Raw genomic sequence first — 57,671 nt, forward strand, 5'->3', positions numbered from 1 at the left:
GATGAGATTTCCCTTTGAGCAATCAAGAAAGACCCCTCAGAGACGATGAGGTAGATAGGTCATGGGTGGAAGCACGGCGACGTGTGGAGCTGAATGATACTAATCGGTCGAGGCTTTGATCTAGAAACGGTTTGAACTTGATGAGTCTTCAGTTTTCAGGGAACAATTCCCTTGTCTGGTGGCGATAGCGAAGCGGCCACACCCGTTCCCATGCCGAACACGGAAGTTAAGCGCTTCAGCGCCGAAAGTAGTTGGGGGTCTCCCCCTGTGAGGATAGGACGTCGCCAGGCAAACGGTGGTTCTGGAGCATTCGCTCAAGGGCCGCCGCTTTTTTGTATTTTGTATCGTGACTCAAATGAAGGAGAGGAATAACAGATGGCCAAGAAAATCAAAGTATACGTCGAGCCAAACGAGACAGTCGGTGAGTGTTTAGACCGAATCGCTCAAATGGGGTATCGCCCGGTACGAAGGATTGAAAAGCCTGTCTTTGAAAAAACGGGAACCAAAGACGAACCTGTTCATTCTCATCAATCAATCTTATTTGAGTGCGTCGCTCTCAAACCATAATGCCAAACCGTCACGAATGCGTGGCGGTTTTTTTGTTTTTGTAAAAACATCGTAAAGACGAACGATAAATATTCAGACAATTAAATTGTTCGCTGTTTGTTGACATATTTTCAAAGAACGAGGTACGATAGGCTTGTGAGTTAAGAAAATCAAATATTGCTCCATATAATCGCAAGGAAATGGCTTGCAAGTTTCTACCTGATCACCGATTCTGATCAGACTATGGGGTATAGCCGACATTTTTTTGTCATGGCCTATACCCTAAACTGTTTAATCAGTTTAGGGATTTCTTTATTTAAGGGGGACGTTGATGTGAAGGCAACAGTAGGTGTGATCATGGGAAGTTCTTCTGACTGGGAGACGATGAAGCATGCGTGCGACGCGCTAGAAGAGTTAGACATTCCATACGAAAAGCAAGTCGTCTCCGCGCATCGAACGCCGGACTTGATGTTCCAATACGCCGAAGCGGCTCGGGAACGAGGGATACACGTCATCATCGCCGGTGCAGGCGGGGCAGCCCACCTTCCGGGTATGGTAGCAGCGAAGACGACGCTTCCGGTCATCGGAGTCCCGATTCAATCGAAAGCACTGAACGGACTTGATTCGTTACTGTCAATCGTTCAGATGCCAGCAGGTGTTCCTGTCGCAACGGTCGCCATCGGAAAAGCCGGAGCGACAAACGCCGGACTGTTTGCCGCTCAAATTCTCAGTCTTCAATTCCCTGAAGTCATCGATCGTCTAGAAACGTATCGTCAACAAAAACGAGACATGGCGCTGCGCGGAACGGAGGAACTCGTCTAATGAGAATCGGGATATTAGGCGGAGGACAGTTAGGGCGGATGATGTCACTCAGTGCGAGCGCAATGGGTTACGAGACGCTCAGTCTCGACCCGAACCCGACGGCTCCGGCAGCCCAAGTCGCACCGAGTATCGTCGCCGGGTTCGACGACATCTCAGCGGCAAAAGAACTAGCAGGCCGTTCGGACATCGTCACGTACGAATTTGAAAATATCGACTCAGCGATGATTGAGGCGATTGCCGATAAATGTCCGCAAGGGATGGACGTGTTAACAGCGACGCAGCATCGTCTGTTCGAAAAACAGATGATCGAGGCGGCCGGATTGCATGTCGCACCTTACGTGCCGGTCCGATCGGTACGGGACGTTTACCGGGCCGAAGATTTGCTAGGACTCCCATTGGTCATCAAAACATGCCGCTTCGGTTATGACGGGAAAGGGCAAACCGTGCTCCAGACATCACAAGACGTACGCGCGTTCATAGAACAGTTCAATGAAGATGAATATGTCGCCGAGGCGTGGTTGCCATTCCGAAAAGAAATCTCGGTCATCGTGACGAGAGGCGCACATGAGACGACAACATTCCCAATCAGTGAAAACATCCATCAAAATAATATATTACATTTATCGATCGTTCCGGCCCGGCTTGACATGGACATTCTAGAAGATGCGCGCCATTTAGCACTTCAGCTCGCTGACCATGTTGGATTGATCGGTACGCTCGCCGTCGAACTGTTCGTGATGGAAGACGGCGAGCTATACGTGAATGAGCTCGCGCCACGTCCTCACAATTCAGGACACTATACGCTTGATGCATGCGAGACGTCACAGTTCGAACAACACATCCGCGCGATTACGGGCATGTCACTCGGACGGACGACTCAGTACACACCGGTCGTCATGGTCAATCTGCTCGGCGAACATATGGATAAAGTGAACCCACAAACGTTACCATCGAATGTTAAACTACATCTGTATGGAAAAGAAGAAGCGAAACCCGGACGGAAAATGGGGCACTTGAACGTGCTCGGCAGTACCGTCGAGGACGCGCTTCACACCATCGAACAACTGGCAATTTGGAAGGAGACCGTTTTATGATTTCACGTTACACCCGTCCCGAGATGGCGGCGATTTGGACAGATGAGAACAAGTTTGATGCATGGCTCAAAGTAGAGCTTTACGCTTGCGAGGCGTGGAGCGAACTAGGCGTCATCCCGAAAGAGGACGTCAACGTATTATGGGACAAGGCATCATTCGATGTCGAGCGTATCCTTGAGATCGAGCAGGAGACGCGCCATGACGTCATCGCCTTCACACGGGCCGTCTCAGAGACGCTCGGAGACGAGAAGAAATGGGTCCATTACGGTCTCACGTCGACCGATGTCGTCGATACGGCGCTATCGTACTTGATCAAACAAGCGAATGACATCCTTGAAGCCGATATCGATCGCTTCATCGACATCCTCGCCGAGAAAGCGAAAGCCCACAAATATGACATCATGATGGGTCGTACACACGGAGTCCACGCAGAACCGACGACGTTCGGTTTGAAACTCGCACTCTGGTACGAAGAGATGAAGCGAAACAAGAAACGGTTCATGGCCGCACGCGAGACGATCGAGTTTGGAAAAATGAGCGGCGCCGTCGGGACGTTCGCAAACATCGACCCGTTCATCGAGTCGTATGTGTGTGACAAGTTAGGGATTCAAGCAGCCCCGATCTCGACACAGACGTTACAGCGTGACCGCCACGCCGAGTACATGTCGACGCTTGCTTTGATCGCCACATCCATCGAGAAAATGGCGACCGAGATCCGCGGCCTTCAAAAAACAGAGACACGTGAGGTCGAAGAGTTTTTCGCCAAAGGCCAAAAAGGTTCGTCGGCGATGCCGCATAAACGTAACCCGATCGGTTCGGAGAACATGACGGGACTCGCCCGCGTGATTCGCGGTCATATGGTGACGGCATATGAGAACGTCCCGCTTTGGCACGAACGCGATATCTCGCACTCGTCAGCGGAACGGATCATCCTCCCGGACGCGACCGGCCTTCTGAACTACATGCTCAACCGCTTCGGCAACATCGTGAAGAACTTGACGGTGTTCCCGGACAACATGCGCCGCAACATGGACCGGACGTTCGGCATCATCTTCTCACAACGCATCCTGCTCGCCTTGATCGAGAAAGGCTGGTCACGTGAAGCCGCCTATGACGCGGTCCAACCGAAAGCGATGCAAGCGTGGGAAGAAGAGACGATGTTCCGGACGTTGATCGAGCAAGATGCCGAGATGGGCGCACTCTTTACGAGTGACGAACTCGATGATTTGTTCGACCCGAGCCATCACGTACGTCGTGTCGATACAATCTTTGAACGCTGTGGTTTGTGATCGTTGAGGGGCGCTATGCCCCTCTCACTTTAAAGGGGGACGATACAGATGGAAGCAATCTACGAAGGTAAGGCGAAAGCGTTATACGAGACAGAAGAACAAGGTGTGCTCCGTGTCTACTATAAAGATGACGCGACGGCATTCAACGGAGAGAAAAAACAATCGATTGCAGGGAAAGGCATGTTGAACAACGCCATCACGACGCGTTTGTTCGAGCTCATGCACGACAACAAGATTCCGACCCACTTCATCAAGAAACTGTCAGACCGCGAGCAGCTCGTACGCCGCGTCGACATCATTCCGCTCGAAGTCGTCGTACGCAACGTCGCCGCAGGGAGTCTCGCTAAACGGCTCGGCTGGGAAGAAGGAACGCCACTGTTGTCGCCGATCGTCGAGTTCTACTATAAAGATGACGCACTCGGAGATCCGCTTTTAACTGAGGACCATATCCGTTTACTGCAAGTCACCACACACAAAGAAGTCGAAACATTGCGACAACTCGGGTTATGGGTGAACGATGTCTTGCTCGACTTCTTCGATGGACACGGTATCGATTTGATCGACTTTAAACTTGAGTTCGGTAAACTCGATGACACGATCATTCTCGCCGATGAGATTTCGCCCGACACGTGTCGCCTGTGGGATAAAGAGACGAAACAAAAGCTCGACAAAGACGTGTTCCGCAGAGACCTCGGATCACTGACAGAGACGTACGGCCAATTGTTAACACGCATAGGGGGAACTGACCAATGAAAAAAGTGAACGTGTACGTGACATTACGTGAAAGTGTACTTGACCCACAAGGCGTCGCCGTCAAAGGCGGACTCGAGCATCTCGGCTTCACAGGCGTCGAATCGGTACGAATCGGTAAAGTCATCGAACTTCAAGTCGCAGACGAGACGACCGAGGCGATGGTCCGTGACATGTGCGAGAAATTGCTCGTCAACACGGTCATCGAGAACTATCGGATCGAGATGGGGGTACTCGCATGAGGTTCGCAGTCATCGTCTTCCCGGGATCAAACTGTGACCTCGACATGTATCATGCGGTCAAAGACGTGCTCGGGGAAGAAGCGGAATATGTATTCCACACGGAGACGTCACTTGTCGGTTTTGATGGTGTGCTGTTACCAGGTGGCTTCTCATACGGGGACTACTTGCGTTGCGGCGCGATCGCCCAGTTCTCACCGATTATGAGTGAGGTGAAGCGATTCGCTGAAGAGGGACGTCCGGTACTCGGCGTCTGCAACGGGTTCCAAGTGCTCGTCGAGGCAGGACTCCTACCCGGCGTATTGATGCGCAACCGTGATTTGAAGTTCATGTGCAAGACGGTCGAACTGAAAGTCGAGACGAACGAGACGATGTTTACGAGCGACTATGCGGTGGACGAGACGATTCGCGTCCCGATCGCACATGGAGAAGGCAACTACTACTGTGACGAAGCAACACTCGAGACACTGCGAACGAACGGCCAGATCGCTTTCACCTACACAGACAACCCGAACGGATCGGTCGCGAACATCGCGGGCATCACGAACGCACAAGGAAACGTGCTCGGCATGATGCCGCACCCGGAACGAGCGGTCGAGGCGATGCTCGGCGGAGAAGACGGCAAACGGTTATTCACTTCGATTGTAAAATGGGGGACACGACATGTTACTTACAACTGAACCGACAGCGACGCACATCCGTGAACAAAGACTGTATGCCACAATGGGGCTCACTGACGACGAATACGGACTCGTCGTCTCGCTCTTAGGCCGTGACCCGAACTACACCGAGATCGGTTTATTCTCGGTCATGTGGTCTGAACACTGTTCGTACAAAAACTCGAAGCCAGTGCTCCGTAAATTCCCGACGACCGGAAAACACGTCCTTCAAGGACCCGGTGAAGGGGCTGGAATCGTCGATATCGGCGATGGTCAGGCGGTCGCCTTCAAAATCGAGAGCCATAACCACCCGTCGGCCATCGAGCCGTATCAAGGTGCGGCGACAGGTGTCGGCGGGATCATCCGCGACATCTTCTCGATGGGCGCACGTCCGGTCGCACTCCTCAACTCGCTCCGCTTCGGAGATTTGAACGAATCACGTGTGAAACATCTCTTCGGCCATGTCGTCTCCGGCATCGCCGGCTACGGCAACTGTGTCGGCATCCCGACGGTCGGCGGAGAAGTCGCGTTCGACCCGGCCTACGCCGGCAACCCGCTCGTCAACGCGATGTGTGTCGGCCTCATCCGCCACGAAGACATTCAAAAAGGGATCGCCGAGGGGGTCGGCAACTCGGTCATGTACGTCGGGGCGACAACGGGACGCGACGGCATTCACGGCGCCACGTTCGCCTCTGAAGAGCTCGGCGAAGACGCCGATGAGAAACGCCCGGCCGTCCAAGTCGGCGACCCGTTCATGGAGAAGTTGTTGATCGAGGCGTGTCTTGAAGTCATCAAACATCCGGCCCTCGTCGGCATTCAAGACATGGGTGCGGCCGGTCTCACGTCGTCTTCGGCCGAGATGGCATCGAAAGCGGGCATGGGTATCGAGATGAACCTCGACCTCGTCCCACAACGTGAGGCAGATATGACGCCTTACGAGATGATGTTGTCCGAGTCACAAGAACGGATGCTCCTCGTCGTCAAGGCAGGACACGAAGACGAGATCGAAGCGATCGTCACGAAGTGGGGACTTCATGCGATCAAGATCGGCGAAGTCATCGAACAGAAAGTGCTCCGTCTCGTCCATCACGGCGAAGTAGCCGCTGAAGTGCCGGTCGACGCGCTCGCGGAAGATGCGCCAGTTTATCATAAACCGTCAAAAGTTCCAGCATACTACGAGGCGTTCCAAGCGATGACACCGGTTCAACCGGTCGTCACAGACGTGCTCGCGACGTGGAAAGACGTCCTCGCGATGCCGACGATTGCTTCGAAACGCTGGGTGTACGAGCAATATGACCATATGGTCCAAACGTCGACCGTCGTCGCACCAGGTAGCGACGCGGCCGTCATCCGAATCCGTGACACGGACAAGTCGCTCGCGATGACGACCGACTGTAACGCGAAGTATGTCTACCTCGACCCGCGCGTCGGCGGTGCCATCGCAGTCGCTGAAGCGGCGCGCAACATCATCGCGAGCGGTGCCGAGCCACTCGCACTCACCGATTGCCTGAACTTTGGGAGTCCGGACAAACCGGAAGGGTTCTGGCAGCTCGACCAAGCCGTCGAAGGTATGGCCGAGGCGTGTTTGGCACTCGACACACCGGTCATCGGCGGGAACGTCTCGCTTTATAACGAGTCGAACGGGACGGCGATCTACCCGACACCGGTCGTCGGCATGGTCGGTTTGATCACGAAGCCGGAACATATCACGACGTCACACGCCAAGACAGCTGGAGATGTCATCTTCCTTCTCGGCGATACGAAGCCTGAATTTGGCGGCAGTGCGCTACAAATGTTGCAAGACGGAAAAGTGAGCGGACAAGCACCGACGCTCGACCTCGAGATCGAGAGCCGTCACCAGCAAGCGCTGCTCACGGCAATCCGTCAAGGACTTGTCACGGCAGCTCACGACGTGTCAGAAGGTGGCTTAGCGGCGGCACTTCCTGAGCTCGTGTTCGGCACGGGGCTCGGTGCAGACGTCAGCGTCGACACGGATCTCGTGACGACACTGTTCAGCGAGTCACAGTCGCGCTTCCTCGTCACGGTCGCGCCAATTCACGCGGACACGTTCGCCAAACTGACGAAGGCGACACGAATCGGTCAAGTGACCGAAGCGACGCAACTGACGGTCCGCTCGAGCGATCGGTTAATTGAAATGGACGTCACTGAACTTGAACGTGTATGGGAAGGAGCTATTCCATGTTATATGACATCCGAGGCATGAACGAGGAGTGTGGGGTGTTCGGGGTGTTCAATCACCACGAAGCGTCACACCTCGCCTACTACGGACTGCACAGCCTGCAACACCGAGGTCAGGAAGGGACGGGTATCGTCACGGCCGACGGTGAACGCCTGCATGCGAAACGCGGGCTCGGTCTCGTCGCCGAAGTGTTCGACGAGCCGTCACTCGATGCCCTGACCGGACATCACGCCATCGGTCACGTCCGTTATTCGACCGCGGGCGGCAACACGCTTGAGAACGTCCAACCGCTCCATTTCAAATCGCTCACCGGGGACCTTGCGATGGCGCATAACGGCAACCTCGTCAACGCCAACGAGTTGAAGCATATGCTCGAGGCGGAAGGGGCGATCTTTCAGACGACGTCTGACACGGAAGTCGTCGCCCACTTAATCAAACGGAGCCGCGGCAACTCATTGAAAGAGCGGATCTCGGACAGCTTGGCGCGTCTCGTCGGCGCGTTCGCGTTTCTTTTCTTGACGGAAGACGCGATTTACGTCGGCGTCGACGTCCATGGTTTGCGTCCCCTCTCGCTCGGAAAGACTGAAGACGGGGCGTTCGTGTTCGCTTCAGAGACGTGCGCGTTCGACGTCGTGGGGGCGACGTACGTACGTGACGTCGAACCGGGCGAACTGTTGATGATCACGAAAGACGGAATCGTCTCAGAACGTTACAGTGAAGCAGCGGTCCGGGCGATGTGTTCAATGGAATACATCTACTTCTCGCGGCCAGACTCGATCATCGACGGCATCAACGTCCATACGGCCCGTAAGGCGATGGGGAAAAAGATGTTCAACGAGGCACCGGTCGAGGCGGATGTCGTGACCGGTGTCCCGGACTCGAGCATCTCGGCAGCCATCGGGTACGCCGAGGCGAGCGGGATCCCGTACGAGATGGGTCTCATCAAAAACCGTTACGTCGGGCGGACGTTCATCCAGCCGTCACAAGAATTGCGTGAGCGTGGCGTCAAGATGAAGCTGTCGGCGCTACGTGGGGTCGTCAACGGCAAGCGTGTCATCATGGTCGATGATTCGATCGTCCGTGGTACGACGAGCCGTCGCATCGTCAAGTTGCTGCGGGAAGCCGGGGCAACCGAAGTACATGTGCGCATCACGTCACCACCGATCAAACATCCGTGCTATTACGGTATCGATACATCATCAAAGGACGAGTTGATCGCGGCCACCAAATCGATCGAAGAGATTAAACAAGAGATCGGGGCCGACTCATTAGCGTTCCTCACATTAGACGGTACGGTCGAAGCAATCGGCCGACCGTTCGAAGGAAACTTGCGCGGGCAGTGTGCCGCTTGCTTCACCGGACTTTATCCAACTGAACTGGCGGAACTTGTGACAGAGACAAAAGCTTGAGGGGGACTGACGATGAGTTTAAGATATGAACAAGCGGGTGTGAATTTAGAGGCAGGTTATGAAGCGGTGTCACGCATGAAGCGTCACGTCGCACGGACGATGCGTCCAGAAGTGATGACCGGACTTGGCAGTTTCGGGGCGATGATCGATCTCGGCTCGATGCAATTGAAACATCCGATCCTCGTGAGCGGGACGGACGGGGTCGGCACGAAGCTAAAACTCGCGTTCGCGCTCGACCAACATGATACGATTGGAATCGATTGCGTGGCGATGTGTGTCAACGACTGTCTCGTCCACGGAGCCGAACCTCTCTACTTCTTAGACTATATCGCGACCGGAAAAGCGGAACCGGCGAAGCTCGAACGCATTGTCGCGGGTGTGGCCGAAGGCTGCGTCCAAGCAGGGTGTGCCCTCGTCGGCGGCGAGACGGCCGAGATGCCGGGCATGTATCCGGACGGGGAGTACGATATCGCCGGATTTGCCGTCGGTGTCGTCGAGAAAGAGCTACTCATCGATGGACGGACGATCGAAGCGGGGGACATCGTTCTAGGGTTAGCTTCGTCAGGTGTCCATTCGAACGGTTTCTCACTCGTCCGTCACATCGTCGAGGCGCAAGGGCTCGAGTACACGGATGAAATCGCGATGCTCGATACGACGCTCGGGAACGCATTATTGCTACCGACCCGCATCTATTCGGAAGCGGCGAAAGCGGCCATTTCGACCGGACGCGTCCAAGGGATGGCCCACATCACTGGCGGCGGTTTCTATGAGAACGTGCCGCGCATGCTGCCTGAAGGTCTTGGTGTCACGTTTGACGCATCAAGCTGGCCGAGCCTGCCGGTATTCGACTGGCTCGAACAAGTCGGCCACGTGTCGAAGCAAGAGATGTTCAACGTGTTCAATATGGGAATCGGCTTCATGATCACGGTACGTCCCGAAGACGTCGACACGGTACAAGCCGCGCTCGAACGGGTCGGCGAGACGTCGCATCGGATCGGCAAAGTCGAAGCGAAACCAGGCGTCCGGATTATGGGGGTCGACCAGTGAAGCGGTTCGCTATCTTCGCCTCTGGATCTGGGAGCAACGCCGAAGCGATTTGGGAAGCGATTGAGCGCGGCGAGCTGAGTGGACAGTGTATGCTCCTCGTCACGGATAAGCCTGAGGCGAAAGTGCTCGAGCGGGCAGACCGTCATCACATTCAGACGTTCTCGTTCGAGCCGAAGGCGTATGCGTCAAAGTCAGAGTTTGAGTGGGAGCTGCTCGTTCTGTTAGAAGCGCTACACGTCGACTATATCGTCTTGGCGGGTTATATGCGTTTAATCGGGGATGTGCTGCTCGCGGCGTATCCGGGTCGAATCATCAACATCCATCCGTCGCTCTTGCCGGCCTTCCCAGGAAAAGATGCAATCGGTCAAGCGCTTGCCGCGAACGTGTCGACGAGCGGTGTCACCGTCCATTACGTCGACGCCGGGATGGACACGGGTCCAATCATCGCGCAAGAAGAAGTCGACATCGCGGGATGTGACCGCATCGAGGCGGCCCACCGGATTCAAGCGATCGAACACCAACTCTATCCACGCGTATTACAACAAGTGTTGAACCAACAGGAGGTTTTCAAGTGAGAGCATTACTGAGTGTGTCAGATAAAACAGGTATCGTCGAACTTGCGCGCGTCTTGCACGAAGCGGGCATCGAACTCATCTCGACAGGCGGGACGGAAGCGGCACTCGTCGCGGCCGGACTGCCCGTGAAAAATATTTCGGAAGTGACATCGTTCCCCGAGATGCTCGACGGACGTGTCAAGACGCTCCATCCGCTCGTCCATGGCGGTCTGCTCGGACGCCGTGATTTAGACTCACACGTCGAACAGATGAAACATCACCACATTGAGCCGATCGACTACGTCGTCGTCAACTTGTATCCGTTCAAAGAGACAATCGCGAAAGAGAACGCGACGTATGAAGAGGCGATTGAAAACATCGATATCGGCGGCCCGAGCATGCTCCGTTCAGCCGCGAAAAACCATGCGAGCGTGACGGTCGTCGTCGACCCGGCCGACTACGGCAACGTTGCCGCAGAGATTCAGAATGGCGGTACGTCGTTTGAGACGCGGCAACGACTCGCTTTGAGGGCGTTCCGTCATACGGCAGCGTACGACGCCTTGATTGCCGACTATTTAGGTCAGCAAATCGGCGAAACGTTCCCAGAACAGCTGACGGTCACGTACGAAAAAGTCCAAGACCTTCGTTACGGGGAGAACCCGCACCAACAGGCGGCGTTCTATAAGACACCGCTCTATGACGGCATGACGCTCGCCGATGCGGTGCAACTGCACGGCAAAGAACTCTCGTATAACAACATCCAAGATACGAACGCGGCGCTCGAGGCGCTCAGCGAGTTGACGGAACCGGCAGCGGTCGTCGTCAAACATATGAATCCATGCGGCGTCGCTGTCGGTCGGACGATCAGCCAAGCGTTCGCTCGCGCCCATGCGGCCGACCCGGTCTCGATTTTCGGCGGCATCGTCGCCCTCAATCGTGAAGTCGACCTCGAGACGGCAGAAGCGCTCCGCAACATCTTCTTAGAGATCGTCATTGCCCCATCCTTTAGCGAGGCAGCACTTGACCGATTGAAAGAGAAAAAGAATTTACGTCTATTGACGCTTGAGATGGGGCAGATGACAGGCATGCGTCTGACGGCAGTCGCGGGCGGTCTCCTCGTCCAAGACGGCGACGATATGACGCTCGACGATGCTTCGTGCCAAATCGTGACCGACCGTCGTCCGACGGCGGCCGAATGGGAAGACTTGAAGCTCGCGTGGCGTGTCGTCAAACACGTGAAATCAAACGCAATCGTCGTGGCGAAAGACGAGACGACGATCGGCATCGGTGCCGGACAGATGAACCGGGTCGGTGCGGCGAAAATCGCTTTCGAACAGGCAGGGGATCGTGCAGTCGGTGCCGCGCTTGGTAGCGACGCGTTCTTCCCGATGGGCGATACGGTCGAAGCTGCAGCTGCAGCCGGCATTACGGCCATCATCCAGCCAGGTGGTTCGATTCGGGACGACGAGTCGATTGAAGCGGCGAACCGTCACGGCATTACGATGGTGTTCACTTCAGTCCGACATTTCAAACATTGAGAGGAGCAAGAGGATGAACGTACTCGTCATTGGCCGCGGCGGCCGTGAACACGCGCTCGCATGGAAGTTGAGACAAGACGGGCATGACGTATTCGTCGCCCCGGGTAACTTGAACATGGACGGTGTGACGTGTGTGCCGATTGAAGAGACGGACGTCACCGCACTCGTCCGCTTCGCAGAGACCGAAGACATCGATTGGACGATCGTCGGTCCTGAGTCAGCGCTCATGGCGGGTGTCGTTGATGCGTTCAACGCGAGCGGACGACGCATCTTTGGACCGACGAAAGCAGCGGCGTTGCTAGAAGGCAGCAAAGCGTTCGCCAAAGAAATCATGCGTGAAGCGAACATCCCGACGGCAGCTTATGAGACGTTCATGGAAGCGGAAGCGGCGCTCGCTTATATTGAGTCAATCGGGGCACCGCTCGTCGTCAAAGCGGACGGTCTCGCAGCCGGTAAAGGGGTCACGGTCGCCTTCTCGCTCGATGAGGCACGTGCGGCGATTCATGACATCTTCACGACCGACAAGTTCGGTGACCAGTCACGCGTCGTCATCGAAGAATTTTTGGACGGGGAAGAGTTTTCACTCATGGCGTTCGTCTCCGGTGAACACGTCATCCCGATGATCACGTCGCAAGACCATAAGCGCGCTTTCGACGGGGACAAAGGACCGAACACGGGCGGGATGGGGGCGTATAGCCCGATGCCGCATTTAGAAGAAGCCGTTTATATGGAGTCGGTGGAGCGTGTGCTCGTCCCGCTCGCGCGGGCGATGGTGGAGCGGGGGACGCCGTTCGAAGGATTCTTATATGCGGGTCTGATTCTGACGGAAGACGGACCGAAAGTGATCGAGTTCAACGCCCGGTTCGGTGACCCGGAAACCGAAGTCATCCTCCCGAACTTGGCATCGCCGCTCCTTGACGTCATCGAGGCGGTCATCGCTAAACGACCGTATGCGATTGAATGGCTTGACGGGTATACGATTGGTGTCGTCGTCGCGGCCGCCGGTTATCCGGAACAAGCAACGACGGGGCGAGTGCTCTCAGGTTTTGAGCGCTTACCGAAAGATGTGCTCGTGTTTCATGCTGGGACGACGCGCGAAGGAAGTCACATCGTCGGGAACGGTGGGCGACTGTTCGTCATCACGTCGACGAAACCGACCTTGCTTGAAGCGAAGACAGCCGTTTACGACGCGCTCGAAAAGTTAACATTACCGCAAACGTTCCATCGTCGAGATATCGGCGGACGGGCGCTGGCGCGGATTTTTTAAAGGATGGGTCAACCCATCCTTTTTTTCATGCGAAAAAAAGGGAATACCGACTTCCTTGCTCTACAATGGTGAAGTAGATTGAAGGAAGAAGGTGGTCGACGTGCGCATTCGGACGAAGCTGATGATTGCGGTTGCCGTGAATATACTCGTGTTTGTCGGTGTCATCTTTTTTGTGATCCGTCCCTACTTTATCGAGAAAAGCATGGAGCAAGACCGTCAAACGGTCGAGAGTCAAATTGCGAGTGTGACCGAGACGCTCGCGAATCGGAAGAGTACGCTTGAACGGACACTCGTCGACTGGGCGGTGTGGAACGACACGTATACGTTCATTCAAAATCAGAACGATTCTTACATAGCAAGCAACATAGATGAGGAGTCGCTCGAAAACTTGAGTGTGCAAGCGATTGTGTACTTGAACCGTGAAGGCGAGGTCCACTATTCGACATTCCGTCAAGAAGACGCTCCGTTGTCTAAAACGGATCGGCAAACAATCATCGCGGAGATTACGAATCGGTTGAGCCTGGGACTAGAAACACAAAACGGTGTATATGACAGCGACTATGGACCGATCCTATACGCCAGTCACCCGATCTTACGGAGTGATAGGAGCGGACCGGCTCAAGGAACGCTCGTCATGCTTGAATTTGTTGACGTGGATTTTTTGGCAGACTTAAGCACCCAGACGAAAATCCCGCTGACGATTCAGCCTGTCGAACATAGTGAGACGAAGATGACGTTCAAAAACGAGGGGACCGAGGTCGTCGTGCCACTTGACACCGTCTTTCAAACGGCAGACTTTGAAGTCGGCTTTATTGTCGAACCGACCCATTACCAGAACACGATCTCGATGCTGAGGCTCGGGATGTTGTCGTTGCTTGCTTTAGCGTTAGGTCTGTTCTTGTCGCTTCTATGGACGATACATCACGTCGTGATTCGGCGGGTGATGGAAATCGTCGATGAGTTGAAACACATCACGGTCGAGCGGGATAGCCGGCTCCGTCTGCGTCGAGATCAACATAGCCGAGACGAGATCGAACAGATGGCGACGAGCATGAACGAAGTGCTCTCGGCACTCGAAGATACGCGGGCAGAAGTGCTCGATCGCGCGTTTCGTGATGCGTTGACGTTGCTGCCGAACCGGCTCGCCCTCGAAGACTATTTTTCGACCGTGAGGGGGAGCCATGAACGGATCGGTGTGATCGGTTTGGACTTAGACGACTTCCGACGTATCAACGACCAGTTCGGTCACCGTACCGGTGATGCCGTCTTGATTTACATCGCGTCGCGTCTCAATTTCTATAAAGAAGCGGGATTTGCGGCCCGGCTCGGTGCGGATGAGTTCATTTTCTTGCACCCAGATTGGACATTCGAAGAATTGAAGCCGATCGCGCGACGGCTGACGAAAGATTTGAAAGACTGGTCCGACGTGAACGGTGTCAAAGGAATGACGGCGACAATCGGTCTCGATGTATTCGCCTGTCGCGAGTCGCATCATACGTACGAAGTCATGATGGGACGTCTCGACGTCGTCATCCATGAGGCCAAACTGTCCGGGAAAAATCGGATCCTATCGTTCCAAGACATCGAGGATGGAAGTCACTATCTCCAGACGCTCGAGATGGAGCGTGACTTACGCTACGCGCTTGAACATGAAGAGTTCGAGCTATACTACCAGCCGATTGTGTCCCCGCGCCCGTTCGCTGTCCGCGGGGTCGAGGCGCTCATTCGCTGGAACCATCCGGATAAAGGACAAATTTCACCTGGGCTGTTTATCCCGATTGCGGAGCAGCTGGGACTCATCTCGGACATCGGGCGCTGGGTACTCAGGCAGTCCATATTGGAGATGAAAGAGTACGCAGCCCGCCATCACTTGTTCTTGTCGATCAACGTCTCGAAGCGTCAAATCGCGGACGGTTCGTTCCTTCAGGAGTTAGAGGAAGTGTTGCGTGACACAGGGTTTGACCCGCTCCTGCTCCATGTCGAAATTACGGAGAGCGAGGTCGGGGGCAACTTGTATGAGCTGCAACAGTTCATCCGTTCGCTCAAAGCGATTGGCGTCAAGATCTCACTCGACGACTTCGGTGTCGGCACATCGTCGCTGTCGTTCTTACAATCGCTGCAGCTCGACATCATCAAGATCGATCAAAACTTCGTCAAAGGGATTCCTGAGAACACGTTCGACCGGGCCCTCCTCGAAGGTCTGTACCAGACGTTCCATACGCTCGGGCTCGACATCGTCACCGAAGGGGTCGAACGTCCGGAACAGCTCGCGTTCGTGCTCGAGCATAGCGGTTCATTGATTCAAGGCTACCATTACAGCAAGCCGGTTCCGCTCGCGCAACTGGAGCATTATTTGAAGAACACGGCAACGATGTACGATTGGTGAAGGCGCCTCTGTGAAGAGGCGTCTTTATTATGTGAATTCCGTGTGAATTACGTTACAATTGGCAACATAGCTTGCAGGTGTTTCATAGAAAAGGTAAACTTGAAACAAATGAAAGAAAACGCTTACAATATTATTTTTTGATACTATTGAAGCGATTAAGGGAGGACTGGGTTCGATGCCTTTAAAACGATCGGCGCGGGCACCGTGGTCAAAAGCGATGATTCGCTCACAACTTGAAGTCGTGGATCAATTGCGACCACCTTCGCTCGTATTGACAAACGCCACATACTTAAACGTGTACGTGAAACAGTGGAAACAGGCTAACATATGGATTGAAAACGACCGCATCGTTTACGTCGGACCAGACGTGCCGGATTCGGCCGTCGAGACGGTCGACATGACCGGGAAATATATCGTACCAGGTTACATCGAGCCGCACGCGCATCCGTTCCAACTTTATAATCCGGCGACGCTGTCGAAGTATGCAGGCGAGCGGGGTACGACGACGCTCGTGAACGATAACATGCTTCTTTTTTTACAAGACAAGGAGCAAGCGTTTGCGCAACTCGAGGCGATTCAACAGCTCCCGACGAGCACGTATTGGTGGGCTCGACTCGACACGCAAACCGAGCTCGACCGCGACAGCGTCCTCGTCGACTCGGAGCGCGTCCACGCTTGGTTCAATCATCCTGACGTCGTCATGGCCGGAGAATTGACGGCTTGGCCGCGTACGTTAAAAGGTGACGATGAGATGCTCCAATGGATGCTCGACGCGGAGACGTGCGGTCTCCCGGTCGAAGGACATTTCCCTGGCGCGTCCGCGAAGACGTTGACGAAGATGGCGCTGATGGGTGTTCACAGCGACCATGAGGCGATGACGGCGAACGAGGCGTTATGCCGACTCGAACATGGCTATACGACGACACTCCGCCATTCGTCGATCCGTCCCGATTTGCCGGGCATGATTCGTGGGTTATTGGACGCAGGTCTCGAAGCGTTCGACCACTTGATGGTAACGACGGATGGTTCTACCCCTGGGTTTTATCAGGACGGCCTTCAAGACGCGCTCGTGAAGATTATGATCGAGGCGGGTCTGCCTGCCATCGAGGCGTATCGGATCGTGTCGCTCAACGTGGCGCGGCACTTCGGACTCGATCACGTCCTCGGCTCGATTGCGCCGGGACGGATCGCCCACCTGAACATCCTCGATGCGATCGATGAGCCGCGTCCGTCGGCCGTCATCGCCAAAGGCCAATGGATCTATCGGGATGGGGCCTCGTTCTTCCCGAACGAACTCATCGAGGCGGCGCTCGCGCTCATGCCGGCGACCGACGTCGCGATCGACTTGACGCCAAACGATTTATCGTTCAGCATGCCGGTCGGGCTCGATATGGTCAACTCGGTCATCATGAAGCTGTTTAAAATCACACACGACACCGGCCAAGACGAACTGCCGCGCGACTGCGACGAATCGTTCTTGATGCTGTTAGATAAAGAAGGGAAATGGCGGCTCAATACGGTACTTAAAGGGTTCGCCAACGATTTTGGCGGTCTTGTCAGCTCGTATTCGATCAGCGGAGACTACTTGATCCTCGGGAAGTGTAAACAAGACATGTTGATGGCGTTCGAACGGATGAAAGAGCTCGGCGGCGGGATCGTCCTCGTCGACCGGGGGGAAATCATCGCTGAGATCCCGTTACCGCTTTGCGGGATGACTTCGACAGAGCCGCTCGAACAATTGATTGTCCAAGAACAACGGTTGCGTGCCGAGCTGATCGCCCGCGGCTATCACTTCGAAGACCCGATCTATACGTTGCTGTTCCTGGCGTCGACCCACTTGCCTTACGTCCGGGCGACACCGCTCGGTATATACGAAGTTATGAAAAAACAAATACTATTTCCGGCAATTTTACGATGAACAGTTGAGTCCGAGCCGGTCGTGCTTTAGAATGATAAAGAAGTACGATGAGAGAGGATGCTTGCGGATGCAACTCGATAAATTACGAGGACGAGAGCTCGATCAGCTTTTTGAAGCGATTTTGAAGCTTGACACACTCGAAGACTGTTATCAACTATTCGAAGATTTAGCGACCGTGAACGAAGTGCAGGCGTTGTCCCAACGGTTAGAAGTGGCACGCCAAATTCGTGAAGGTAGCACGTATCATAAAATTGAAGAAGCGACAGGTGCTTCGACGGCCACGATTTCCCGCGTCAAGCGTTGCTTGAATTACGGGTCAGGCGGCTATGATCTTGCCCTTGAACGTCTACAACAATCAGAAGGTGACTCGTAAGAGTCATCTTGTTTTTGATGGAGAGGAGGCGCGAGATGCAAGATAAGTTCATGAAACGAAATTTACAACTGTTTTTCCGGAAGTTGACACCAATCCAGACGCTCGTGTTGATTTATAGCGCCGCGGTCGTCCTAGCCATCGTTTTGTTGGCGCTACCAATTGCGAGGCAACCAGGTGTGACGATTACGTTCACCGACCTCGTCTTCTTCGCGGTCAGTTGCGTCAGTGTCACCGGACTCACCCCGATTGTCGTGACCGATACGTTCTCGACATTTGGATTGTTTATCATTCTATTCATCGTCCAAGTGAGTGGGGTCGGACTGATCAGTCTCCACGTCATCATGTGGATTTTGCTCGGGAAACGAATCGGCTTCCGCGAGCGACAGTTGATTTTACGCGATCAAAACCAGACGTCGATGTCTGGCATCATCAAATACATCACTGAAATTGTCATCACCGTTATCGCGATTGAAGCGGTCGGCGCTGTCTTGCTCGGTGTCCATTACTTGAACTACTTTGACACGGCCGGAGAGGCGTTCCTGCAAGGCCTGTTCGGTTCGATCAGTGCGACGACTAACGCCGGATTCGATATTACCGGCAGTTCGCTCGCGCCGTTCCGTGAAGATCCGTTCGTCATCTTCACGCAAATCGTGCTCATGACTGGCGGCGCAATCGGCTTCCCGGTGCTCGTCGAGATTCGGACATATTTGACGAACCGGATCAGTCGCAAGAGTGGGAACTTCCCGCGTCGTTTTTCTTTGTTCACGAAGTTGACGGTATCGACGTTCTTCATTTTGATCGCCGTTGGAACGGTCGGTCTGTTCTTGTTCGAATACAATAACGCCTTCAAAGAGTTGCCGCTTTGGCTCGCGCTTTCCGATTCGTTGTTCCAGTCTGTGACGACGCGAAACGGAGGGCTGTCGACGGTCGACGTCAACTTGTTCTCCGAAGGCAGTATGCTGCTCTTATCCATCTTGATGTTCATCGGGGCCTCGCCGTCTTCTGTCGGCGGGGGGATTCGGACGACGACGTTCGCCGTCGCCGTGCTCGGGGTCATCGCGTTCATTCGCGGGGACTCGTCGATCAAGGTGTTCGGACGTGAGATCGTGCTCGAAGATATTTGGAAAGCGTTCGTGATCATCACGGTATCGCTCGCCGTCTTGTTGACGGGGGTCTTAGTGCTCACGTTCTTTGAAGACGCATCGCTCACGCGCATTTTGTTTGAGGCGTGTTCAGCGTTCGGGACGACCGGGCTTTCGGTCGGCCTCTCGTCGGAGTTTAGCAATGTCGGCAAATGGGTGCTCACGATGCTCATGTTCATCGGTCGGATCGGTGTCATCGCCTTCATCTTGCTCTTGCAACGGAGACAACCGAAGCGAATGTACAACTATCCGAAAGAATCGATTATCTTAGGTTAAGGAGATTGTGACATGAAGGCATTTTGGATCAATTTCGGTTACGTGTTCGCTGTTCCAGTGTTGCCGTTTATCGCCGTCGTGAACGGGACGGCGCTTTGTTCGCCGGATTCACCGCTACTCGATATCCCCGTGCTTGGCTTTTTCTTGGCCAACCCGCTCTGGTTCGTCCCGGTCTATGGTTTGTTCGCGCTCCTCGTCGCCAAATGGTTGACGGAGCGCGAGCGTAGCCGGACCGCACGTACATGACTTGCTTCGGCAAGTCTTTTTTTTGTCCAACAGATGCAACCTGTCCTAAAAATCGCTACACTAGAGAAGGTATCGAATGGAGGGAAGATGGATGGATTTTCAGACGTGGCGCCATGTGTTTAAACTGGACCCGAACAAAAAGCTCGATGAATCGGCACTTGCCGCGCTCGTCCGTTCAGGTACGGACGCGTTTCTCATCGGTGGTACGGACGGGGTCGATGCGGAGAACACGTTCGCCCTTTACGCACGGCTGCAAGGTTGCGGGATTCCGGTCGCGCTCGAGATGAGTCATCCTGAACACGCCATCCGTGGATTCGATCATTACTTTATCCCGACGGTGTTGAACGCCGGCACCGTCGATTGGGTCGTCGGTCATCAAATGCGGGCTTTCGAACGGTACGGCCATCTGTTTGACTCAAATAACGTGACCGGACAAGGGTATATCGTCTTGAATCCGGAAGCGAAAGTGGCCGCTGTGACCGGGGCGAGAGCAACGTTGACGCTTGAAGAAGTCGTCGCCTACGCCGAAACAGGTCATCATCTGTTCCGTCTCCCGTCGCTTTATCTCGAATATAGCGGCACGCTCGGTTCACCTGACGTCGTCAAAGAAGTGAAGCTGGCTTTACCCAATGCCCACGTGTTTTATGGGGGCGGCATCGACGGGAGCGACACGGCCCGGATGATGGCCGAATACGCCGACACGATCGTCGTCGGCAACATCATTTACGACAATCTCGAAGGGGCGCTTGCGACTGTGCAAGTAGTCCGTTAAAATAAGAACAAATGTTTGGAAATAAGGAAGGATACCCCCTATGTATAACTTAAGCGAAGAATTAGTCAAAGGCATGAACCCGCCACAAGCAGAAGCGGTCAAATATACAGACGGTCCGCTCTTGATCATGGCTGGTGCCGGATCAGGTAAGACACGTGTGTTGACGCATCGCGTCGCCTATTTGATGGCGTCGAAACAAATCGCGCCATGGAATATTCTCGCGATCACGTTCACGAACAAAGCAGCCCGTGAGATGAAAGACCGGATTGCCCGTCTCGTCGGCGGCGTGGCAGACGACATTTGGATTTCGACGTTCCACTCGATGTGTGTGCGCATCTTGCGCCGCGACATCGACCGGATCCGTTACGACCGTAACTTCTCGATTTTGGATTCGTCCGATCAGCTCACGGCGATCAAGCAAGTGCTCAAAGAGTTGAACCTCGATCCGAAGAAGTACGAGCCCCGGACGTTACTCGGGATGATCTCGAACCATAAAAATGAACTGCGCACAGCGAAAGACGCGGCCGGACTCGTCGGCAACAATCCGTACGAAAAAGTCATCTCGGACGTCTACACGGCGTATGAGAAGAAGCTGAAACACAACAACGTCCTCGACTTCGATGACCTCATCATGAAAGCGATCCAGTTATTCGAAGAAGCCCCGGACGTGCTCGCATTCTATCAGAAGAAGTTCCAATACATCCACGTCGATGAATATCAAGATACGAACCGGGCCCAGTATACGCTCGTCAAGATGCTCGCGGCCGCTCATGAGAACCTATGTGTCGTCGGTGACTCAGACCAGTCGATCTATCGCTGGCGCGGGGCCGACATCGCCAACATTTTGACGTTCGAGAAAGACTATCCGAGCGCGCACGTCATCTTGCTCGAACAGAACTATCGGTCGACGAAACGGATTCTAGAAGCGGCGAACGGGGTCATTAAAAACAACTCGACCCGTAAAGACAAAAACTTATGGACCGATAACGACGAGGGAGAGAAACTGCTCATCCACGTCGCCTCGGACGACCGGGACGAAGCGTTCTTCATCATCAACGAGATGAAAGAACTGCGCCAAGAAGGCATCGAATACGGCCAGATGGCCGTCTTATATCGGACGAACGCCCAGTCGCGTGGTCTCGAGGAAACGTTGCTCAAGTCGAACATCCCATACAAGATGGTCGGCGGCACGAAGTTCTATGAGCGTAAAGAAATTAAAGACATCCTGTCGTACTTGCGCTTGATCGCCAATCCGGACGAGGACCTCTCGTTCGTCCGCGTCGTCAACGAACCGAAACGCGGCATCGGCGCGGCGACGGTCGATAAGCTCGGCGACTTCGCCGGTATGCAAGGCGTCTCGCTCATGGAAGCGATTCGCGACATCGAACTGTCGGGTATCGCGCCGCGAGCGGCGACGAAGCTGACCGAGTTCCGCCAGCTTATGATCGACCTTCGGCAAATGGCAGACTATTTGTCGATCTCTGAACTGATTGAAGAAGTACTGAAGAAGTCAGGCTATGAAGAGATGCTTAAAATCGAGAAGACGCTCGAAGCCGAGAGCCGCCTCGAGAACTTACAAGAATTTCTCTCCGTCGCTCAAAACTTTGAGAAGGAGAGCGAAGAGCAGACGCTCGTCGCCTTCTTGACCGATTTGACGCTCGTCTCAGACCTTGACTCGCTCGAAGAGGTCGATGAGTTGCATCAAGTGACGCTCATGACACTTCACTCGGCAAAAGGGCTCGAGTTCCCGGTCGTCTTCTTGATCGGGATGGAAGAAGGGCTGTTCCCGCACAGCCGTTCGTTGAATGACCCGGAAGAGATGGAAGAAGAACGCCGTCTCGCCTACGTCGGCATCACCCGTGCCGAGAAGCGCCTTTATTTGACACGGGCTCAGTCGCGCATGTTGTACGGACGGTTCCAAAACAATCCGGAATCCCGTTTCTTGCACGAGTTGCCGGAAACGCTGCTCGAACGTTCGGGCAAAGCGAAAAAAGCGATGCCGTGGAATCCGGTCGAATCACCTGGGAAGTTGCCAGTCAATGGGTTCAGCTCGAAACCGAAGCCAAAAGTCGCCCAATCGTCAGGTGCCGAGTCGATAAGCTGGCAAGTCGGGGATAAAGCGAATCATAAAAAATGGGGACAAGGGACGGTCGTTCAGACACGTAGCGAGGGCGATCAGCTCGAACTTGATATCGCCTTCCCGCAAGTCGGCATTAAACGCCTGCTCGCCAAATTTGCCCCGATCGAAAAAGCGTGAGGTGATCGTATGGAGATGACAGAACACGTCGAAACGTTACGACAAAAGTTGAACCAATACGGCTATGAATATTATGTACTTGACCGGCCGAGCGTCCCGGACGCCGAGTACGATCGGCTCATGAACGAGTTGATTCAAATCGAGACGGACTATCCGGAGCTTAGGAGCCCGGATTCGCCGACGCAACGCGTCGGCGGTGCCCCGCTCGATGCGTTCGTGAAAGTGACGCACGATACCCCGATGCTCTCGCTCGGCAACGTGTTCTCGAAAGACGATTTGATCGAGTGGGTCGAGCGGATTGAAAAAGATCTTGGCTATGCCCCGTTGTTCGTCGCCGAGCTGAAGTTCGACGGTCTTGCCGTCTCGCTCAAATACGAAAACGGTCGCTTCAAGCGCGGGGCGACGCGTGGAGACGGGACGACAGGTGAAGACATCACGCAAAATTTGAAGACGATTCGCACGATCCCACTCCGTCTGAATGAGGATGTGACGTTTGAAGTACGCGGCGAGGCGTATATGCCGAAACGTTCGTTCGAACACTTGAACGACGAGCGGGAACGCCTTGGGGAGCCGTTGTTCGCGAATCCGCGTAATGCTGCCGCCGGGTCGCTCCGTCAGCTCGATTCGAAGATCGCGTCGTCACGAAATCTCGCCTTCTTCGCGTATGGGCTCGTCTCAAACGATGAGCTCGTCGCGTCACATGATGAGTCGCTCGAATACTTGAAGCGTCTCGGGATCGCCGTGAGCGGGGAATATACGACATGTCGGACAGCGGACGAGCTGTGGGACTATATCGAGATGTACGTGACGAAACGTTCAGAACTTCCGTATGAAATTGACGGGATCGTCATCAAAGTCGCCGCTTACGAAGAACAAGAACAGCTCGGTTTTACGGCCAAGAGCCCGCGCTGGGCCGTCGCCTATAAATTCCCAGCCGAAGAAGTCGTCACGACGATCGAAGACGTCGATTTCAGTGTCGGACGGACGGGGAAAGTGACGCCGCGGGCCCGGTTCGCGCCGGTCGCGGTCGCGGGATCGACCGTGACGTACGCGACACTCCATAACGAAGACTTTATCAAAGAGAAAGACCTTCGCATCAACGACCGGGTCGTCATTAAAAAGGCCGGGGACGTCATTCCGGCCGTCGTGTCCGCGCTCGTCAGCGAACGGACCGGGAACGAGGCAGAAATCGTTTTCCCGACTCGGTGCCCGGCTTGTGAGTCCGAACTCGTCCGCTTAGACGGTGAGGCGGATCATCGTTGCGTCAACCCGGAATGTCCGGCCCAACTGCTCGAAGGGCTGATTCATTTCGTGTCGCGACCAGCGATGAATATCGACGGTCTCGGTGAAAAAGTCATTACCCAGCTTCATGCGGCCGGCCTCGTCCATAACGTCGCCGACTTGTACGTCCTCGAGCGAGAAGCGCTCCTTGATTTAGAACGGATGGGTGAGACGTCAGTGACGAACTTGCTCGCCGCAATCGAACAATCGAAACAGAATTCGCTTGAACGGGTGTTGTTCGCCCTCGGGATTCGTCTCGTCGGTCAGAAAGCGGCCTCACTCATCGCAGAGCGGTTCGAGACGATGGACGCGATTATGGACGCCTCGGTTGAAGCGTTGATCGAGATTGACGGGATCGGGACGAAGATGGCGGAATCGATCGTTCTTTACTTCGAGAAGCCTGAGGCGCGTGAACTCGTCCGTGAACTCGATACGGCCGGTGTCAACTTGACGTTCAAAGGAGTGAAGCGGTCCGTCGCCGCCGACGCCCCGCTCGCTGGTAAGACGGTCGTCTTGACCGGGAAGTTGTATGAGATGACACGCGGTGAGGCGGGAAAACGGTTAGAACTCCTCGGCGCGAGCGTGACCGGAAGTGTCAGTAAGAACACCGATCTCCTCGTCGCTGGCGAGAAGGCAGGTTCAAAACTGTCGAAAGCCGAAGCGCTCGGTGTCGAAGTATGGGATGAATCGAAACTGCTCGCCTTTTTAGCGGAACACGTCTGAACGGAAGACCCTCAAAGAAGCGAGGGTCTTTTTTCATTGACTTGATTTATAAAAATCTCAGTATATGGACGGATTCACTAAAGTGGTGGACGGGTAATGAATAGTAACAACAAAATTGTAAATTTTTTCTGCAACCGAGGTACTCTTGACACCACGACTCGTGCACACTCACCCTCTATCTCCCCTCCGTGCCAGAGCGCTGTCGTCGGGACATTTTGTCACTGATGGACATACATCTTAGAGGAGGGGACCACCATGCGTAGCGCCACCAAACGGTTCACGGCATTCATCACGTTATTCGTTTTACTCATCGGCATGTGGGCACCAAACGTTCTTTATGCAAGCGACACGACGGAAACGAGCACTCTGTACGTCCAAGTCGATCTCACCGCTGAAGAGCAAGCGACACTAGACGAAGCTAGTCTTGTCTATGCCGATATTACGTATTATGGGGTTCGCGAGACCGCGGACGTCTGGCGTTTTATCGTGGACGTTCAAGCAGTCGAGACGTCCTTGATTGATCAAGTCACGTTATATAACGAGGAAGGCGTACCGTACTCGTTTACGCCAGCATCGATTACAGCTGAGCTACCGATTGAAGAGCTACCGATTGAAGAGCCAGCGCTCGAGGTGACAGAACCTGGTGTCACCAACGAGAGCAGTGAACCAATGAGCGAAGTGGCAGAACCTGGTGTCACCGACGAGAGCAGTGAACCAGTGAGCGAAGTGACAGAACCGGCAACCGAAGCGCCGATGACCGAAGAAGTGGCAGCAACGACGGTCGAACCAGCGGTCGCAATCGGACTTGAAGTCGGCAAAGAGGCGAACATCGACCAAGCCGTCGTCGGAGGGAGCATCCCTTATACGTTCGTCATCGAGAACACGGGCGATGCGACGTTGACGATCACGTCGATTGAAGACGAGTTTTTCAGCGGTGGGATTCAAGACGATGCCATCACTGCTTTCAACGAGGAAGTACGCAGCAAGTTGACGGCGCTCATCGGTGACGATGGTCTCGCTTCCGGCGAACGCGTCGAAACGACTGTAATTCTCGATGTGCCGAGCGACTACGACCAAGTGATGCATCCTGAAGTTGGGAACATCTTCCGTGTCGCTGCGACAGATGAATCGGGGCGTGTCGTCAACGCCGAAAGTCAGCAAATCGTTTTGCTCAACCGGCTCGATTTCACGGTCACGAAAGTCGCGAACCCGCAAACGGTTCATCCGGGCGAGACGATCCTCTATACGTACACGCTCACGAATACGTCGAACGTCACCCTTTACTTCGTCGACGTGGTGGAAGAGTGGACGAGCGGCGCTTTGACAGCGAAAGAACAACGCGAGACGACAGAGGTGCTCCGCGACGGGATGCGAGCGCTCGCTGAAGTCGAGAACGGATTGATTCCGGGCGAGGAAGTCGTGCTCGAACTAGAAAAAGTGTTGCTGCCGTCATACGATGTTCGAGCCGGGGGGATTTTGACGAACCGGGTCACGTTCACGTTTGAAGTCAACGAGGCAGCTCGCGTCTCCCGGGCGGCGGAAACGACAGTCCACGTCAAACAAGCGATTCCGGAGCGGGAAGACGAGGAAGCATACGTACCAGAACCGACCACGCCCGTGTCACCTGAGCAAGGCACATTGCCAATGACCGGCACGACCGAGACGTGGGCTACTGTGATTGGCCTCGTCTTGATCGTACTTGGCCTATTGTTCTTCACACACCGGCGCCGGCCGTCTTCAAAAACTTGAGCATACGTCCTTCGATGAAAGTCGAGGGACGTATTTTTGTGATTCTCGACTGATTCCGCTTCGACACTTTTTTCAACAGACGATTTTGTTATAATGGACGAAGTGTATAACGAATTGATTCGTCAAAGGAGTTTGGACATAGATGAAATGGAAACAAATAATAATCCCCGCTCTCGCCGCGACGGTATTTCTCGGTGGGTGTTCAATGAAAATTCCGATGGGGGAAGAAGAAGTGACGCCGACCGGGAACGAGACGACGTCAGAAGGTGTCACACAAGCGATTGAAGCGCGTGACTCGTATTACCAGATGATAATTCCATTCAAGCCGGCCGCAGCGCGCGGGCTCGCCCAACGCCAAGTCAGCTCATCGCTCGAACTAGAAGAAGTCGAGCTTGGTCTCATGCGTCATTCGACCGGCGCGTTCGCGCCTGAACAATACGTTTATCAAGAAGGGCAATTATTGAAGGCTGAAGACGTCTCTCGTCTGCTCGGACGAAAAGATAAAACGTCTGAAGGTCTGACACCGCTCAACCCGGCCTATGCGAACGGGACGGCAGAAGTGGCAGATGCCAAGTTCGTCGAAGAAAACAAGAAGTCGCCGCTCTATTTGGCGTCGCTCGTCGAACAAAACTATATGACAAAGACGGATAGCGGATATCAACTCGACGGTGTCTCATTCGCCCTCATTTTGAACCGCGAGTACGTCTTCCAGGCCCCGAACTTCGGTCCGACCTACACGGAAAAGTTAGATGCGAAAAAAGTCATCGCAGAAGGGGAACGGATGGCAAATGAACTCGTCGCACAACTGCGGAAGCGTGAAGACTTTAAGGGTCTTGACATTAACGTCGCCCTATACATGAAGTCGGCGCAAGGGTCACCGACACCGGGCAATTATGTCAAGTCAGCGTTCGTCGGGGAAGGTGCGGAAGTGGCCGCGTCTGATTGGAAAGCAATCGACGAGAAGTACTACTACTTCCCATCGAATACGGCGACGACCGAAGTGCGTGATGACGCACAGAAGTTCACGTTGTTTAGCGACCGAATCGCTGATGTCTTCCCTGACTTCAGCGGCATGATCGGTAAAGGATTCTATCAGAACGGTGACTTGTCACGCATCGAGATCGACATCCCGATCCAATTCTACAGCCGGGCCGAACTCGTCGGTTTCACGCAACACGTCGTCGGTTTGCTTGAGAACCGTTGGGAATACAATCGGAACGTCCCGGTCCGTATCAATGTCACCTCACTCGGTGGCACACAAGAAGTGACGATCGTGTTCGAAGAAGGCATGGCTACACCGAAAGTTTACTTTTAACAGAAGAGGTGCTTCGTAATGAAACGAAGCGCCTCTTTTTTTCGTATGTATTGTAACGAGGAAAATCTTTGACCTTCTTTGACCAAATCGGTAGAATAGACTTAACAGAAACGGGAAAGAATAAGGTGAGGTGAATCGAGATGACGAAAAACTACTATGACGTGCTTGGCGTGTCGAAACAGGCATCCGACCAAGACATTAAGCGAGCTTATCGAAAATTAGCGAAACAATATCATCCGGATGTGAATAAAGAGCCGGGGGCACAAGATCAGTTCAAAGCAATCCAAGAAGCGTTCGATGTGTTGAGCGACCCCGACAAGAAAGCGAATTATGACCGTTACGGCAGTCCGGAAGGCCCGACGTTCGGTCAAGGGACGTATGACGGTGACGGATACGGGGAAGGTTCGGCGCAATTTGAAGACTTGTTCCGTCAGTTCGGTGGCGGATCACGCACGACGTCGCGGACGTTCGGATTCGACGACATGTTCGGAAGTTTCTTCAACCAAGCGGTAGAAGAAGACTTAGATGAGACGGTCCGGGTCAACGTGCCGCTCAGCCAGTTGACGAGTGATTCGAAAGTGAGTTTGCGCCTGCAAACGGGTACGGTCAACGTGAAGATTCCGCAAGGCGCCCATGAGGGCCAGAAACTTCGACTGAAAGGCAAGAGTAGCAAAGTCGGTCAATCAGGCGACCGGGGCGATGTGTACGTCGAACTCCATTTCACCGATGACGAGACGTATCGACGAGAAGGAGCGAACGTCATCACCGTCAAACGGTTGCGGCCACTCGCTTTCCTAGACGGTACCGAAGTCGTCGTCGCGACGCTCGACGGCGGCCGCGTCAAGCTTAAAGTCAAACCGGGCTCACGTCCGGGCCAGCGGATGCGGATTCCGGGTCGTGGTTTCATGACCGCTTCAAAAGTCCGGTCCGACTTGTTCATCCAACTCGAGGTCGACTTGCCGCTCGACGCCGCCCACCGGTCTGTTTATGAACAACTAGAACGCTGAGCATAAGGAGGAAACAACATGGATTTCAATCGATTTACAGATAAAGCGCATGAAGGGATCGTCAGTTCGCAAGCACTTGCTAAACAGTATCATCATAGCGAGATGAATGAATGGCACGTCCTCGCCTCGATGATTTCGCAAGCTGACGGCATCATTCCACTGTTGTTGCAAAAGATGGAGTTGAACGTCGCGGAGATCGAGGCAGAGGTCGCGATGGCACTCAAGAACGCACCGAAACTTCAAAACCCGACGACACCGATGATCTCGGCCTCGCTGCTTAACGTGTTGACGACAGCTGAGCGTGAAGCGACCGGTATGAGTGACGAGTACGTCTCGGTCGAACACATCTTGCTCGGCATCCTCCTCAACAAGAGCCAGACGCAAGCGATGCTCGAGCGTAAAGGCGTGACCGAGGACAAGTTGCGCGAGGCGCTCGTCGCCGTGCGCGGCAACCGACGCATCACGTCGAAGTCACCGGAAGCGACGTACGACGTCTTGACGAAGTACGGCCGTGATTTGATTCAAGAAGTGAAGACCGGAAAGATCGACCCCGTCATCGGGCGTGACAGTGAGATTCGCCGCGTCATCCGCATCTTGAGCCGGAAGACGAAAAACAACCCGGTGCTCATTGGGGAGCCAGGGGTCGGGAAGACGGCGATCGTCGAAGGGCTTGCCCAGCGCATCGTCCGCGGTGACGTCCCGGAAAGCTTAAAAGACAAGACGATTTTCAGTCTCGACATGAGCTCGCTCGTCGCCGGTGCCAAATATCGCGGCGAGTTCGAGGAACGGTTACAAGCGGTCTTGAACGAAGTGAAAGAGGCGGAAGGGAAGATCATCCTCTTCATCGACGAGTTGCACACGATCGTCGGGGCCGGTAAATCGGAAGGCGCGATGGACGCGGGCAACATGCTCAAACCGATGCTCGCCCGCGGTGAACTTCACTGTATCGGCGCGACGACACTCGATGAGTACCGCCAATATATCGAAAAAGACCCGGCGCTCGAACGGCGCTTCCAGCAAGTGCTCGTCGCCGAGCCGGACGTCGAAGACACGGTCTCGATTTTGCGCGGATTGAAAGAGCGCTTTGAGATCCATCACGGCGTCCGCATTCATGACAACGCGCTCGTCGCGGCGGCTGTGCTGTCGAATCGCTACATCACCGACCGGTTCATGCCAGACAAGGCGATCGATCTTGTCGACGAATCGTGTGCGATGATCCGGACCGAGATGGAATCGATGCCGGCTGAACTCGACGAACTCGTACGCCGCGTCATGCAACTTGAAATCGAAGAGGCCGCTTTGAAGAAAGAGAGCGACGAGGCTTCGAAAAAACGTCTCGACGTGCTCCAGCAAGAGCTCGCCTCGACGCGTGAACAAGCGGATGCGCTCCGCCTGCGCTGGGAGAACGAGAAAGAGTCGACACACCGCGTCCAACACATTCGCGGGGACCTCGAGAAAGTGAAGCTCGAACTGCAAGAAGCCGAGAGCCGCTACGACTTGAACCGGGCTTCCGAGTTGAAGTACGGACGGATTCCAGAGCTCGAACGTGACCTCGCCGAAGCGGAGCGTCTCGCCGGCTCGGTGACGCGTGAACTCGTCCGGGAAGAAGTGACGGAAGAAGAGATCGCCGAGGTCGTCTCGAAATGGACGGGCATCCCGGTGACGAAGTTGACAGAAGGTGAGCGCGACAAGTTGCTCAACCTCGAGACGGTACTGCATCAACGTGTCTTCGGACAAGATGAGGCGATCCGACTCGTCAGCGACGCCGTCATCCGGGCCCGGGCCGGCATTAAAGACCCGAACCGTCCGATCGGCTCGTTCCTGTTCCTCGGTCCGACCGGGGTCGGGAAGACCGAGCTCGGGAAAGCGCTCGCCGAAGCGATGTTCGATTCTGAAGACCACATCGTCCGTCTCGACATGAGTGAGTACATGGAGAAACACGCCGTATCTCGCCTCGTCGGGGCACCTCCAGGATACGTCGGCTACGAAGAGGGCGGTCAATTGACCGAAGCGGTGCGCCGCAGCCCGTACTCGGTGCTCTTGCTTGACGAAGTCGAGAAAGCACACGCCGACGTGTTCAACATCTTGCTACAATTGCTCGATGACGGTCGCTTGACCGATTCACACGGTCGCGTCGTCGACTTTAAGAACACGATCGTCATCATGACCTCAAACATCGGGGCCGACATTTTACTCGAGGCCGCGAAAGACGGTATCATCGATGAAGAGGAAGAACGTCAAGTCATCGAGCGGCTCCGTCGCCACTTTCGGCCGGAGTTCTTGAACCGGGTCGATGAGACGATCTTGTTCCATCCGCTCACGCGCGCCCAAATCGGGCAAATCGTCGAGAAAGCGGTCGCTCGGATGGGCAGCCGCTTGACGGCACGCTCGATTCGGATCGAAATCTCGGACGCGGCGAAAGCGTTCATCGCCGACGAAGCATACGAGCCACAGTTTGGCGCCCGTCCGATCAACCGTTACGTACAACGGACGATCGAGACGAAGCTCGCGCGCGGCATTCTCGCCGGTGACGTCGAGGATGGTCAGACCGTCATGATCGACGTCGAGAACGGAGAATTGACGCTCCGTCCGACGACGGTGGCGTACTAAACAATAAGGAGCACAGGCCTCGGCCTGTGCTCCTTATTTAGCGTGTTCAGGTTGATACGTGCAATACGGCTCCTCTGCCTTATAGTCGCCGGTGACGGCGTAGGCTCGGGCACGCGATCCGCCGCATAAGTAACGGTATTCGCAGTAGCCGCATTTGCCGCCGTGCGTGTCCGGGTCCCGCAGCGTCTTGAACACCGGATGTTTCCGATAAATCTCGGCAAGCGGTGTCGTTTTGACATTGCCGCACTTGATCGGCAGGAAGCCGGACGGTTGAACATCACCGGTGTGAGAGATGAAGACGAAGCCGTTGCCGTCATTCGTCCCGCGCGGCGCTTTGGCGAGGTCGTCATGCGGATGACCGATCGGCGCGAGTCCTGCGTCTTTCCGTTTTTGATTTTCTTGCCGGGCGACCCGGCGATAGAACTGGGCCTCGGTCGTCGAGATGATGTATGGCACATGTTCTTGCAGCGCGAACGCCCAGCGCAGCACGTCCTCATGTCGTTCCGGCGAGATCGGTTGCAGGAGCGAGCCGCGACCGGTCGGGACGAGGAAGAACAGCGTCCAGACCGAGACGCCGAGCTCACCGACGAGTTTCGCGATCTCTGGCAGTTGGTCGACGTTGTACTCGGTCACGGTCGTATTGATTTGGAACGACATGCCTTCCTCCCGGAAATAGGAGATGCCGCGGATCGTCCGCTCGAAGCTGCCGCGTGTCCCCCGGAAATAATCGTGCGCTTTCGCGTCGGCACCGTCGAGCGAGAACGCCCAGCGTGTCAACCCGGCCGCTTTGGCCCGTCTGACCGCGTCATGAGTCACCCGTGGCGTCGCTGATGGGGTCATTGAGACGCGCATGCCGAGTGACGCCGCGTATTCAGTCAACTCGAACAAGTCTTCACGCATGAGTGGGTCACCGCCTGTGAAGACGAGAATCGGGTTGTCCATCGCGTAAATGTCACGAATGAGCGCTTTGCCTTGCGCCGTGTCTAATTCATCCGGGTAACGATGGTACTGCGCCTCGGCCCGGCAATGGACGCAAGACAAGGCGCAGGCGCGCGTCACTTCCCAGATGACGATGAACGGGTTCTCGTTGTAATCAATCCGTTTCATGAGCGCACTACCTGCTTCGCCGTCATCGCCCGCATGACGGCCTGTTTGGCGGAATCGACACAGTCGGGAAGCCCGACCCCGTGTAAGATCGCCCCGCACGCCTCGACGCCATCGAGAGCGGCCAAGGCATGTTCGAACGCGTGCACATGTTGCTTATGACCGACCTCGTATTGTGGCATCGTATCGACGTGGCGCTCGACTTTCGTGAAAAGCGGTGTCCCGACGTGTTGAATTTTGCGGAGCTCGTTTAACGCAAACTCGGCGACCGCTTGATCCGTTGCAGCTAATAAGGCGGGCACGTGATCGGAACCGATATAGACGCGCAAGAGCGCCTTACCTTTCGGTGCCATGTGAGGCCATTTCTTATGCATCCAACTGCAGGCGGTCAACGCATTGGCTTCCGCTTTGGCGATGACGTAACCTGTCCCGTCGAGCGCCGCCACATCTTTCTCGTCGAACGCAGCGAGGACGGTGATCGATGAGGTGCGCTTCAATTGAGATAATCGCTCCGCCTCGGGGATTCCGAGGATCGGGCCGAGCGCATTCGGCGAAGTCGCTAAGATGATGCCGTCAAACTGTTCGATCGTGCCGTCCTCGAGTTCGATCTCATGAGGGCGGACCGAGGCGACACTGGTGCCGGTGTAGAGGCGGTCGATCGACGGACGGAGCGCCTCGATGAGGATTCCGAGCCCGTTTTGTAACGATAAAAACTTCCCGGCCTCACGCGGTTTCACTCCGGCTTGTACAGGCGGCGTGAGTGCTTTCATGCCGAGAATCAAGCTGCGTGTTTTTTGTTCAATCGTGATAAACTGAGGGAAAGTAGACTCGATGCTCATATCTTGAAGCGTCCCGTTATAAATGCCTGATAGGAGCGGTTCGATCATCGATTCGACGACTTCAGAGCCGAGCCGGGTCCGGAAAAACGTGTCGAGCGAAATGTCTTCGCCCGCATAGACGCGGGGGAGCACCAAGTCCATCCCGGCCCGAGCCTTTCCACGCCACGTGAACAGGTCGGTCTTCACCATCGGCCAAAATTTCGTGGGAATGCCCATGACGGAACCTTTTGGCATTTGCCGTAACTTGTTTCGAACGTATATGTAAGACGTGCCAGTCTGTGAACGAACGAGCTGTTCATCAAGACCGAGTTCGGTGATGAGCTCGGTCAACGTCGGCTTTCTGGCCATATAACCGTCGGGACCGCATTCGAGTACAAATCCGTCCCGATAAACCGTCTTGATTTTCCCGCCGACCCGATCACTCGATTCATAGAGTGTGACGTGTGCACCAGCCTGTTTCGCATAGTAGGCAGCGGCCATACCCGTGATGCCGCCCCCGATAATCGCAATGTTGTTCAATCGATTCACCCATTTCTATAATAGTCTTCGAATTAACCGTACCGAGAATATGCGTGTAGACATAGGATAAGTATCACGCGGTTCTAGACGAAATTGTCACGGATGAAAGGGAGGGGCGACTATGGTTTGGTTCGGCATCACAGCTTCGATTGTCGTCGTTGGGATTGTCGCATTCATCGCCGCGATGAACCGACATGGAGAGAAGCTTGCCGGGGATGAGGAAAGTCCGCCGGTCATTTGGGCCGACGAGGACTGGTACAAGCCAGGATCGTCCAAAGATGACGGTCCGCCTGATGGCTAAGCTTGAGAAGATATGATAAGATGAGCCGGTTGTAAACTATCGGATATGAGGTGATTTTGATGAACGTATTAGAACAGCAGTTGGCACATTTGGTCGACGAGTGCCGTCCGTATACGGCTCAAGGAAAAGTGGCGGATTATATCCCTGAGCTCGCACATGTCAAGGACGACTTGCTCGGCGTGGCGATTTGCCTGCCTGACGGTTCTTACATCCATGCGGGTGATGTCCATCATAAGTTTACGATCCAAAGCGTCTCGAAAGCACTCGCGCTTTGTTACGTGTTGATGGAGTTCGGCGAGGACTTCGTGTTCTCGAAAGTGGGGATGGAGCCGACGGGTGATGCGTTCAACTCGATCGCCAAGCTCGAAGAGACCGTGCCATCAAAACCACTCAATCCGATGATTAACGCCGGGGCGCTAGCCGTCACGAGCATGATATTAGGGGATACGGCGGAACTTAAAATTTATCAGTTCCGTCAATTTTTAGCGACGTTGCTCGACGTGCCGGTCGAAGAAGTGACGTACAACGAAAAAGTCGCCCGCTCGGAATACGAGACGACCGACTTGAACCGGGCCTTGCTTTATTTCATGCGCCACCACGGCATCGTGGAAGGTGACGTCGATGAGATCATCGACGTCTATACGAAACAATGTGCCATCGAGATCGACTGTTTTGACTTGGCCCGCATCGGACGGGTGCTCGCGGGCAACGGGGAAGACCCGGTCACAGGCGAAGAGTTGATTCCGCGCCGGGTCGTCCGCATCGTCAAAGCGATCATGACGACTTGTGGCATGTATGACGCCTCCGGTGAGTTTGCGGTCCGTGTCGGTCTGCCAGGGAAGAGCGGGGTGTCGGGTGCGATTCTCGCGACCGGGAAGCACGAACTCGGACTGAGCGACGTCGGCTTCGGGATTTTCGGCCCCGCGCTCGACTCAAAAGGCAATTCGATTGCTGGTATGAAGCTACTCGAACTGCTCGTCGAACGCTACACGTCACGCTAGAGCTTGATAGCGTCGACAGAAGCGTCAAGTTGCTCGTGCAGTGTGTCGATGAGTCGTTCATACGCCGAAACGTATTCGGTCGGCGGTGAAAAATCGGTCCAGCGCAGCAGCAATTGATGACGGTCGTTCATCTCACCGAGCTCGGTTTGGAGCCGTTTTAACTTTTGGACCTGGTCTTTCGAGGCCTTTTCTTCGTAGTTTAACAAGTACTCGTGCAAGTAGCGTTCACGCTTCACGGCGAGCCGGACTTTATGGAGTGCCTCGAGCCGGTCATGCTTTGATGTGGCGTGGTGGTGGGACTCGACGCGGCGTTTCCGCTCCGATTTTGCCTTATCGAGAAACGCTGAGGCGTCTTGCTTCTTTAACGAGCGATACAATTGACCGCCGATGAAGCGGCGCACTTGTTGGTCGAGCGACGGCGTCATCTTTTCGGTGACGCGCGAACTTAATAATGTCCGGTCTTTTTCGCGGTTCGCTTCCATGTGATCGGCAAACGCCTGCTCGAGCCCGGTCTCGAGCGCGAGACCTTGGAGCAACACGTCCCCGTCACGGACCGCGCCGAGCGCTTCCATCAGCTGTTTCAATTGCCGATACGTAGAAGGTTTCGTGTCGTACAGTTGCATGAACGTCAGCAACTTGCGCAAATGGACCCGGGCCTGATGCACGTCTTCTGTGTTTTGAAAGGTGAGCGCTTCGGTCATATAATGGTTGAACGTATTCCATGTTTCCAATAGTTCGTACTTTAGCTTCTCTGCATTCCGTTGATTCATCCGAATTTGTTCCTTTCTGAAATGAGATGAGGGTTGTCCATGTATCAAACGCATTCACTTAACGAAAAAATAAAATTATTTTTTACGATTTTCTTTCCGATTTTAGTAACACAAGTATCATTTTACTTAATCAGCTTCTTCGATACGGTCATGTCAGGCCGAGCCGGAGCCGTCGACTTGGCTGGCGTCGGTGTCGGCTCGAGTCTATGGATGCCGGTCTATACGGGACTGAGCGGGATTCTGCTTGCCGTCGCACCGATTGTCGCTCAGGCGCTCGGGGCCCGTAATATCCAACATATCCAACGGACGCTGTATCAAGGCGTTTACTTAGCGATCGGACTGAGTATCGCGACACTCGTCCTCGGTGCGTTCCTCGTTCCGGCCGCAGTGGACGGGATGGGGCTAAGCGAGGAAGGAAAACGGATCGCCAAAGGTTATTTGCTCGCGCTCGGATTCGGCGTCTTGCCGATGTTCTTGTTCAACGTGCTCCGGACGCTCATGGATTCACTCGGAAAAACCCGGATTTCCATGTTGCTTATACTATTAGGGTTACCCATTAACGTCGGGTTAAACTACATCTTCATTTTCGGGAAGCTCGGAATCCCTGCTTATGGGGGCATCGGAGCCGGCATCGCTTCCACCATCACCTATTGGCTTCTCTTCTTCATGGCGTTCGCGTTCGTCCGGAGCGGGAAACCGTTCCTTGAGTATCGGTTCCTGCGCGCGCCGGATCGTTTAGCATGGCCGCGCCAAAAAGAGCTGCTCAAGCTCGGGACGCCGATCGGCCTCGCCATCTTTGCCGAGGTCAGCATCTTCGCGGCCGTGACCCTGCTCCTTAGCGAGTACGGGGACAATATCGTCGCCGCCCACCAAGCGGCGATCAACTTTGCCTCGTTCGTCTATATGTTGCCGTTGTCCGCTTCGAGCGCTTTGACGATTGTCGTCGGCTATGAACTCGGTGCGCGCCGACTCCAAGACGCGGTGCGCTATGCCAAGATTGGGATCGCGCTCTGTCTGGCCGTATCGTCATTTTCAGGCGCCTTGTTGTTCTGGCAGAATGAACGCGTCGCCGCCATTTATACGAATGACGCCGCTGTCGTGGAACTTGCGGCCCACTTCATGATCTTTGCGGTCTTCTTCCAATTGTCTGACGCCGTCGCCGCACCGATTCAAGGCATCTTGCGCGGTTTCAAAGACGTCAACGTGACGCTCGTATTGTCGCTCATCGCCTACTGGGTGATTGGGCTGCCGCTCGGTTTCTTACTCGCGGAACGGTTCGGATTCGGTCCCGATGGTTATTGGATCGGGCTCATCGTCGGACTTGCCGCCGGGGCAGTGCTCTTGTTCATGCGCCTCGTCCATATCGTCAAACGATACAATGCCAAAGCAGCTGTCGAAGAGACAGCGTGACAGAATAAGGTTGAATCTGGTTCGCCCGGGTTCAGCCTTTTTTTGTTTGAGTCGCAGGGAAGTCGGGCAAATGACTGATGATTTGATGATTTTTTTAAAATGAATAAATTGGTCTATACAACTATACTGATTTTTGTTATGCTATTGTCGAGAATAGTAGTGAAAGGGTGGATGACTGATGATGGTGATTATTAACGCACACCTCGTTTCTGGACAAGAGACGTGGGAACGGGGTTACGTTCGGATAAACGGGGCGACGATTGAAGCGGTCGGGGCGATGGCTGACTATGAGGCCGGAGATGAGACAGTGCTCGATGTCGCGGGAAAACTCGTGACACCGGGCATGATTGATATACATGTTCACGGGGGTTATGACGTCGACACGATGGATGCGGACCGAGACCGGTTACGACTCCTCAGTCAATCGATGCTCGCCGAAGGGGTGACCTCGTTTTTTGCGACGACGATCACGCAGTCACCGAAAGCCATCACCAAGGCGCTCGAGTCTGTCCGAGACGTCATCGAGTCAAACGAGACGACGGTTGCCGGTATCCATCTAGAAGGACCGTTCGTCAACGTCGAGAACGCGGGGGCTCAACCGGCAGAATATATTATCGATCCTGACGCCGAACAGTTTCGCATCTGGCAAGACGAGGCGGGCGGTCACATCCGACTCGTCACGTACGCACCAGAACGCCCGGGCGCACGAGAGCTTGAGCGGGCGATGATGGAATCGGGTGCCATCGGCTCAGCCGGTCACACGAATGCGACGTTTGCCGAGAACAAAGCGGCTGGCGTGAAGCACGGCACACATTTATACAACCAAATGCGCGGGCTGCACCACCGTGAACCGGGGACGGTCGGTTACTGCCTGTTAGAACGCGACGTCATGGTCGAAATCATTCCGGACGGGATTCACAGCCGTCCGGAGATGGTCGATTTCGCGTATCGCTTGAAAGGCGCGGACGGTCTCGTCGTCATCACGGATGCGATGCGGGCGAAAGGTCTTCCGGACGGGCGTTACGAGCTAGGGGGACAACCGGTCATCGTCGAGGATGGTGCGGCGCGGCTTGAAGCCGGTAACTTGGCTGGAAGTGTGTTGACGATGGACGCGGCGTTCCGCAACATCATCGCCTTCACCGAGTGCACGATTCAAGAAGCCGTGAAGATGACGTCCGCGAACCAAGCCGCGGAGTTTGGCATGAGTAAAAAAGGGTCAATCGCAGCCGGGTTTGACGCTGATCTCGTCATCTGGGACGGCTCATTGACGGTCGAGCAGACAATTCACCAAGGACGCATCGGATTTGAGAAGGAGGACGTGAAATGAATATATTAGTAGCGAAGACACCAGCGGACGCTGAACAGATTGCCTACACGCTTATTAAAGAGCGGTTGGCCGGGAAACGGGAGTTCATACTCGGGCTGGCGACGGGGAGCACGCCGGTCGGGATGTATAAAATGTTCAAGCAGGACCAGCTCGATTGCCGCCATGTGACGAGCGTCAATTTGGACGAATATATCGGGCTTGCTCCGAGTCATCCTCAAAGCTACTATCATTTCATGGAAGAACGTCTGTTCAACGATGTTCCGTTCAAAGAAAGCCATCTTCCGCGTGGTGACGCAAAAGACCCTGATGCTGAAGCGGAGCGGTATGAACAGCTCGTCCGATCAATCGGTGTCGATCTGCAACTGCTCGGGATCGGTGAAAACGGGCATATCGCGTTCAACGAACCGGGGACGGCGCTCGATGCGAAGACGCACGTGACAGCGCTCACCGAGTCGACGCGGGAAGCGAATCGCCGCTTCTTCGATGCAAGCGAAGAAGTCCCGACGCACGCGATCACGATGGGACTCGATACGATCATGAACGCGCGCGAGATTGTTCTCGTCGCAACGGGAGACCGAAAAGCGAACGCGGTCCATCACATGATCGAAAGTGTGCCGTCTGTCGATTGGCCCGCGACGATTTTGCAGGCGCATCCGAGTGTCACGATCGTACTTGATACCGAGGCGGCCTCACAGTGCGCGCAAGCTTTACAGGCACGCGGAAGCGAAGCAGCCGAACGCTTCTTCTCGATCCGCTCATAACCGTTCAACCTGGGGACGCACGTCCCCAGGTTTTTTTGGTTGCGATTATGGGAAATTGTATGGAAATGAGTTTGTCATCAAAACGTTTTCGACAAAACTCGAGGATTCCTCTATAATAAGTGAAGCTCGTATCATTCGACCGTGAAGGAGAAAAACATGAACTCAAGAACCCAGGCGCGTAGACGGCGTAAAGGTCCGTCTACGTTTTATAAAGTGTTCAGCTCGCTGATCCTCATTGCCGTCATCGTCGGCTCTAGCATGTATGGGGCGGCTTTTTATAAAGCGCACAACATGTTGTCCGGCACACAAGTGACGCTCGAGGACGACCCGACGATCGAACCGACCCGGTTTGATAAAGAGGACACCGAAAGTTTCCTCGTGCTCGGCACCGACCTCTCCCCGCAAAAGAAAGCGCGAGGGGAGTTCGGTCGCTCTGACGTCATGATTGTCGTCATTTTGAACAAGAAAGACAAGCAGACGACGATGCTCAGTATTCCGCGAGACTCGTACGTCAATATCGATTACACAGGATTCGATATCCCGTACGGTAAGACCGGTCTTGATCAAGACAAAATCACGCACGCCTACTACTTCGGATCGATGGACGAGTCGGATCCGAACAACGGTATGCGCATGTCGACGAATACGGTTGAAGACCTAGTCGGTGTTGAAATCGACCACGTCGTGTCGCTCAACTTCCAAGGCTTCGTCGACTTCATCGATGCCGTCGGAGGCGTCGAAATCGACGTTCCGTTCTCGTCTGAACAGAAGAGTTATGACGCATCCCGTGAAGCCGTCCAAGTCGAAGCCGGTCTTCAGCAGCTGTCGGGTGAAGAAGCACTCGCTTATGTCCGAAATCGCTATGACGACCCGCGCGGGGACATCGGGCGCGGCCAACGTCAAATGGAAGTCATCAACGCCGTGCTCGAGCAGTCGCTCGGCACGTCATTGATCAACAACTATGACAAAGTGCTCAAAGCGGTCGGTGACAACATGCAGACGACGCTCGGACCGAACGACTATATGCGTTTGATCGAAGACGTCGGTGCGCTCAACAACACGGTTCAATATCAATTGACCGGAGAAGGTGCGCGTGGTAATGACGGCCACTTCTATTACTTCTTGAACGAACCGTTGCTCGACGAGGTCCGGTACCGTGTGCAACAAGCGGATTCCGGCAACGAAGTCGAAGCGATGACGGAGACGGAGCTCGAGTCTTATATGTTCGACCCGTCCGGCATCACATACGAAGCCCAATAAAAAATGGTTTGCCCTCAGCGGGGCAAACCATTTTTTAGGTGCGTTCCATCGCGACAGTGAACGAATACGCATCGCCGCGGAACAAAGAACGACTGTATTCGAACATGTCGCCGTTCTCGAGATACGTCCGTTGGTCGATCAATAGGACGGGCGCGTTCGGGGAGATGGTCAACAGCTTCGCTTCAACAGGTCCGGCGCTTCGGGCTTCGAGCGTCTGTGTCGCGTTTTTCAAACGCAGGCCGGACTGTTCGGCGAACTCATAAATCGAGCCGACGGCATCTGCCTCGGTCAGTTCGGGCAATAAGGCGACCGGGATATAGGCGGTCTCTAAAGCGAGCACGTCCTCGTCGGCGAGTCGGAGACGCTTCATCTCATAGACCGGCGTACTGGCTGCGACATTCAATTTCTGCGCGATTTTATTCGAGGCCGGAATCGTGTCGAATGACAATAGACGGCTGAACGGACGCATGCCCCGGTGCTTGATTTCTTCTGAAAAACTCGTCAAACCGGACAGCGCCATCGTGATCTTTTTACTGGCGACGAACGTACCACGTCCTTTTTGACGGCTCAAATAACCGGCGTTGACGAGGTTCGTGATCGCCTGGCGCACCGTCATCCGGCTGACGTTATACCGCTCCGAATATTCCCGTTCGGACGGGATCGATTCGCCGGGTTGGAGCTCGCCAGCATCTATTTGTTGCTTTAAATAGGCTTCGATTTGATAATAAATAGGTAACGGGGACTTTTTATCAATCTGTAACATACATATCGCTCCTGACCTAAGGGTAAGTGTTCCTTATTATAGACCAAATCAGACTAGTTGTCTGAACATATCATGCAGAAAAGGTGGCGACCAATATGAACTCATGGCAATTTGAAACGACGGTGACAGCGCAGCGGGAAGATGAGCGGGGCACGTGGATTGCGCTTGCAGCAACACATTTTTACGCGGAAGGTGGCGGACAACCGGCCGATACAGGGACGATTGGCGGACAAGCCGTTTTAGATGTGCAACGTGACGACCCGACCGTGTGGCACCTCGTCAACGAGCCAATCGACGAAGCAACGGTAGTGATCGGTCAAATCGACGCAGCGACACGTCACGACCACTCGATCCAACACACGGCGCAACACGTGCTGACGGCCTTGCTTGAAGACCGATACGGTATCGAGACGCTCAGTTTTGGGATCAGTGCTGACGAGTCATCGATCGAGATCGCGGCCGAATCATTCGATTGGGCGTTAATCGAAACGTTAGAACGTGACGTTCAGCAGATCATCTTCGACAACCGACCGATTCACATTTTTGAATTACAGGATGGCGAAGTCGAGCATGACCGGTTACGTAAAGCGACGGATCGCACCGGCACGATTCGGATCGTCGAAATCGATGGACTCGATTATAACGCTTGCGGAGGGACGCATGTGTCGACGACCGGCCAGCTCGGAATCATTAAAGTGACCTCGATGAAAAAAGTGCGGGGGAACGTTCGTTTGACGTATGTCGCAGGGATGCGGGCACTAACGGTCATCCAATCTTCGCGCACCGCGCTACGGGCGATCCATCAAACGTTGTCGACGACGAACGAGACGGTCGCGGCCCGTGTCGCCGAAGAGCGCACGGCGCGACTCGAACGTGAAAAAGAAGTGAAGGTGCTCGAGGCCCGGGTCGCCAAGGCGAAAGTCGCAGCATTCTTACAAGAGGACAATTACGTCATCACGCACATCGGCAAGACCGAGGCGGAGACGCTCACGACGATGATCGTCGAACGGATCGCGGCGACCGGACGGATTGCCGTCGGTGCCAATCATACCGGACAAAAACTGTTACTCATGCATGACGGGACGCATGACATCGCCATCGGCAAGTTTTTAAAACGGACGTTAGACGACCTTGGCATCGGTCGGGGCGGTGGCAGTCATAAACAAGCCCAAGCCCGCTTCGAATCGATCGTCGACCTAGAACGGGCCACGGCAGAAGTCGTCAAACGGTTACAGGAAGGAGTGGTGTCATGTTGACGATTGAACACGGCAACGACACGCCGCTCATCGAACGAGCCCGTTCCGTACGGGAGGCTGTCTTTATCGGCGAGCAAGGGATTGACCCGGCGCTCGAATATGACGACCTCGATTCAGTCTGTATCCATTTCGTCGGGACGATAGACGGGGAGCCCGTGACGACGGCACGGCTGCGACCGATCGGGGACGGTGTCGGCAAAGTCGAACGGGTCGCCACGCTCGCATCGGCGAGAGGGAACGGATATGCGAAAAAGCTGATGCTCGAAATCGAGGATGTGGCGCGCGAGAGCGGGCTGCATGAGTTGAAGCTCGGCGCTCAACTGACGGCGCTCCCGTTCTATGAACGGCTCGACTATACGACGTTCGGTGATGAGTTTTTAGACGCCGATATCCCGCATCGGATGATGAAGAAGTCGTGGTGATTATTTTTAGAAAGTTTCTTTTTTTCTAAAAAAAGGTTGGCAAGCCGGAAAGCATTTGTTATAACTAAAACTAACAACTGACAGATAGAGGTTGCGAATGACATGAGTAAGCTTGATTGAAACGGACGCATTCCGGATCGAGCCGAAAGGGGAAATTCGCCGAAGTCAACGTTCGCATGCGTACGAACGAAGGCTGGGGTAGTCGTGAACAACGCCTACACTGCCATGGATGAAATGCCATGGAGCGCTATCTACGGAACGATTTTTTAATCGTTTTTCAACTGCGCGTACAAGCGGCAGACCGTAGGGAGAGTGCTTCCTACCGGTCTGCCGCTTTTTCTGTTGGTCGACATCATGAAAGTGGGGAACCTGATGACAACCGTACTAAAATTTGGAGGAAGTTCTGTTGCCACAATCGAACAGATTCAGGCAATTTCTGAATATTTACAGACACGAGTCGTCGCTGGCGAGAAACTCGTCGTCGTCGTCTCCGCGATGGGGAAAACGACCGATTCACTCCTGTCACTCGCAAAACAAATTACAGAGCGTCCGATGATTCGTGAGCTCGACCGCTTGCTCGCCGTCGGAGAAGAACAGACGATCAGTCTACTCAGCATCGCCTTGAACTCACGAGGCGTCGCCGCCATCTCGCTCACGGGGCAACAGGCCGGGATCGACACGATGGGCATTCACACGAAAAGTAAGATCAAAGCGATCCGGAAAGAAGTGTTGGAAGAAAGGCTCAGAACGAATGACGTCGTCATCGTCGCCGGCTTCCAAGGCGTCAACGAGTTCGGGGATGTAACGACGCTCGGACGCGGTGGTTCTGATACGACAGCCGTCGCACTTGCCGCCGTCCTCAGTAAACGTTGTGAGATTTATACGGACGTCGCCGGTGTCTATACGGCCGATCCGCGTATCCATAAAACGGCACGGCGCCTAGATACCGTCTCGTATGACGAGATGATGGAAATGAGCGCGCTCGGCTCGAAAGTGATGGAAATGCGCAGCGTCGAGCTGGCCAAAAAATATGATGTGAACATCTTTGTAGGGAAGACGCTATCGAGCGAAGGAGGAACATGGATCATGGATATGACACAGGCGATGGAACAAAAAGCGGTGACGAGCGTGAGCGTCGTGAAAAACGTGCTCAGCGTCTCGATCAAACATATTCCGCATTCAGTGGCAGGGGTTGCCGATATTTTCGAGAAGTTGTCACAGCGTCACGTCAATATCGACATGATCAGTCAGACAGCGTTCGACGGTGAAGTGTTCCTGTCGTTCACTTGTCCACTTGACGAGGAGGCGTTCCTCGAAGAAGCGCTCGCCGAACTGACGGAGGCGTTCCCACAAATTAAAATCGACCGTCATACCGAACATGCAAAAATCTCGGTCGTCGGCATCGGCATGCGTGACGCGACCGGTGTCGCAGCCGGATTGTTCGCCACGTTCCGTGAGAGCGGAATCCCGTTCTATCAAGTCACAACTTCAGAGATCAGCATCTCTTACACGATTAACGATCAAGACGTTGAAGCGGCGGTCGCGGCCATCGCGGAGCGTTTCCATTTATAAGGGGGAGTTACCATGTATAACGTTGCCGTCATCGGTGCGACAGGCGCCGTCGGTCAAAAGATGATCGACGTGCTCACAGAATATGAGTTTCCAATCAACGAACTATTACTATACGCGTCAGCCCGCTCGGCTGGGAAAACAGTCGAAGTGAACGGTCGCGACATCGTCATCCGTGAACTGTCGGACGCGATTTACGCAGACGCGATCGACATCGCCTTGTTCTCGGCCGGTGGTAGCATCAGTGAACAGTATGCACCGCGCCTGAGTGAACAAGGGGTCATCGTCATCGATAACTCGAGCGCGTTCCGGATGCAAGCAGGAATCCCGCTCGTCGTACCAGAAGTGAACCGAGTCGAACTGGGCCCGGACAAGATGCTCATCGCCAATCCGAACTGCTCGACGATCCAATCGGTCGTCGCCCTCGCACCGCTCGCCGAAGTGTACGGATTGACGCGTGTCGCCTATACGTCTTACCAAGCCGTCTCCGGTTCGGGACAAAAAGGCATCGAAGACCTCGAACGGGGCGCCCGCGGTGAAGAGCCGCAAAACTACCCGTATCCGATCTACGATAACGTGCTGCCGCATATCGATGTCTTCCTCGAGAACGGCTACACGAAAGAAGAACAGAAGATGATCGACGAGACACGCAAAATTTTGAACGCACCAGAATTAGGTGTGACGGCGACGTGTGTCCGCGTCCCGGTCCGTAACAGCCACGCCGTCTCGATCACGGTCACGCTCGAGCGTGAAGCGACGCTCGCGGAAGTGAAGGCGGTCCTCAGTGACGCGCCAGGCGTCGTCCTCATGGACAACCCGAGCGAGCTCGTCTACCCGACGCCGCTCGATGCGAACGGGACGGACGAAGTGTACGTCGGTCGCGTCCGCCGCGACGAGTCGCAACCGAACACGTTCCATCTCTGGTGTGTCGCCGATAACGTCCGCAAAGGGGCGGCGGCGAATGCCGTTCAAATCGCCCAGTGCATGATCGGGCAAGTCGCTACGAAATAAGGGGGAAATCATATGTTCACAGGAGTCGCTACAGCACTCGCTACACCGTTCCAAACGGACGGTCAGTTAAATCTCACAGCGTGGGAAGCATTGATTGAAGATCAAATCAAAGAAGGCGTCAGCGGTCTTGTCATCGGGGGGACGACAGGCGAAGGGATGACGATCACAGACGAAGAGTTCGAGACGCTCCTCACGAAGGCGATCAAAGTCGCCGCCGGTCGTGCCGTCATCATCGCCGGGACAGGGTCGAACAATACGGCGTTAAGTATCACCAAGACGAAACGGGCGGCAGAACTTGGTGCCGAGATGGCGATGGTCGTCACGCCTTACTATAATAAGTCGACCCAAGCGGGGCTGATCGCCCACTTCACGGCGATCGCCGACGCGTCACCGATTCCACTCATGCTCTACAACGTCCCGTCACGGACAGGCGTCGCCCTCGATCCGGCAACGGTCGGTGAACTCGCCGAACACCCACAGATCGCTGCGTTGAAAGAAGCGAGCGGGGACATCTCGGTGATGGCGCAAATGATGGCCCACTTGCCGGAAGGTTTCCCGGTCTACTGCGGAAATGACGACCAAATCCTGCCGTACATGGCATGGGGCGCCCAAGGTGTCGTCTCGGTGCTCTCGAACGTGTATCCGGGAGCGACAGTCGCGCTCGCCGAAGCGCTTCTCGCCGGAGATTTAGAGACGGCCCGCACATGGCAGATCCGCTTGCTTCCGGTCATCGATGAACTGTTCGCCGAAGTGAACCCGATCCCGGTCAAGGCGGCGTTGAACGCCCGCGGTTTCGAATTTGGCTCGCCGCGCCTCCCGCTCGTTCCGATGAGCGCGACGGCCGAGGCACGTCTGTTGTCGGCGATGGAGCAGTTTAATGAGGTGAGACAGTGAACTTGTTAATTCACGGATACGGCGCGATGGGACAGATCGTTGAAGAAGTCGCGCTCGCTCAAAACTTGAACGTCGCGGCCATCGTCTCACCGGCGGGCGGCGATCATCCCGTTTCACTGAAAGAAGTCGACGCCGCGATCGACGTCGTCATCGACTTCTCGAACCCGGCGCTGCTTGATGACGTGCTCGCGTTCGGGAAAGACAAGCAAATCCCGCTCGTCATCGCGACGACGGGCTTCTCGGAAGCTGAACTGGCAAAGATCGAGGATGCATCGAAACAGATCCCGATCTTCCAGTCGTATAACACGTCTTACGGGATTGCACTGTTGAAGCAGTTGCTTGACCAGCTCGTGCCGCTCACGCTCGGTTATGATATCGAAGTGATCGAAGCGCATCACCGTAAAAAAGTCGATGCGCCGAGCGGGACGGCTGAACTGCTCGCCCGTGCCATCGAGGCGAAGCGGGACGTGACGCCGGTGTACGAACGTGCGTCACGCCGTGAGGCGAGAGGTACTGACGAACTCGGCATGCACTCGGTCCGCGGCGGTACGATCTTCGGTGAGCATACGGTGCTCTTCGCCGGAGACGATGAAATGCTTGAATTAAAACATACGGCCCTGTCGAAACGCGTCTTCGCGAACGGGGCACTCGCCGCGGCGGCGACGATTCTCGACCGCCCGGCCGGATTATACAATTTAACGAACCTATACGAGGAGGCCACTCATGTTACTCACAAACGCTTATGAAATCGCACAATACATTAAAGATGCCAAGAAAGAAACGCCAGTCAAATTGTACGTCAACGGTCAGTTGGCAGGTCTAACAATCGAAGAAGCAAAAGCATTCGGAACGGACGAGTCGAAATTATTCCTCACGACGGCTGAACGTGCGGCCGCTTTCCTTGAAGCGAACGCGTCAGTCATCACCGACTCGCACCTCGAGTTCGACCGCCGCAACAGCGCCGTGCCGATGCTTGACACGACGAAGTTGAACGCCCGTATCGAACCAGGTTCGTTCATCCGTGACCACGTTCAAATCGGCAACAACGTCGTCGTCATGATGGGGGCGGTCATCAATATCGGCGCCGTCATCGGTGACGGGTCGATGGTCGACATGAACGCCGTCATCGGCGCCCGCGGCACACTCGGTAAAAACGTCCACCTTGGCGCTGGCGCAGTCGTCGCAGGTGTCCTCGAGCCACCTTCAAAAGATCCGGTCATCATCGAAGACGGGGTCATGATTGGTGCAAACGCGGTCATCTTAGAAGGTGTCCGTGTCGGCGAGAATGCGGTCGTCGCAGCAGGCAGTGTCGTCACAGTCGACGTCCCGGCAGGAAGTGTCGTCGCCGGCACGCCAGCCCGTGTCATCAAGCAAAAAGATGAAAAAACAGCAGAAAAAACACAACTAGTGGATGACTTACGCTCCCTGTAACGTATAATAGACAGAAAATATCAAAAGTGAATGGGAGAGTTGAACAATGGAACAATATGGACAATGGATGTGGAAAGACGGGGCTTGGATCGAGCCGAGTGACGCGAACACGAGTATCATGACGCACGCGATCCACTACGGTAGCGGGTTCTTCGAAGGAATTCGGGCGTATCACACAGAGGAAGGTCCAGCCATCTTCCGACTCCGTGAACACTTGGAGCGACTCGTTCGTTCGTGTGCTTACTATCACGTCGAACTACCGTACACGGTCGACGAGCTCGAACAAGCGACGATCGAATTGATCGAACGCAACGGCTTTGAAGCGTGTTACATCCGTCCATTCGTTTTCCTCGGCACACCTTGGCAGGCACTCATGCCGACGCAGGAAACGAAAGTACACGTTGCCATCTCATGCTGGCCGCTCGGCGAATATTTCAGCAAGACGGTCGGTATCCGGGCGAAAGTCGCGTCATACCGCCGCGTCTCGTCGACGATGATGCCGATGCAAGCGAAAGCGGCAGCCAATTATATGAATTCGCAACTCCTTAAAGGAGAAGCGGTCCGAGACGGGTATGACGAAGCGATCGCCCTCGACATGAACGGAAACGTCAGCGAGGCGAGCGTCGCCAACATCTTCCTCGTCAAAGGCAATAAAATTTTCACACCGTCACTCGACTGTTCCGTCCTCGACGGCATCACGCGTCAAACGGTCATCGATCTTGCCCGTGAAGAAGGGTTCGAGGTCATTGAGCGCCATATCGGACGTGACGAATTGTATGTAGCAGATGAGATCTTCTTGACGGGTACAGCAGCTGAAGTGACGAGTGTCATCGAAGTCGACAATATCTCGATCGGCGGCGGGGTTCAGACGGTCGCAACGACTATGCTCGCCCGTTACCGCGAGACCGTGACGGGACTGATCCCGGCACATCGCGATTGGATCACGTTCGTCAAAGAAGCAGTCAAAGAATAAGGGAGCAATGTGTATGGGAGTCACAATTGACTTAAACGCGATTCGCGAGAACAAACGTCGGATCGAGGCACTCGGCCGACCGGTGTTTGCCGTCGTGAAAAACAACGCCTATAACTTAGGGATGGAGCCAGTTGTGACGACATTGTACGCAGAAGGGGTGCGTCACTTCATGGTGACGACGCTCGACGAGGGGAGCGAGGTCCGGGTGCATGCACCCGAGGCGAACGTCCTCGTCATGAACCCCGTTTACGAGTGGTCGGCCGTGCATCGCGACGGTTTAGACGTCGCCATCGGTTCGTACGATTGGCTCGTCTCACAACGCCATGAGCTCGACGGCGTCCGTCTTCATTTGAAGCTCGATGTCGGCATGAACCGGTTTGGCGCGAAGACGTTCGAAGAAGCGCTTGCCATCTTAGCGTTCTGCCAAGATGAAAAGCTCGACCTCGTCGGTTTGTGCACACACTTTCCGCTCGCCGACGCCGATAACGCCGAAATCGAGCACAGTGTCCATGTCGAACGGTTTGCCGACTGGTCGACGCGGCTGATCGAACGGCATTCGTTTGAAGTCGTCCATGCCGCCAACAGCGCGGCGACGCTTCAAGCCGATCCGCGTCTCGGGCACTGCACGCACGTCCGGGTCGGAATCTTTCTCTACGGCTACTCATCGGTCGAGGCGGTCGATTGGCTCGTCCCGGCGTTTTATTGGGAGACGAAAGTCGTTGCCGTGCACGACATCGAGGCCGGCGCACACGTCGGCTACGGGACGGGCTACACGGCACCGTCGAAAGAGCGGATCGCCGTATTGTCAGTCGGATATGGCGATGGCTTGATGCGGGCCCGCCGGCATTTGCCGGTCCACATTAATGGACGGGCGTTCCCGTTCGTCAGCAATATTTTCATGAGCCACAGCTTCCTCCGCGTCGACGAGACGGTTCAAATCGGTGACCGGGTCGAGCTGTACGGTAATGAGACGAAGATCGATGACGTGACCCGGACCGGGCACGCCAATAACTCGGAACAACTATGCGCACGCTCATGGCGTGTCCCGCATCGCTTTGAAGGAGGCATTTTATGTACACCAGCAACCAATCCGTTTGTATGATCGAGGGCGTATCCGTCCAAGAACTTCAAGCGACGTACGGGACACCGCTCTATATCATGAGCGAGCCAGAACTTGAAGCTCGGCTCGGGCTCGTCCGGAGCGCATTTTTAGATAAGTATCCGAACACGTACGCGCTCTATGCGTCAAAGGCGATGTCGATCGCGGCCGTGTATGAGAAAGTCATGACGGCGGGCTTGAGCATCGACGTCGTCTCACGCGGTGAGATGTTCGTCGCGCTCCATGCTGGTGTCCCGGCTGACCGGATTCACGTTCACGGGTCAAATAAGACGGTGCAAGACATCTCGTTCGCGCTCGAGAACGGCATCAGCCATTTCACGATCGACAACATGCGTGAGATCGGTCTGCTCTCGGGTCTCGCCGTAAAGCATGATGTCGATGTCGACGTCTTGCTCCGCATCGTCCCGCAAGTCGTCGGAGGCGCCCACGAGGCGATCCAGACGGGTGGGGTCGATACGAAGTTCGGTTTCCCGACGCATGACGACACGTATCTCGAAGCGGTCCGGGAAACACTCGCGGCGGAACGTCTTCATCTGAAAGGGATCCATTGTCACGTCGGGTCACAGATTCAAGAACCGACGCTGTTCATCAATACGGTCAAGACGATGGTCAACTTCATCGAGACGATTCGTCGGGAGACCGGCTTTACGGCTGATGTGTTGAACATCGGCGGTGGCTTCGGCGTCGCCTATCTCGAGACGGACGACCCGCTCGACTTTGCCGCTACGATGACGCAAGTGATGGATACGCTCGTTTCAGAAGTGGAGCGATTCGGTCTACCGCTCCCAAAAATCGGCATCGAGCCGGGACGTTGGCTCGTCGCCAACGCCGGTGCGACGCTGTATGAAGTCGGGACGGTCAAAGACGTGAGCGGTGTCCGCACATACGTCTCGGTCGACGGCGGCATGACAGACAACATCCGCCCTGCCCTCTATGATGCCGAATATGACGTCATTGCGGCGACGCGGATGGATGAAGCGAAGACGCTTGAAGCGAAGATCGTCGGGGCATGCTGCGAGTCGGGAGACATCATCTCGAACCGTTCGCTCATCCCGCCGGTTGAAGCCGGGGATCTTCTCCTCGTTAAAGCGACAGGCGCCTATAACTTCTCGATGGCGAGCAACTATAACCAAATGCTCCGCCCGCCCGTCGTCTTCGTGAAAGACGGGACACATCGTCTCGTCGTCCGCAGACAGACACTTGAAGACTTGGTCGCGTGTGAAGTGATTGGACAATCGACATAATTTTGTAGGCAGATAAAGAAAAGGGGTTCAGTCATAAAAACGACTGAATCCCTTTTCGTATGAACGACCGATGCGGCCTTACCGAGTCGATCTATCAGGTTAATCTAGTTGTGCGTTGACTTCCGCTTCATATCGATTAACGAGCTCGTTGTTGTCGTCTGTCTGGTACTTCTTTTCCAACTCAAGTTTCAACTTTAGCCAAATCGTATTCTTTTCATAAAGGTCTCGATCGAACTGATGATTTAGTTGGTGCAGCGACAAGCCGAGGGCGCTCGCGTAGGCGAGATGACTCGGTAAATCACTCCGATCCGGGCCTTGTTGAATGTAACGGTCAATCTCTTCTTCCGTTACGTGAATGTTGTACTTCTCTTTTGCGACCGTTTTCCATGCGATACTTTGTTTCATCGCTTCGGTTGAGAGCGTGATGACTTGTTCATTCGTCAAGTCGGTTTCATAATACAGTTTCTCTTGGGACAATGTCCGAATCACCCACTTTCGAAGCGGTTCCTCAACGTCGAACTGGTTTGCTTCGGTGATGACGTCGTCAAACAGTGCTTTATAATCGTCGAACGCGAAGTTGTCTACGACTTGGCGTTGTTCTTCTTCGCTCTTCATGTCAATCGTCAAAGGTGACGATGTCGCGGATTGACATGCTGTTGTAAAGATGACGAGCGAGAGCGTACATAATAGAAACGATTTGAAACGTGGGGTCACGGTGATCCTCTCCTTATTTGTATCGTCTTCAAACGTAGTACAAGTTTCAATCAAAAGAACAATCTAGTCATTTCTATATACGGGACGATGAGCTATCAAGTTCCCATGCTTTTCGGTCAAATTGCTACACGTGGGAACCATTTTCACTTATGATGAAAAAGACTACATCAGGGGAAGTGATTTCTAATGGAGAAAACAGTCGGACAACAGTTGATCGAGTCGCGGCGGACGATTCGGATGTTTGTAGAGGAACCGCTTGATACGGCATTGCTGTATCAGTTGCTCACCTCGGCCCACCAAGCGCCGTTTCATAACAAAGTCGAGCCGTGGAATCTTTATTTGTTCAACGGTGACGGGAAAGGCGTGTTGTTAGACGCGCTCGAACCGGCGTTTCAAGACGGTCGTGAGGCCAAGCGAGAGAAGATTACCGGACGGATCCGCAACGCGGCGGCGTGTGTGTACGTAACGACGAAGCCGTTTGAGACGGAGAAAGGGCAAAAGGATGCACTGCTCGCGACGGCGACGTTCATCCAGAACTTCCATTTGCTCTGTGCCGAGCAAAACATCGGGCTCGTCTGGCGGACGGGCGGTATCTTCGAAGACGCTCGCCTGCAGGAGATGATCGGTGCGGACGGGGAGACGTTCGTCGGTCTGCTCCAACTCGGACGATTTGAAGACGTCCCGCCGACGAAGGCGCGGCAGTCGCTTGATGCGTGTTTGACGATCTTTGAGTGAACATGAAAAAGCTCGAGTGCGGCGTGGCCGCACTCGAGCTGGATGTATAAATAGGCTGAGACGTTTAAAAACGTCTCAGTTTATTTTTTGAGCTTGCCAGCAAGCCAGTTTTGAATGACATTCGTCGGAATCATGGTGATTACTTTCCCCCAGTTTGAGTTTCTTCTTCTATAGCATTATCCAATTGCATCCGTTCCCAAACCTCTCGATGTGTACCTTTTAGCGTATCATCGAACGAATCATCGATGTGAAGGCAATAGCTTGGGTTAATGGACGAGGCGTACAGGTCTAACATGAGTTGTGCATGGTTTGGATACATACAATTGGCCCCTTTCGACACGTCGGCTTGACTACATCCTCAGTATACAAGGGAAACATGAAGAAAAATCGGGGTAATCGTTAACAATTTATGAATCTTGTAAACGCTTTCACAAACTTTGTGTCGGTGTTAACGGTTCACACGTCGTCAAGTACTGCTCGGCCCGCTTCGCATACTTGTTGACGGTCCGTTCCATGATGAAGCGGTCTTCGTCATTGAGCGGACGGACGACTTTGGCTGGTACGCCCATGACCATGACACCTTCCGGAATTTGCATATTCGGGGTGACGAGTGCACCGGCGGCAACGAACGAGCCTTTCCCGACTTTGGCACCGTCAAGCACGGTCGCATGCATCCCGATGAGACAGCCTTCCTCGATCTCACAACCGTGAATCATCGCCATATGGCCGATCGAGACACGGTCATGGATGATTGTCGGTGATCCTTCGTATTGATGGATCATCGACCCGTCTTGAATATTGACATAAGCGCCAATCTGGATCGGGCCCTCGTCTCCACGGATGACGGTGTTGAACCAAACACCGGAATGGGCTCCGATCGTGACGTCACCGATGACGTGGGCGCCAGGTGCGACGAATACCGTCTCGTCGACATGTGGGGTCAGGTCTCCTAATTTGTATTGCATATGTGTAACCCCTTTCAACTAGATATGCTCCCATTGTCGCACAACTACAAAAAGAAATTGCGTCCGAAAGATTATTCTTGATAAGATAGGTAAAATACGTTGCAAAAGGAGACAGACAGATGGAAAAACAACATTTGATCGACATTGCCGCCAAGAAAAAGAAAGCGGCGGTCGTCTTTAAGGACGTCGCGGTCATCGACGTCTATAGCCGCGAGACGATTCGCACCGATGTCGCCATCGACTCGGGCTATATCGTCGCCATCGGAGAAGGTTACGAAGGGGAGACGGAATATCATGACCCGTCTTGGACGCTCGCTCCGTCATTCATCGACTCACACGTTCACATCGAGTCGTCGATGGTGCCTCCGCATGAGTTTGCGAAAGCGGTCCTGCCGCTCGGTGTGACGACGGTCATCGCCGACCCACATGAGATCGCGAACGTCAACGGTGCGCTCGGGATCGAGTATATGCTTGCCGATGCGAACGGATTGCCGCTCGACGTCCGGATGATGCTACCGAGCTGCGTCCCGGCGACGCCGTTCGAACACGCGGGCGCCAAACTGTACGCCGAAGACCTTGCACCATTTTTAGGGGACCCTGGAGTGCACGGTCTCGGGGAAGTGATGGATTATCCATCGGTCGAAGCCGGCAGCGAGGACATGCTCCAAAAAATCGCGCAAACGGAACTCGCGGGGAAAGTCGTCGATGGTCACGCGTCAGGCCTCAATCCTGATCAGTTAAACGTGTACCGGACAGCCGGCATCATGACCGACCACGAATGCACGACGGCAGAAGAGGCGATCGAGCGGGTCCGTCGTGGCTTTTACGTCCAGATTCGCGAAGGATCGGTCGCGCGGAACGTCGAGAAAGTGAGTCGGGCCATCACCGAAAGTAATGCCCACCGCTTCTTGTTCTGTACGGACGACAAGCACCTCGATGATCTCGTGGCAGAAGGTGGTATCGACTATAACATCCGCATGGCAATCCGTCAGGGCGTCAAGCCGGAGACGGCATACGCCATCGCCAGCCTTCATGCGGCTGAAGCATACGGCTTGAAAGACGTCGGTGCGATCGCGCCGGGCAAAAAAGCGAACTTTGTTATCTTGTCAGACGTCGAATCGGTTAACATCGAAACCGTCTACGTCGATGGTACGGCAGTCGCGCGAGCGGGGAAAGCCACGTTCGAGGCCGAAGGGGTTGAAGTGCCGAAGCCGATGAAAGGTGAGCTCAAACTCCCGGACCTGACAACTGACTCGTTCCGCCTGCCGATCAAGGAAGAAGCGGTCGACGTGATTCAAGTGTTGCCGAACAGCCTGTTGACGAAGCGTGTCCGCCACGTGTTCAACCCGGATGAATCGGGCGCTGATCTTACCGAGGACATCGTGACGCTCGCCGTCATCGAGCGGCATCACGGGACGGGCCATATGGCGCTCGCACCGGTGACGGGCTTTGGACTCAAACGTGGTGCGCTCGCAGCGACGGTCGCCCACGACAGCCATAACCTTGTCATTGCCGGTGTCAGCCCGGAAGACATGTTACTTGCTGCAGAGACGCTCGAGAAGGTCGGTGGCGGTGTCGTCGCCGTCTCGGAAGGGAAAGTGCTTGCCGTCTTGCCGCTCGAGATTGGAGGGCTCATGACGAGGCGTCCGTATCATGAAGTCGCAGACGTGCTCGAACAGCTGAACGACGCACTTGACGTCGTCGGGGCTCATCGTCACTTCAACCCGTATTTGACGATGTCGTTCCTGGCACTCCCCGTCATTCCCGACTTGAAATTGACGGACATGGGACTGTTTGATGTGACAACGTTCTCATTTATCGGAAATTGACTCGGTCTAACGTATGATTTTCGTAAAGACCAACCCGAAACGTTTGAATGCGTGCGCTTAAGTTGATATAGTTACAACAAGTTTCATCGGTACAAATTGAAAGGGGGGATATAACAGATGGAACAAGTTGCTTACAACCGGTCGTATGATGAACATGAGGATTTGATCAATTCTGTGTATCGTGCCTTCAAGGACCGGTGTGAAGAATTACCTAGCGAGACGCAGACGAAGCGACGGTTGCGCCGTCTTATTTTATTGACGATCAAAGATCATACGTCATCGCATGCCGAACGGTTCGTGCTTTATCACTTCTTTAGTGATTTCTTTAAAGCCGTTGAGTCAAACGACCAAGCCGCGCTCGCTGTATTAAAACAAATCGTCCGTGACTAAAAAAACTATTGATATGTTACTGTAACCTATGATAATTTAGACGTAACTTTAAATGAATATTCGTGCTATCGATGAGGTAGAGGTGCGATGCTGATGAGTAAGTAGTCCGAGGATGACAACGGTGAAGACTACAGAAAGGCAGAATCGCCGAAGTGTAAAGTCATGTCTCTGACTTTATGCTGGGCTGACGGGAAATACTCGTCGGACTGCCATACATATATTACGTATGGAGCGCTCCAAGTCGGCTAAGAAAGACGGAACATCCAGCGAGGGTGTCGGCTTTGTTGCCGATGCCCTCGCTTTGCGTTTTTTTAAGCATTGGGGGGCCTCATCTCAAACAGAAGAGGAGGAAATCAGCATGGTAGATTATTCAACATCGGTGCTTTCGTTAGTGCCGGCACTACTCGCCATCATTATGGCGATCACAACAAGGAAAGTTATTCCGTCACTCGGTGTCGGGATCATCGCAGGGGTCTTGCTCCTTCATAGCTTCAATCCGCTTGAATCGATTCAGTACTTATGGTCGAACGTCATCGCCTTGTTCTGGGCGGATGGGGCCATAAACGAATGGAACGTGCTCTTGATCGCGTTCTTGCTCTTGCTTGGTGTTTTATCGTCAATCATTCAAACATCGGGCGGTGCTCGCGCGTTCGGTGAATGGGCGGCTTCTAACGTCAAAACGGCGCGCGGCGCGCGCCTCGTCTCGTTCGGTCTTGGAATCTTGATTTTCATCGACGACTATTTCAACAGTCTCGCTGTCGGGAACATTAGCCGACCGCTGACGGACCGGAAGAAAGTATCGCGCGCTAAACTCGCGTATACGATCGACTCGACGGCCGCTCCAGTCTGTGTCATCAGCCCACTTTCGAGCTGGGGAGCCTACATCATCGCCATCATCGCTGGTATTCTCGCGAAGTATTCGATTGATAGCTACTCGTCGTTCTCGGCGTTCATTCAAATCATCCCGATGAACTTCTATGCCATCTTCGCACTCATGTTGACTGGGTACGTCGCTTTCACAGGGCTTGCCATCGGACCGATGCGAACGCACGAGCTACGTGCGCTTAAAGGCGAGCTCTACGACGTGTCGAAAGGTGCGCCGATGGGGATGAGTGAAGACATTAAAGAACATGATGGTGGGAAAGTCCGCGACTTGATCGTCCCGATCATCGTCTTGATCATCGCGACCGTCTCGGCCATGCTTTATACAGGTGGTCAAGCGCTCGCTGCCGACGGTCAAAGCTTCTCGCTGCTCGGTGCGTTTGAATCGACGGACGTGACGCGTTCGCTCGTTGCCGGAGCGGTCATCAGTTTAATCGTGGCGTTCTTGCTCCTGATTGGTCGCAACATTCCGGCTGTGGACTACGGTCATGCAGCGTGGGCCGGTATCCGGGCCATGTGGCCAGCCGTGCTCATCTTGCTGTTCGCTTGGACGATCATCGCCGTCATCGGTGACATGAAAACCGGTGATTACTTGGCAAGCTTCGTCACGGATACGATCGCGGCGTCATACTTGCCGCTCATCTTGTTCGCGATCGCCGGTCTCATGGCGTTCTCGACAGGTACGAGCTGGGGGACGTTCGGTCTCATGCTA

51 protein-coding genes, 2 rRNA genes and 3 riboswitches (1 of these 56 running past the window's edge) are annotated in these 57,671 nt (G+C 54.6%); of the genes, 47 read left to right on the plus strand and 6 right to left on the minus strand.

Going from position 1 to position 57,671, the window contains the following annotated elements; genetic code table 11:
* The 27 genes from EVJ26_RS12250 to clpB all read left to right on the plus strand — a co-directional run.
* A 23S ribosomal RNA gene (locus tag EVJ26_RS12250) occupies positions 1-123 on the plus strand; the annotation flags it as partial.
* 51 nt (positions 124-174) lie between these two features.
* Positions 175-290, plus strand: a 5S ribosomal RNA gene (gene rrf / locus EVJ26_RS12255).
* Positions 291-375: 85 nt separating this feature from the next.
* Complete coding sequence (locus EVJ26_RS12260) at positions 376-567, plus strand: NETI motif-containing protein (protein ID WP_034809046.1); 192 nt, start codon at positions 376-378, stop codon at positions 565-567.
* Between the two features lie 141 nt (positions 568-708).
* Positions 709-810, plus strand: a riboswitch (purine riboswitch).
* A 69-nt stretch (positions 811-879) separates the two neighbouring features.
* A complete protein-coding gene (gene purE, locus EVJ26_RS12265) occupies positions 880-1,368 on the plus strand; it encodes a 5-(carboxyamino)imidazole ribonucleotide mutase (protein WP_131441206.1) in 489 nt (162 codons plus the stop codon).
* A complete protein-coding gene (gene purK / locus EVJ26_RS12270) occupies positions 1,368-2,462 on the plus strand; it encodes a 5-(carboxyamino)imidazole ribonucleotide synthase (protein WP_131456664.1) in 1,095 nt (364 codons plus the stop codon). The genes purE and purK overlap by 1 nt, the downstream gene beginning before the upstream one ends.
* On the plus strand, positions 2,459-3,751 hold the full coding sequence (purB, locus tag EVJ26_RS12275; protein ID WP_131441204.1) for an adenylosuccinate lyase: 1,293 nt from the start codon (positions 2,459-2,461) through the stop codon (positions 3,749-3,751). The genes purK and purB overlap by 4 nt, the downstream gene beginning before the upstream one ends.
* Before the next feature lie 48 nt (positions 3,752-3,799).
* A complete protein-coding gene (purC, locus tag EVJ26_RS12280; protein ID WP_131470598.1) occupies positions 3,800-4,504 on the plus strand; it encodes a phosphoribosylaminoimidazolesuccinocarboxamide synthase in 705 nt (234 codons plus the stop codon).
* Positions 4,501-4,743 carry a phosphoribosylformylglycinamidine synthase subunit PurS gene (gene purS, locus EVJ26_RS12285; RefSeq protein WP_021065194.1) on the plus strand — a complete coding sequence of 81 codons (243 nt, stop codon included), beginning with the start codon at positions 4,501-4,503 and terminating at the stop codon, positions 4,741-4,743. The genes purC and purS overlap by 4 nt, the downstream gene beginning before the upstream one ends.
* The gene (gene purQ, locus EVJ26_RS12290; protein ID WP_131470599.1) at positions 4,740-5,420 is read left to right on the plus strand and encodes a phosphoribosylformylglycinamidine synthase subunit PurQ; all 681 of its coding nucleotides are present in this window, start codon (positions 4,740-4,742) and stop codon (positions 5,418-5,420) included. The genes purS and purQ overlap by 4 nt, the downstream gene beginning before the upstream one ends.
* Positions 5,404-7,623: a phosphoribosylformylglycinamidine synthase subunit PurL gene (gene purL, locus EVJ26_RS12295; protein ID WP_131470600.1), complete on the plus strand. Its 2,220-nt coding sequence runs from the start codon at positions 5,404-5,406 to the stop codon at positions 7,621-7,623. The genes purQ and purL overlap by 17 nt, the downstream gene beginning before the upstream one ends.
* A complete protein-coding gene (gene purF / locus EVJ26_RS12300; RefSeq protein WP_131456670.1) occupies positions 7,599-9,008 on the plus strand; it encodes an amidophosphoribosyltransferase in 1,410 nt (469 codons plus the stop codon). The genes purL and purF overlap by 25 nt, the downstream gene beginning before the upstream one ends.
* A 12-nt stretch (positions 9,009-9,020) precedes the next feature.
* A complete protein-coding gene (purM, locus tag EVJ26_RS12305) occupies positions 9,021-10,055 on the plus strand; it encodes a phosphoribosylformylglycinamidine cyclo-ligase (RefSeq protein WP_131470601.1) in 1,035 nt (344 codons plus the stop codon).
* Positions 10,052-10,630, plus strand: coding sequence for a phosphoribosylglycinamide formyltransferase (gene purN / locus EVJ26_RS12310; RefSeq protein WP_071399056.1), 579 nt, complete (start codon positions 10,052-10,054; stop codon positions 10,628-10,630). Before purM ends, purN begins: the two co-directional genes overlap by 4 nt.
* Positions 10,627-12,147 (plus strand): bifunctional phosphoribosylaminoimidazolecarboxamide formyltransferase/IMP cyclohydrolase, encoded by a 1,521-nt coding sequence (gene purH, locus EVJ26_RS12315; RefSeq protein ID WP_131456674.1) that lies wholly within the window; start codon positions 10,627-10,629, stop codon positions 12,145-12,147. Before purN ends, purH begins: the two co-directional genes overlap by 4 nt.
* A 13-nt stretch (positions 12,148-12,160) precedes the next feature.
* The gene (purD, locus tag EVJ26_RS12320) at positions 12,161-13,414 is read left to right on the plus strand and encodes a phosphoribosylamine--glycine ligase (protein WP_131470603.1); all 1,254 of its coding nucleotides are present in this window, start codon (positions 12,161-12,163) and stop codon (positions 13,412-13,414) included.
* A gap of 100 nt (positions 13,415-13,514) precedes the next feature.
* Positions 13,515-15,800: a bifunctional diguanylate cyclase/phosphodiesterase gene (locus EVJ26_RS12325; RefSeq protein WP_236634112.1), complete on the plus strand. Its 2,286-nt coding sequence runs from the start codon at positions 13,515-13,517 to the stop codon at positions 15,798-15,800.
* Between the two features lie 175 nt (positions 15,801-15,975).
* Entirely contained in the window at positions 15,976-17,718 is a 1,743-nt protein-coding gene (locus EVJ26_RS12330; protein WP_131456679.1) for an adenine deaminase C-terminal domain-containing protein, read from the plus strand.
* A gap of 67 nt (positions 17,719-17,785) precedes the next feature.
* Positions 17,786-18,091: a YerC/YecD family TrpR-related protein gene (locus EVJ26_RS12335; RefSeq protein WP_016509246.1), complete on the plus strand. Its 306-nt coding sequence runs from the start codon at positions 17,786-17,788 to the stop codon at positions 18,089-18,091.
* A gap of 35 nt (positions 18,092-18,126) precedes the next feature.
* A complete protein-coding gene (locus tag EVJ26_RS12340; protein ID WP_131456681.1) occupies positions 18,127-19,509 on the plus strand; it encodes a TrkH family potassium uptake protein in 1,383 nt (460 codons plus the stop codon).
* A 12-nt stretch (positions 19,510-19,521) separates the two neighbouring features.
* A complete protein-coding gene (locus tag EVJ26_RS12345; RefSeq protein ID WP_016509263.1) occupies positions 19,522-19,755 on the plus strand; it encodes a hypothetical protein in 234 nt (77 codons plus the stop codon).
* Positions 19,756-19,846: 91 nt separating this feature from the next.
* Positions 19,847-20,527, plus strand: coding sequence for a heptaprenylglyceryl phosphate synthase (gene pcrB, locus EVJ26_RS12350; RefSeq protein WP_131456683.1), 681 nt, complete (start codon positions 19,847-19,849; stop codon positions 20,525-20,527).
* Positions 20,528-20,567: 40 nt separating this feature from the next.
* Positions 20,568-22,784, plus strand: a complete 2,217-nt coding sequence (gene pcrA / locus EVJ26_RS12355) for a DNA helicase PcrA (protein ID WP_131456685.1) — start codon at positions 20,568-20,570, stop codon at positions 22,782-22,784.
* A 9-nt stretch (positions 22,785-22,793) separates the two neighbouring features.
* Positions 22,794-24,788, plus strand: coding sequence for an NAD-dependent DNA ligase LigA (gene ligA, locus EVJ26_RS12360; RefSeq protein WP_131456687.1), 1,995 nt, complete (start codon positions 22,794-22,796; stop codon positions 24,786-24,788).
* 255 nt (positions 24,789-25,043) lie between these two features.
* Positions 25,044-26,537: an LPXTG cell wall anchor domain-containing protein gene (locus EVJ26_RS12365; protein ID WP_131470605.1), complete on the plus strand. Its 1,494-nt coding sequence runs from the start codon at positions 25,044-25,046 to the stop codon at positions 26,535-26,537.
* Positions 26,538-26,742: 205 nt separating this feature from the next.
* Positions 26,743-27,852 carry a CamS family sex pheromone protein gene (locus EVJ26_RS12370; protein ID WP_236634111.1) on the plus strand — a complete coding sequence of 370 codons (1,110 nt, stop codon included), beginning with the start codon at positions 26,743-26,745 and terminating at the stop codon, positions 27,850-27,852.
* 140 nt (positions 27,853-27,992) lie between these two features.
* The gene (locus tag EVJ26_RS12375; protein ID WP_070328816.1) at positions 27,993-28,859 is read left to right on the plus strand and encodes a DnaJ C-terminal domain-containing protein; all 867 of its coding nucleotides are present in this window, start codon (positions 27,993-27,995) and stop codon (positions 28,857-28,859) included.
* 18 nt (positions 28,860-28,877) lie between these two features.
* Positions 28,878-31,469 (plus strand): ATP-dependent chaperone ClpB, encoded by a 2,592-nt coding sequence (gene clpB, locus EVJ26_RS12380; protein WP_131456693.1) that lies wholly within the window; start codon positions 28,878-28,880, stop codon positions 31,467-31,469.
* Between the two features lie 33 nt (positions 31,470-31,502).
* On the opposite strand, the gene EVJ26_RS12385 is transcribed toward clpB, so the two are convergent.
* Together EVJ26_RS12385 and hemG are read right to left on the minus strand one after the other, a co-directional pair.
* A complete protein-coding gene (locus EVJ26_RS12385) occupies positions 31,503-32,576 on the minus strand; it encodes a TIGR04053 family radical SAM/SPASM domain-containing protein (RefSeq protein WP_131456695.1) in 1,074 nt (357 codons plus the stop codon).
* Complete coding sequence (gene hemG / locus EVJ26_RS12390) at positions 32,573-33,940, minus strand: protoporphyrinogen oxidase (RefSeq protein ID WP_131470607.1); 1,368 nt, start codon at positions 33,938-33,940, stop codon at positions 32,573-32,575. Before hemG ends, EVJ26_RS12385 begins: the two co-directional genes overlap by 4 nt.
* Before the next feature lie 112 nt (positions 33,941-34,052).
* Between hemG and EVJ26_RS12395 the strand changes: the two genes are divergently transcribed.
* Positions 34,053-34,232 (plus strand): hypothetical protein, encoded by a 180-nt coding sequence (locus tag EVJ26_RS12395; protein ID WP_070328819.1) that lies wholly within the window; start codon positions 34,053-34,055, stop codon positions 34,230-34,232.
* Between the two features lie 59 nt (positions 34,233-34,291).
* Positions 34,292-35,233, plus strand: a complete 942-nt coding sequence (gene glsA, locus EVJ26_RS12400; RefSeq protein ID WP_131456699.1) for a glutaminase A — start codon at positions 34,292-34,294, stop codon at positions 35,231-35,233.
* Here the strand turns inward: glsA and EVJ26_RS12405 are convergent.
* Positions 35,230-36,003 carry a CHAD domain-containing protein gene (locus EVJ26_RS12405; protein ID WP_131456701.1) on the minus strand — a complete coding sequence of 258 codons (774 nt, stop codon included), beginning with the start codon at positions 36,001-36,003 and terminating at the stop codon, positions 35,230-35,232. The genes glsA and EVJ26_RS12405 overlap by 4 nt on opposite strands.
* Positions 36,004-36,042: 39 nt before the next feature.
* Between EVJ26_RS12405 and EVJ26_RS12410 the strand changes: the two genes are divergently transcribed.
* The 4 genes from EVJ26_RS12410 (at position 36,043) to EVJ26_RS12425 (ending at position 40,761) form a co-directional block, all read left to right on the plus strand.
* Entirely contained in the window at positions 36,043-37,413 is a 1,371-nt protein-coding gene (locus EVJ26_RS12410; RefSeq protein ID WP_131456703.1) for an MATE family efflux transporter, read from the plus strand.
* Between the two features lie 178 nt (positions 37,414-37,591).
* Positions 37,592-38,740: an N-acetylglucosamine-6-phosphate deacetylase gene (gene nagA, locus EVJ26_RS12415; protein ID WP_131470609.1), complete on the plus strand. Its 1,149-nt coding sequence runs from the start codon at positions 37,592-37,594 to the stop codon at positions 38,738-38,740.
* Positions 38,737-39,501 carry a glucosamine-6-phosphate deaminase gene (gene nagB / locus EVJ26_RS12420; RefSeq protein ID WP_131470611.1) on the plus strand — a complete coding sequence of 255 codons (765 nt, stop codon included), beginning with the start codon at positions 38,737-38,739 and terminating at the stop codon, positions 39,499-39,501. The genes nagA and nagB overlap by 4 nt, the downstream gene beginning before the upstream one ends.
* A gap of 156 nt (positions 39,502-39,657) precedes the next feature.
* Positions 39,658-40,761 carry an LCP family protein gene (locus EVJ26_RS12425; protein WP_131470613.1) on the plus strand — a complete coding sequence of 368 codons (1,104 nt, stop codon included), beginning with the start codon at positions 39,658-39,660 and terminating at the stop codon, positions 40,759-40,761.
* 34 nt (positions 40,762-40,795) lie between these two features.
* Here the strand turns inward: EVJ26_RS12425 and EVJ26_RS12430 are convergent, their stop codons facing one another.
* Positions 40,796-41,524 carry a GntR family transcriptional regulator gene (locus EVJ26_RS12430; protein WP_131456711.1) on the minus strand — a complete coding sequence of 243 codons (729 nt, stop codon included), beginning with the start codon at positions 41,522-41,524 and terminating at the stop codon, positions 40,796-40,798.
* 95 nt (positions 41,525-41,619) lie between these two features.
* Here EVJ26_RS12430 and EVJ26_RS12435 point away from each other — a divergent pair, with 95 nt between their 5' ends.
* From EVJ26_RS12435 to lysA, 10 genes are all read left to right on the plus strand, one after another.
* The gene (locus EVJ26_RS12435) at positions 41,620-42,780 is read left to right on the plus strand and encodes an alanyl-tRNA editing protein (protein ID WP_131467948.1); all 1,161 of its coding nucleotides are present in this window, start codon (positions 41,620-41,622) and stop codon (positions 42,778-42,780) included.
* Positions 42,774-43,202, plus strand: a complete 429-nt coding sequence (locus tag EVJ26_RS12440; RefSeq protein ID WP_131456715.1) for a GNAT family N-acetyltransferase — start codon at positions 42,774-42,776, stop codon at positions 43,200-43,202. Before EVJ26_RS12435 ends, EVJ26_RS12440 begins: the two co-directional genes overlap by 7 nt.
* A gap of 77 nt (positions 43,203-43,279) precedes the next feature.
* Positions 43,280-43,460, plus strand: a riboswitch (Lysine riboswitch).
* Positions 43,461-43,574: 114 nt separating this feature from the next.
* A complete protein-coding gene (locus EVJ26_RS12445; RefSeq protein WP_070328972.1) occupies positions 43,575-44,774 on the plus strand; it encodes an aspartate kinase in 1,200 nt (399 codons plus the stop codon).
* Between the two features lie 12 nt (positions 44,775-44,786).
* Positions 44,787-45,782: an aspartate-semialdehyde dehydrogenase gene (locus EVJ26_RS12450; protein WP_131467950.1), complete on the plus strand. Its 996-nt coding sequence runs from the start codon at positions 44,787-44,789 to the stop codon at positions 45,780-45,782.
* Between the two features lie 12 nt (positions 45,783-45,794).
* Positions 45,795-46,676, plus strand: coding sequence for a 4-hydroxy-tetrahydrodipicolinate synthase (dapA, locus tag EVJ26_RS12455; protein WP_131470615.1), 882 nt, complete (start codon positions 45,795-45,797; stop codon positions 46,674-46,676).
* A complete protein-coding gene (gene dapB, locus EVJ26_RS12460; RefSeq protein WP_131456721.1) occupies positions 46,673-47,422 on the plus strand; it encodes a 4-hydroxy-tetrahydrodipicolinate reductase in 750 nt (249 codons plus the stop codon). Before dapA ends, dapB begins: the two co-directional genes overlap by 4 nt.
* The gene (gene dapD, locus EVJ26_RS12465) at positions 47,400-48,107 is read left to right on the plus strand and encodes a 2,3,4,5-tetrahydropyridine-2,6-dicarboxylate N-acetyltransferase (RefSeq protein WP_070328832.1); all 708 of its coding nucleotides are present in this window, start codon (positions 47,400-47,402) and stop codon (positions 48,105-48,107) included. Before dapB ends, dapD begins: the two co-directional genes overlap by 23 nt.
* 46 nt (positions 48,108-48,153) lie before the next feature.
* Complete coding sequence (locus tag EVJ26_RS12470) at positions 48,154-49,080, plus strand: branched-chain amino acid transaminase (protein ID WP_071399081.1); 927 nt, start codon at positions 48,154-48,156, stop codon at positions 49,078-49,080.
* A 13-nt stretch (positions 49,081-49,093) separates the two neighbouring features.
* On the plus strand, positions 49,094-50,182 hold the full coding sequence (gene alr / locus EVJ26_RS12475; RefSeq protein WP_131456723.1) for an alanine racemase: 1,089 nt from the start codon (positions 49,094-49,096) through the stop codon (positions 50,180-50,182).
* Entirely contained in the window at positions 50,152-51,444 is a 1,293-nt protein-coding gene (gene lysA, locus EVJ26_RS12480) for a diaminopimelate decarboxylase (RefSeq protein WP_236635572.1), read from the plus strand. Before alr ends, lysA begins: the two co-directional genes overlap by 31 nt.
* A gap of 99 nt (positions 51,445-51,543) precedes the next feature.
* On the opposite strand, the gene EVJ26_RS12485 is transcribed toward lysA, so the two are convergent.
* Positions 51,544-52,158 carry a hypothetical protein gene (locus EVJ26_RS12485; RefSeq protein ID WP_131467958.1) on the minus strand — a complete coding sequence of 205 codons (615 nt, stop codon included), beginning with the start codon at positions 52,156-52,158 and terminating at the stop codon, positions 51,544-51,546.
* A gap of 186 nt (positions 52,159-52,344) precedes the next feature.
* On the opposite strand from EVJ26_RS12485, the gene EVJ26_RS12490 reads away from it, so the two are divergent.
* Positions 52,345-52,893 (plus strand): nitroreductase family protein, encoded by a 549-nt coding sequence (locus EVJ26_RS12490; protein ID WP_131467960.1) that lies wholly within the window; start codon positions 52,345-52,347, stop codon positions 52,891-52,893.
* A gap of 428 nt (positions 52,894-53,321) precedes the next feature.
* Here the strand turns inward: EVJ26_RS12490 and EVJ26_RS12500 are convergent, their stop codons facing one another.
* Positions 53,322-53,858 (minus strand): gamma carbonic anhydrase family protein, encoded by a 537-nt coding sequence (locus EVJ26_RS12500; protein ID WP_131470617.1) that lies wholly within the window; start codon positions 53,856-53,858, stop codon positions 53,322-53,324.
* A 119-nt stretch (positions 53,859-53,977) separates the two neighbouring features.
* Here EVJ26_RS12500 and ade point away from each other — a divergent pair, with 119 nt between their 5' ends.
* The 3 genes from ade to EVJ26_RS12515 form a co-directional block, all read left to right on the plus strand.
* Positions 53,978-55,687, plus strand: a complete 1,710-nt coding sequence (ade, locus tag EVJ26_RS12505) for an adenine deaminase (protein ID WP_131456733.1) — start codon at positions 53,978-53,980, stop codon at positions 55,685-55,687.
* Positions 55,688-55,804: 117 nt separating this feature from the next.
* Positions 55,805-56,077, plus strand: coding sequence for a hypothetical protein (locus tag EVJ26_RS12510; RefSeq protein ID WP_070328841.1), 273 nt, complete (start codon positions 55,805-55,807; stop codon positions 56,075-56,077).
* A 69-nt stretch (positions 56,078-56,146) separates the two neighbouring features.
* A riboswitch (Lysine riboswitch) is annotated at positions 56,147-56,322 on the plus strand.
* Positions 56,323-56,435: 113 nt separating this feature from the next.
* On the plus strand, positions 56,436-57,671 hold the 5' portion of the coding sequence (locus EVJ26_RS12515; protein WP_131456734.1) for a Na+/H+ antiporter NhaC family protein. Its footprint extends 357 nt past the window's final position; the window shows 1,236 of its 1,593 coding nt (coding positions 1-1,236); the start codon lies at positions 56,436-56,438; its stop codon lies beyond the right edge, outside the window.

The sequence above is a fragment of the Exiguobacterium sp. SH3S1 genome, from assembly GCF_004337105.1.
Lineage (GTDB): Bacteria > Bacillota > Bacilli > Exiguobacteriales > Exiguobacteriaceae > Exiguobacterium > Exiguobacterium aurantiacum_A.

Coding starts and splice junctions, on each gene's coding strand:
- EVJ26_RS12385 (WP_131456695.1), bottom strand. CDS start 32,576: ATGAAACGGATTGATTACAACGAGAACCCGTTCATCGTCATCTGGGAA.
- EVJ26_RS12450 (WP_131467950.1), top strand. CDS start 44,787: ATGTATAACGTTGCCGTCATCGGTGCGACAGGCGCCGTCGGTCAAAAG.
- EVJ26_RS12365 (WP_131470605.1), top strand. CDS start 25,044: ATGCGTAGCGCCACCAAACGGTTCACGGCATTCATCACGTTATTCGTT.
- EVJ26_RS12435 (WP_131467948.1), top strand. CDS start 41,620: ATGAACTCATGGCAATTTGAAACGACGGTGACAGCGCAGCGGGAAGAT.
- purB (WP_131441204.1), top strand. CDS start 2,459: ATGATTTCACGTTACACCCGTCCCGAGATGGCGGCGATTTGGACAGAT.
- clpB (WP_131456693.1), top strand. CDS start 28,878: ATGGATTTCAATCGATTTACAGATAAAGCGCATGAAGGGATCGTCAGT.
- EVJ26_RS12260 (WP_034809046.1), top strand. CDS start 376: ATGGCCAAGAAAATCAAAGTATACGTCGAGCCAAACGAGACAGTCGGT.
- dapD (WP_070328832.1), top strand. CDS start 47,400: ATGTTACTCACAAACGCTTATGAAATCGCACAATACATTAAAGATGCC.
- alr (WP_131456723.1), top strand. CDS start 49,094: ATGGGAGTCACAATTGACTTAAACGCGATTCGCGAGAACAAACGTCGG.
- EVJ26_RS12405 (WP_131456701.1), bottom strand. CDS start 36,003: ATGAATCAACGGAATGCAGAGAAGCTAAAGTACGAACTATTGGAAACA.
- purL (WP_131470600.1), top strand. CDS start 5,404: ATGTTACTTACAACTGAACCGACAGCGACGCACATCCGTGAACAAAGA.
- EVJ26_RS12470 (WP_071399081.1), top strand. CDS start 48,154: ATGGAACAATATGGACAATGGATGTGGAAAGACGGGGCTTGGATCGAG.
- ade (WP_131456733.1), top strand. CDS start 53,978: ATGGAAAAACAACATTTGATCGACATTGCCGCCAAGAAAAAGAAAGCG.
- EVJ26_RS12345 (WP_016509263.1), top strand. CDS start 19,522: ATGAAGGCATTTTGGATCAATTTCGGTTACGTGTTCGCTGTTCCAGTG.
- EVJ26_RS12375 (WP_070328816.1), top strand. CDS start 27,993: ATGACGAAAAACTACTATGACGTGCTTGGCGTGTCGAAACAGGCATCC.
- EVJ26_RS12510 (WP_070328841.1), top strand. CDS start 55,805: ATGGAACAAGTTGCTTACAACCGGTCGTATGATGAACATGAGGATTTG.
- pcrB (WP_131456683.1), top strand. CDS start 19,847: ATGGATTTTCAGACGTGGCGCCATGTGTTTAAACTGGACCCGAACAAA.
- pcrA (WP_131456685.1), top strand. CDS start 20,568: ATGTATAACTTAAGCGAAGAATTAGTCAAAGGCATGAACCCGCCACAA.
- EVJ26_RS12340 (WP_131456681.1), top strand. CDS start 18,127: ATGCAAGATAAGTTCATGAAACGAAATTTACAACTGTTTTTCCGGAAG.
- purF (WP_131456670.1), top strand. CDS start 7,599: ATGTTATATGACATCCGAGGCATGAACGAGGAGTGTGGGGTGTTCGGG.
- dapA (WP_131470615.1), top strand. CDS start 45,795: ATGTTCACAGGAGTCGCTACAGCACTCGCTACACCGTTCCAAACGGAC.
- purQ (WP_131470599.1), top strand. CDS start 4,740: ATGAGGTTCGCAGTCATCGTCTTCCCGGGATCAAACTGTGACCTCGAC.
- purS (WP_021065194.1), top strand. CDS start 4,501: ATGAAAAAAGTGAACGTGTACGTGACATTACGTGAAAGTGTACTTGAC.
- EVJ26_RS12395 (WP_070328819.1), top strand. CDS start 34,053: ATGGTTTGGTTCGGCATCACAGCTTCGATTGTCGTCGTTGGGATTGTC.
- lysA (WP_236635572.1), top strand. CDS start 50,152: ATGTACACCAGCAACCAATCCGTTTGTATGATCGAGGGCGTATCCGTC.
- glsA (WP_131456699.1), top strand. CDS start 34,292: ATGAACGTATTAGAACAGCAGTTGGCACATTTGGTCGACGAGTGCCGT.
- purC (WP_131470598.1), top strand. CDS start 3,800: ATGGAAGCAATCTACGAAGGTAAGGCGAAAGCGTTATACGAGACAGAA.
- EVJ26_RS12335 (WP_016509246.1), top strand. CDS start 17,786: ATGCAACTCGATAAATTACGAGGACGAGAGCTCGATCAGCTTTTTGAA.
- nagB (WP_131470611.1), top strand. CDS start 38,737: ATGAATATATTAGTAGCGAAGACACCAGCGGACGCTGAACAGATTGCC.
- ligA (WP_131456687.1), top strand. CDS start 22,794: ATGGAGATGACAGAACACGTCGAAACGTTACGACAAAAGTTGAACCAA.
- purK (WP_131456664.1), top strand. CDS start 1,368: ATGAGAATCGGGATATTAGGCGGAGGACAGTTAGGGCGGATGATGTCA.
- EVJ26_RS12330 (WP_131456679.1), top strand. CDS start 15,976: ATGCCTTTAAAACGATCGGCGCGGGCACCGTGGTCAAAAGCGATGATT.
- nagA (WP_131470609.1), top strand. CDS start 37,592: ATGATGGTGATTATTAACGCACACCTCGTTTCTGGACAAGAGACGTGG.
- EVJ26_RS12370 (WP_236634111.1), top strand. CDS start 26,743: ATGAAAATTCCGATGGGGGAAGAAGAAGTGACGCCGACCGGGAACGAG.
- EVJ26_RS12425 (WP_131470613.1), top strand. CDS start 39,658: ATGAACTCAAGAACCCAGGCGCGTAGACGGCGTAAAGGTCCGTCTACG.
- EVJ26_RS12490 (WP_131467960.1), top strand. CDS start 52,345: ATGGAGAAAACAGTCGGACAACAGTTGATCGAGTCGCGGCGGACGATT.
- EVJ26_RS12440 (WP_131456715.1), top strand. CDS start 42,774: ATGTTGACGATTGAACACGGCAACGACACGCCGCTCATCGAACGAGCC.
- purD (WP_131470603.1), top strand. CDS start 12,161: ATGAACGTACTCGTCATTGGCCGCGGCGGCCGTGAACACGCGCTCGCA.
- EVJ26_RS12500 (WP_131470617.1), bottom strand. CDS start 53,858: ATGCAATACAAATTAGGAGACCTGACCCCACATGTCGACGAGACGGTA.
- EVJ26_RS12410 (WP_131456703.1), top strand. CDS start 36,043: ATGTATCAAACGCATTCACTTAACGAAAAAATAAAATTATTTTTTACG.
- purM (WP_131470601.1), top strand. CDS start 9,021: ATGAGTTTAAGATATGAACAAGCGGGTGTGAATTTAGAGGCAGGTTAT.
- EVJ26_RS12445 (WP_070328972.1), top strand. CDS start 43,575: ATGACAACCGTACTAAAATTTGGAGGAAGTTCTGTTGCCACAATCGAA.
- EVJ26_RS12430 (WP_131456711.1), bottom strand. CDS start 41,524: ATGTTACAGATTGATAAAAAGTCCCCGTTACCTATTTATTATCAAATC.